Source organism: Paenibacillus sp. MAHUQ-45, assembly GCF_058133325.1.
This window is the reverse complement of the sequence record NZ_JBYUPV010000001.1, coordinates 634,386-692,056: the sequence shown is the minus strand read 5'-3', so window position 1 is coordinate 692,056 and position 57,671 is coordinate 634,386. Positions and strand designations below refer to the sequence as shown.

At 45.0% G+C, this 57,671-nt stretch carries 42 protein-coding genes (2 of these 42 cut by a window edge); 2 read left to right on the top strand and 40 right to left on the bottom strand.

The window, feature by feature from the left end:
• From AC3Y23_RS03040 to AC3Y23_RS02980, 13 genes are all read right to left on the bottom strand, one after another.
• Positions 1 to 374: the 5' end (the start) of an extracellular solute-binding protein gene (locus AC3Y23_RS03040; protein ID WP_379195459.1), read on the bottom strand. It extends 1,039 nt beyond the left edge of the window; only the first 374 of its 1,413 coding nucleotides appear in the window; the start codon lies at positions 372 to 374; its stop codon lies beyond the left edge, outside the window.
• 390 nt (positions 375 to 764) lie between these two features.
• Complete coding sequence (pflA, locus tag AC3Y23_RS03035) at positions 765 to 1,502, bottom strand: pyruvate formate-lyase-activating protein (RefSeq protein ID WP_379195457.1); 738 nt, start codon at positions 1,500 to 1,502, stop codon at positions 765 to 767.
• A 209-nt stretch (positions 1,503 to 1,711) separates the two neighbouring features.
• Complete coding sequence (gene pflB / locus AC3Y23_RS03030; protein WP_379195455.1) at positions 1,712 to 3,973, bottom strand: formate C-acetyltransferase; 2,262 nt, start codon at positions 3,971 to 3,973, stop codon at positions 1,712 to 1,714.
• A 256-nt stretch (positions 3,974 to 4,229) separates the two neighbouring features.
• Positions 4,230 to 6,851 carry a bifunctional acetaldehyde-CoA/alcohol dehydrogenase gene (gene adhE / locus AC3Y23_RS03025; protein ID WP_379195453.1) on the bottom strand — a complete coding sequence of 874 codons (2,622 nt, stop codon included), beginning with the start codon at positions 6,849 to 6,851 and terminating at the stop codon, positions 4,230 to 4,232.
• A 435-nt stretch (positions 6,852 to 7,286) separates the two neighbouring features.
• A complete protein-coding gene (locus AC3Y23_RS03020) occupies positions 7,287 to 8,750 on the bottom strand; it encodes an ABC transporter substrate-binding protein (RefSeq protein WP_379195451.1) in 1,464 nt (487 codons plus the stop codon).
• Positions 8,751 to 8,893: 143 nt separating this feature from the next.
• Positions 8,894 to 9,766: a carbohydrate ABC transporter permease gene (locus tag AC3Y23_RS03015; RefSeq protein WP_379195449.1), complete on the bottom strand. Its 873-nt coding sequence runs from the start codon at positions 9,764 to 9,766 to the stop codon at positions 8,894 to 8,896.
• Position 9,767: 1 nt separating this feature from the next.
• The gene (locus AC3Y23_RS03010) at positions 9,768 to 10,658 is read right to left on the bottom strand and encodes a carbohydrate ABC transporter permease (protein WP_379195764.1); all 891 of its coding nucleotides are present in this window, start codon (positions 10,656 to 10,658) and stop codon (positions 9,768 to 9,770) included.
• A gap of 160 nt (positions 10,659 to 10,818) precedes the next feature.
• Complete coding sequence (locus AC3Y23_RS03005) at positions 10,819 to 12,147, bottom strand: response regulator transcription factor (RefSeq protein WP_379195447.1); 1,329 nt, start codon at positions 12,145 to 12,147, stop codon at positions 10,819 to 10,821.
• A 15-nt stretch (positions 12,148 to 12,162) separates the two neighbouring features.
• Positions 12,163 to 13,956, bottom strand: coding sequence for a cache domain-containing sensor histidine kinase (locus AC3Y23_RS03000; protein WP_379195445.1), 1,794 nt, complete (start codon positions 13,954 to 13,956; stop codon positions 12,163 to 12,165).
• Positions 13,957 to 14,199: 243 nt separating this feature from the next.
• Complete coding sequence (locus AC3Y23_RS02995) at positions 14,200 to 15,000, bottom strand: alpha/beta hydrolase (protein ID WP_379195443.1); 801 nt, start codon at positions 14,998 to 15,000, stop codon at positions 14,200 to 14,202.
• A gap of 76 nt (positions 15,001 to 15,076) precedes the next feature.
• A complete protein-coding gene (pgmB, locus tag AC3Y23_RS02990) occupies positions 15,077 to 15,709 on the bottom strand; it encodes a beta-phosphoglucomutase (protein WP_379195441.1) in 633 nt (210 codons plus the stop codon).
• Between the two features lie 74 nt (positions 15,710 to 15,783).
• Positions 15,784 to 18,069: a glycosyl hydrolase family 65 domain-containing protein gene (locus AC3Y23_RS02985; RefSeq protein WP_379195439.1), complete on the bottom strand. Its 2,286-nt coding sequence runs from the start codon at positions 18,067 to 18,069 to the stop codon at positions 15,784 to 15,786.
• Positions 18,066 to 20,372 carry a glycoside hydrolase family 65 protein gene (locus AC3Y23_RS02980; protein ID WP_379195437.1) on the bottom strand — a complete coding sequence of 769 codons (2,307 nt, stop codon included), beginning with the start codon at positions 20,370 to 20,372 and terminating at the stop codon, positions 18,066 to 18,068. The genes AC3Y23_RS02985 and AC3Y23_RS02980 overlap by 4 nt, the downstream gene beginning before the upstream one ends.
• A 434-nt stretch (positions 20,373 to 20,806) precedes the next feature.
• Here AC3Y23_RS02980 and AC3Y23_RS02975 point away from each other — a divergent pair, with 434 nt between their 5' ends.
• Positions 20,807 to 21,526 carry a Crp/Fnr family transcriptional regulator gene (locus AC3Y23_RS02975; protein ID WP_217622451.1) on the top strand — a complete coding sequence of 240 codons (720 nt, stop codon included), beginning with the start codon at positions 20,807 to 20,809 and terminating at the stop codon, positions 21,524 to 21,526.
• A gap of 402 nt (positions 21,527 to 21,928) precedes the next feature.
• On the opposite strand, the gene AC3Y23_RS02970 is transcribed toward AC3Y23_RS02975, so the two are convergent.
• From AC3Y23_RS02970 to AC3Y23_RS02840, 27 genes are all read right to left on the bottom strand, one after another.
• Positions 21,929 to 23,080, bottom strand: coding sequence for an MFS transporter (locus tag AC3Y23_RS02970; protein WP_379195434.1), 1,152 nt, complete (start codon positions 23,078 to 23,080; stop codon positions 21,929 to 21,931).
• A 28-nt stretch (positions 23,081 to 23,108) separates the two neighbouring features.
• A complete protein-coding gene (locus AC3Y23_RS02965) occupies positions 23,109 to 24,899 on the bottom strand; it encodes a non-ribosomal peptide synthetase (RefSeq protein WP_379195432.1) in 1,791 nt (596 codons plus the stop codon).
• A 33-nt stretch (positions 24,900 to 24,932) separates the two neighbouring features.
• The gene (locus AC3Y23_RS02960) at positions 24,933 to 25,979 is read right to left on the bottom strand and encodes an HAD-IIIC family phosphatase (protein WP_379195430.1); all 1,047 of its coding nucleotides are present in this window, start codon (positions 25,977 to 25,979) and stop codon (positions 24,933 to 24,935) included.
• 44 nt (positions 25,980 to 26,023) lie between these two features.
• The gene (locus AC3Y23_RS02955; RefSeq protein WP_379195428.1) at positions 26,024 to 27,868 is read right to left on the bottom strand and encodes an ABC transporter ATP-binding protein; all 1,845 of its coding nucleotides are present in this window, start codon (positions 27,866 to 27,868) and stop codon (positions 26,024 to 26,026) included.
• 11 nt (positions 27,869 to 27,879) lie between these two features.
• Complete coding sequence (locus AC3Y23_RS02950; RefSeq protein WP_379195426.1) at positions 27,880 to 29,667, bottom strand: ABC transporter ATP-binding protein; 1,788 nt, start codon at positions 29,665 to 29,667, stop codon at positions 27,880 to 27,882.
• A gap of 24 nt (positions 29,668 to 29,691) precedes the next feature.
• On the bottom strand, positions 29,692 to 38,496 hold the full coding sequence (locus tag AC3Y23_RS02945; RefSeq protein WP_379195424.1) for an SDR family NAD(P)-dependent oxidoreductase: 8,805 nt from the start codon (positions 38,494 to 38,496) through the stop codon (positions 29,692 to 29,694).
• 48 nt (positions 38,497 to 38,544) lie between these two features.
• Positions 38,545 to 39,798, bottom strand: coding sequence for an ACP S-malonyltransferase (locus AC3Y23_RS02940; RefSeq protein ID WP_379195422.1), 1,254 nt, complete (start codon positions 39,796 to 39,798; stop codon positions 38,545 to 38,547).
• Between the two features lie 33 nt (positions 39,799 to 39,831).
• Positions 39,832 to 40,086 carry an acyl carrier protein gene (locus AC3Y23_RS02935; protein ID WP_379195420.1) on the bottom strand — a complete coding sequence of 85 codons (255 nt, stop codon included), beginning with the start codon at positions 40,084 to 40,086 and terminating at the stop codon, positions 39,832 to 39,834.
• Positions 40,087 to 40,113: 27 nt separating this feature from the next.
• Complete coding sequence (locus AC3Y23_RS02930; protein WP_379195418.1) at positions 40,114 to 40,962, bottom strand: 3-hydroxyacyl-CoA dehydrogenase family protein; 849 nt, start codon at positions 40,960 to 40,962, stop codon at positions 40,114 to 40,116.
• A gap of 45 nt (positions 40,963 to 41,007) precedes the next feature.
• Positions 41,008 to 41,982 carry an electron transfer flavoprotein subunit alpha/FixB family protein gene (locus AC3Y23_RS02925; RefSeq protein ID WP_379195416.1) on the bottom strand — a complete coding sequence of 325 codons (975 nt, stop codon included), beginning with the start codon at positions 41,980 to 41,982 and terminating at the stop codon, positions 41,008 to 41,010.
• A 16-nt stretch (positions 41,983 to 41,998) separates the two neighbouring features.
• Entirely contained in the window at positions 41,999 to 42,754 is a 756-nt protein-coding gene (locus tag AC3Y23_RS02920; protein WP_379195414.1) for an electron transfer flavoprotein subunit beta/FixA family protein, read from the bottom strand.
• Positions 42,755 to 42,786: 32 nt separating this feature from the next.
• Positions 42,787 to 43,926, bottom strand: coding sequence for an acyl-CoA dehydrogenase family protein (locus AC3Y23_RS02915; protein WP_379195412.1), 1,140 nt, complete (start codon positions 43,924 to 43,926; stop codon positions 42,787 to 42,789).
• 71 nt (positions 43,927 to 43,997) lie between these two features.
• Positions 43,998 to 44,417 (bottom strand): hypothetical protein, encoded by a 420-nt coding sequence (locus AC3Y23_RS02910; protein WP_379195410.1) that lies wholly within the window; start codon positions 44,415 to 44,417, stop codon positions 43,998 to 44,000.
• Positions 44,371 to 44,973: a CPBP family intramembrane glutamic endopeptidase gene (locus AC3Y23_RS02905; protein ID WP_379195408.1), complete on the bottom strand. Its 603-nt coding sequence runs from the start codon at positions 44,971 to 44,973 to the stop codon at positions 44,371 to 44,373. The genes AC3Y23_RS02910 and AC3Y23_RS02905 overlap by 47 nt, the downstream gene beginning before the upstream one ends.
• Positions 44,963 to 45,469, bottom strand: a complete 507-nt coding sequence (locus AC3Y23_RS02900) for a GNAT family N-acetyltransferase (RefSeq protein WP_379195406.1) — start codon at positions 45,467 to 45,469, stop codon at positions 44,963 to 44,965. The genes AC3Y23_RS02905 and AC3Y23_RS02900 overlap by 11 nt, the downstream gene beginning before the upstream one ends.
• Positions 45,470 to 45,759: 290 nt before the next feature.
• A complete protein-coding gene (locus tag AC3Y23_RS02895; protein ID WP_379195404.1) occupies positions 45,760 to 45,996 on the bottom strand; it encodes a phosphopantetheine-binding protein in 237 nt (78 codons plus the stop codon).
• 35 nt (positions 45,997 to 46,031) lie between these two features.
• Complete coding sequence (locus AC3Y23_RS02890; protein WP_379195762.1) at positions 46,032 to 47,444, bottom strand: class I adenylate-forming enzyme family protein; 1,413 nt, start codon at positions 47,442 to 47,444, stop codon at positions 46,032 to 46,034.
• Between the two features lie 49 nt (positions 47,445 to 47,493).
• Positions 47,494 to 48,450, bottom strand: a complete 957-nt coding sequence (locus AC3Y23_RS02885; RefSeq protein ID WP_379195402.1) for a hypothetical protein — start codon at positions 48,448 to 48,450, stop codon at positions 47,494 to 47,496.
• A gap of 576 nt (positions 48,451 to 49,026) precedes the next feature.
• Positions 49,027 to 49,815, bottom strand: a complete 789-nt coding sequence (locus AC3Y23_RS02880; RefSeq protein ID WP_379195400.1) for a formate/nitrite transporter family protein — start codon at positions 49,813 to 49,815, stop codon at positions 49,027 to 49,029.
• Between the two features lie 56 nt (positions 49,816 to 49,871).
• Positions 49,872 to 50,192, bottom strand: coding sequence for a nitrite reductase small subunit NirD (gene nirD / locus AC3Y23_RS02875; protein WP_379195398.1), 321 nt, complete (start codon positions 50,190 to 50,192; stop codon positions 49,872 to 49,874).
• A 52-nt stretch (positions 50,193 to 50,244) separates the two neighbouring features.
• Positions 50,245 to 52,671, bottom strand: coding sequence for a nitrite reductase large subunit NirB (gene nirB, locus AC3Y23_RS02870; protein ID WP_379195396.1), 2,427 nt, complete (start codon positions 52,669 to 52,671; stop codon positions 50,245 to 50,247).
• 226 nt (positions 52,672 to 52,897) lie between these two features.
• On the bottom strand, positions 52,898 to 53,593 hold the full coding sequence (locus AC3Y23_RS02865) for a hypothetical protein (RefSeq protein ID WP_379195394.1): 696 nt from the start codon (positions 53,591 to 53,593) through the stop codon (positions 52,898 to 52,900).
• A 191-nt stretch (positions 53,594 to 53,784) separates the two neighbouring features.
• On the bottom strand, positions 53,785 to 54,510 hold the full coding sequence (ric, locus tag AC3Y23_RS02860; protein WP_379195760.1) for an iron-sulfur cluster repair di-iron protein: 726 nt from the start codon (positions 54,508 to 54,510) through the stop codon (positions 53,785 to 53,787).
• Between the two features lie 122 nt (positions 54,511 to 54,632).
• Entirely contained in the window at positions 54,633 to 55,358 is a 726-nt protein-coding gene (locus tag AC3Y23_RS02855; RefSeq protein ID WP_379195392.1) for a hypothetical protein, read from the bottom strand.
• A gap of 277 nt (positions 55,359 to 55,635) precedes the next feature.
• The gene (locus AC3Y23_RS02850) at positions 55,636 to 55,953 is read right to left on the bottom strand and encodes a winged helix-turn-helix transcriptional regulator (RefSeq protein ID WP_379195390.1); all 318 of its coding nucleotides are present in this window, start codon (positions 55,951 to 55,953) and stop codon (positions 55,636 to 55,638) included.
• A 125-nt stretch (positions 55,954 to 56,078) separates the two neighbouring features.
• Entirely contained in the window at positions 56,079 to 56,402 is a 324-nt protein-coding gene (locus tag AC3Y23_RS02845) for a protein YxiS (RefSeq protein WP_379195388.1), read from the bottom strand.
• 27 nt (positions 56,403 to 56,429) lie between these two features.
• Positions 56,430 to 57,368, bottom strand: coding sequence for a Gfo/Idh/MocA family protein (locus tag AC3Y23_RS02840; protein ID WP_379195386.1), 939 nt, complete (start codon positions 57,366 to 57,368; stop codon positions 56,430 to 56,432).
• Between the two features lie 160 nt (positions 57,369 to 57,528).
• Here AC3Y23_RS02840 and AC3Y23_RS02835 point away from each other — a divergent pair, with 160 nt between their 5' ends.
• On the top strand, positions 57,529 to 57,671 hold the 5' portion of the coding sequence (locus AC3Y23_RS02835; RefSeq protein ID WP_379195384.1) for a TVP38/TMEM64 family protein. It continues 466 nt past the right edge of the window; 143 of the gene's 609 nt are visible here — the first part of the coding sequence; it begins with the start codon at positions 57,529 to 57,531; its stop codon lies beyond the right edge, outside the window.

Here is a 57,671-nt window from a genome sequence, read left to right as displayed (position 1 = left end):
AATACCTGCGGTGGATTGCCTGCTGCCATTTCACCACGAAGTTTTTCTTTACGGTTAACGTCTGATTCAACGCCGTCCAGCTTAAAGGTTAAACCAGGAACTTCCCCTTCTACTTTCTTAACTACATCCTCCAAAATAGCCAAGCGTTTTTGTTTATCTGCCCCTACTTGTGTATGACGAATCGTCATTTCGAACGGTTCCGCGCTTACCGGTTCTTCCGTAGCTGGAGCGTTCGTAGCCTCCACCGTGTTGGTTCCAGTTTTGTTGCCTTCACCATTCGTAGTGCTAGTGTTGTTATTATTCCCTCCACAACCTGCCAGTAGCGCAGAGCTTACGAAAATCAGGGACAATAGCAAAGTCATACTTTTTTTCATTTTTGTGACCCTCCCTATTTAATGATTTCGTTTACAGTTTCTATTATAAAAAAAGGTGATTATTAGCGTAAGGTTAAGATTCATCTACAATAGGGATAAAATTGTCTAATGTAAGCGAAATCATTGTTATTTTTTAACTTTTAACGTTAGAATATATTACATTATTAATTGTAAAAGCTAATTACAAAGTCAAAATATCGTCTGAAAATAAGGGAAAACACTGCTTATTAAGATGTTAAATCAAATATATGTTATGTATTTTAACACAAACTAGGAAGAACGACTCTTTTACGTAGAATTTGTAAGCGGATTATTCTTATATCATAACAGAAGCCGCCCCTTTAGCAGCAGCTATTCTGGGACGGCTTCTTATGTTCTTATGAGTAGATATTATACCAGTTCGACCTGTTTGCGACCTTCTTCAACCAGTCGGTAAGCCCGCTCTATTTCCTCTTCAGTTGGGCTGGGAACACCCTCAAGCTCATAGGCCTTGCCTAACATCTCCCATTTGTATACGCCCATCTGGTGATACGGCAGGATCTCGAACTTCTCTACCCCATTCAGACTGCCAATAAAGCGACCAAGATTTAGCAAGTCTTCTTCCCGGTCATGAATGCCAGGAACATAGACGTGCCGGATCCACATTTTGCGATTGTGATCTGACAGCCAGCGTGCAAGCTTCAGTGTCCGTTCATTGGATTTGCCTGTCAGCTTGATGTGGGCTTCGTCATCGATATGCTTGAGATCCAGCATCACGAGATCTGTCACATCCAGCAGATCATTAATCTTGTCACCTTCATTGTAGCCGTTGGAATCCAGTGTAGTGTGCAGATTCCAGCGTTTCTTCACTTCCGTGAACAGTTGCTTGACGAAATGCGCCTGCAGCGTCGGCTCTCCGCCGGATACGGTCAAGCCACCTCCGGACGTACGGTAATAGTTCAAGTAAGGCTCGATCTCCGCCAGAACCTCTTCCAGGCTCATTTCCTTACCCTCATCCAATGCCCATGTATCTGGATTATGACAATATTGGCATTTCAGCAGACAGCCTTGCATGAACAAAACAAAGCGAATACCAGGCCCGTCAACGGTTCCAAAGGTTTCTAAGGAGTGTATGCGACCTTTAATCATTAGGAGTCATCCTTTCTCCACGACTGACCACAGCCTCTCCTTCCGAAGAAGGTCCCTGTCCTTAAAGACTGTTGTCCCCTTAAATCGCGGTCCCGAAATTTAAAATTTTAACCAATTTAAAACAAGATTTTACCGCCCTTGTGACAAGGGCGGCATCTCCTTGCGAGTATCTTAATGATATAGCCAAAGCATTTCAGTTATCGAACGACTTACATCGAACCATGGAACGTACGGTTGATTACATCCAATTGTTGTTCGCGAGTCAGCTTGATGAAGTTAACGGCATAGCCGGATACGCGAATGGTCAATTGTGGGTAGTTCTCTGGATGTTCCATAGCATCCATCAACTGCTCGCGGGCGAACACGTTGACGTTCAAGTGGTGACCCTTGCTGCCGAAGTATCCATCCAGCATGGATACCAGGTTAGATTTACGGCCTTCTTCTTCCTTACCCAATGCCTTAGGCACGATGGAGAAGGTGTTGGAGATTCCGTCAAGGCTATCTTCGTAAGGCAGTTTGGCAACAGAGCTCAGGGATGCCAGGGCGCCCTTCTTATCACGGCCGTGCATTGGGTTAGCACCTGGTGCGAATGGCTCGCCTTTTTTACGTCCGTCAGGTGTAGTACCTGTCTTCTTACCATACACCACGTTGGAAGTGATGGTCAGTACGGATTGTGTTGGCAGAGCATCACGGTAAGCATTGTGTTTGCGAATCATAGTCATGAAGGATTCAACCAGTTCTACAGCAATGCTGTCTACGGAATCATCATTGTTACCGTAGCAAGGGAATTCACCTTCGATTTCAAAATCAACGGCAATGCCTTGTTCGTTACGTACTGGTCTAACCTTCGCATGTTTGATAGCGCTCAGGGAGTCAGCTGCAACAGACAAACCGGCGATACCACAAGCCATAGTCCGCAGAATATCGCGGTCATGCAAAGCCATTTCAATACGTTCGTAGGAATATTTATCGTGCATGTAGTGAATGACATTCAGCGTGTTCATATACAGCTTAGCCAACCACTCCATCATTGGTTTGAAACGTTTCATTACTTCTTCATAATCGAGAACTTCGGAAGTGATGCGCGGAAGCTCAGGTCCAACTTGCACGCCGGATTTTTCGTCCACACCACCATTGATAGCATACAACAATGCTTTTGCTAAGTTGGCACGTGCGCCAAAGAATTGCATTTGTTTACCGATACGCATTGCAGATACGCAACATGCGATACCGTAGTCATCGCCATAGATTGGACGCATCAAATCGTCATTCTCATATTGAATGGAGCTGGTCTCGATGGATACCTTGGCACAATACTTTTTGAAGCCTTCAGGCAATTGCTCGGACCACAGTACAGTCAAGTTTGGTTCCGGTGCAGGTCCCAAGTTGTACAGGGTGTGCAAGAAACGGAAGCTGTTCTTGGTAACACGAGTTGTGCCGTCTACGGACATACCACCAATGGATTCTGTAACCCAAGTTGGGTCACCACTGAACAGTTCATTATAATCAGGTGTGCGCAGGAATTTAACAATACGCAATTTCATTACGAAATGGTCTGTTAACTCTTGTGCTTGTTCTTCGGTCAAAATGCCTTCTGCGATATCACGCTCAACATAGATATCAAGGAATGAGGATACGCGTCCAAGGGACATTGCCGCACCGTTCTGTTCTTTGATTGCTGCCAGGTAACCGAAGTATACCCATTGGAAGGCTTCTTTGGCAGTGTTAGCTGGCTTGGAGATATCAAAGCCGTGCATAGCCGCCATTTTCTTCAGTTCGCCCAGTGCGCGGATCTGTTCGGAAATTTCTTCACGAAGACGAATTACGGATTCGCTCATGGCATCTACTTCAAGATTTTTGAGGTCTTGTTTCTTTTCATTGACAAGGAAATCAATTCCGTAAAGCGCTACGCGGCGGTAGTCACCAATGATCCGGCCACGGCCGTAAGCATCAGGAAGACCGGTAATGATACCCGCTCTACGCGCTGCTCTCATATCATCTGTATATGCATCAAATACGCCTTGGTTATGCGTTTTGCGAATGTTCGTGAACATGTCGACAATGCCTTGCGGAAGTTCAAATCCGTATGCGTTACAGGCATCGATCATCATTTTAATACCGCCGAACGGTTGAATGGAACGTTTGAAAGGCGCGTCAGTCTGAACGCCGACAATTTGCTCCTTGTCTTTGTCAATGTAACCAGGATTGTGCGAAACGATTGTAGATACAGTGTTCACATCTACATCAAGCACACCGCCATTGGCAATTTCCCGTTTGGTCATTTCAGAGACAATTTTCCACAGTTCCTTGGTATTCTCAGTAGCTCCGGCGAGGAAATCTTCCTTGCCCAGGTAAGGGGTAATGTTCTTCTCAATAAAGTCATTCACGTTAACTTTTCTGGACCATTTACCTTTTGTAAAACCGTGCCAACCCGACTTCACTTCTTGTACATCTTTTTCAATCACCGACATGCTAAATCCCTCCATCTATATTTATAGTATTGTAGAGATCGCGGGCTTGAAGGTTAATCCCGTGTCTCGCGACCCCTTAATATGGTTGTTATAAAATTCACAATAGTGATTTTATAACCGGGATCGTTGTTTGTTTATATGAATATTTTAGTTTATTTTCTGAAAAAGGACTGTGACAAATATCACCTTTTCGGTGATATTTGTCACTAGCATCCAGTTTCTCAAAGAACGAAATCCTTAGCTCAAAACCGTGGTATTAGTTATCAAATTTGCCGTAGAAAGCATTGCGGTATACGTCTGCAAGCTCGCTGACAAGTGGCATTTTCGGATTAGCAGTTGTACATTGGTCTTCAAATGCACGGTCAGCCAGATAATCTACACGCGATTCGAAATCCTTAGGATCAAAGCCCAGCTGTTGGAACGACTCCTCAATACCCAGCTTCTTGTTCATGTCGCGGATCGCATTGATCAAGCTGGTAACCCCTTCTTCGGTGGTACGAGCTGGCAGTCCCAGAATACGGGCGATCTCGGCATAACGCTCGTCAGCAACGAAGTGCGAATATTTAGGGAACGAAGCAAACTTCGTTGGTTTCTTGGCATTGTAGCGGATAACGTGTGGCATAAGAATCGCATTAGTGCGACCATGAGCCGTGTGATATTGACCGCCCCATTTGTGCGCCAAACTGTGGTTGATGCCCAGGAATGCGTTGGCGAAAGCCATACCAGCAAGCGTGGAAGCATTATGCATTTTCTCACGAGCCAGCGGATCAGCTTCCAGTGCCGATTTCTCCAGGTATTGGAATACGAGCTGGATCGCTTTGATGGCAAGACCATCGGAGTAATCACTAGCCATAACCGATACATAGGCTTCAATCGCATGTGTCAACACGTCCATACCTGTGTCAGCAACAGCAGTTTTTGGCAAGCTATATACGAACTCTGGATCAATGATAGCTACATCAGGTGTGAGTTCATAGTCAGCCAAAGGATATTTGGTGTGTTTTTCAGTTGTTTTGTCAGTGATAACCGCGAAAGAAGTAACTTCCGAACCAGTACCCGAAGTCGTTGGGATGGCAACGAATTTAGCTTTGTTACCCAGTTTAGGGAACTTGTAGACCCGTTTGCGGATATCCATGAATTTTTGTTTCAGACCGTTAAAGTCAGCGTCTGGGTGTTCGTAGAACAACCACATACCTTTAGCTGCGTCCATAGGGGAACCGCCGCCGAGAGCAATGATGCAGTCCGGTTGGAATCTGTTCATCATAGCCGTACCTTTTTCCACTGTAGTGGTCGAAGGATCTGGTTCTACTTCCGAGAACACTTCGATAGCTACTGGTGTTTGACGTTGACGCAGATAGTGCTCAACTCTTTCCACGTAACCCAGTTTCACCATCATAGGGTCTGTGATAATCGCAACGCGTGTAATATCAGGCATTTTGGCAAGGTATTGTGTTGCACCTTTTTCGAAATAGATCTTGTCGGGTACTTTAAACCATTGCATATTCACGGTACGACGATTCACCCTTTTCACGTTGATCAGATTGATGGCAGTCACGTTTTGCGATACCGAGTTGCGTCCGTAAGATCCACAGCCCAGTGTCAGCGAAGGGATATTAGTGTTGTAAATATCGCCGATGGCACCGTGTGTCGATGGCGAGTTCACCAGAATACGTCCGGTTTGCAGACGGTTCGAGAACTTCATGATCACTTCTTCATTGTTCGAGTGGATAGCCGAGCTGTGGCCCATGCCTCCGAACTCAACGATCTCGGCAGCACGTTCGATACCTTGATCAGCATTCTTAACTTTATAGCAAGCCAGTACCGGACTCAGCTTCTCTGCAGACAATGGGAATTTTGTTCCTACGCCTTCAAGTTCAGCTACCAGGATTTTGGTGCCTGCTGGCACTTGAATACCGCACATTTCCGCGATCTTCGTTGCAGATTGACCAACAATTGCCGGGTTCACTGCACATTTTTCAACGTTCATTGCACCGGAAGTCAGCTTAGCAGCTTCTTCTTTGTTAACGAAGTAACATCCGTTCGCAATCATTTTCTTCTTCACTTGGTCAAAAATAGCTTCTTCAATAATAACCGCTTGTTCGGATGCACAGATCATACCGTTATCGAATGTTTTCGAAAGGATTATGTCAGTTACCGCTTGGTCGATGTTAGCACTCTTCTCGATAAAGGCAGGTACGTTACCAGGACCTACGCCCAGAGCCGGTTTACCACAGCTATAAGCCGCTTTAACCATGGCCGATCCGCCTGTTGCCAGAATCAGTGCAACGTCAGGGTTATTCATCAATGCGTTTGTTTTGTCCATCGTTGGCATTTCGATCCATTGGATACAGTTCTCAGGTGCGCCAGCTTTTACTGCTGCGTCATGTAGAATTTTGGCGGATGCTGCACTACACTCTTGCGCAGATGGATGAAAACCAAATATAATAGGGTTACGTGTCTTAGCGGCGATCAGAGCTTTAAACATCGTGGTGGATGTTGGATTGGTTACCGGTGTGATACCCATAACGATCCCGACCGGTTCGGCGATCTTTTGGAAACTTTCGTAGGAGTTGTCTTCGATGACCCCTACGGTCTTATCATATTTAATTCCGTGCCAGATATATTCTGTTGCGAAAATGTTCTTCGTGATTTTGTCTTCGTAGACGCCTCGACCTGTTTCTTCAACGGCCAGTTTCGCCAGATACATGTGCTTGTCGAGTCCTGCCAACGCCATTGCATGAACGATTGTGTTGACCTGCTCTTGATCCAGCTTCATGTACGCTTCTTGAGCCTTCTTGGCTTTATCTACCAGAGTCTGAATATATTCCTCAGCTGTTGGTTGCTTCACTTGGGCGGGCACTTCATTTTTAACTGCCATGTCCCTCGTCCTCCTGTCAATTTTTGAGTTGTTTTTCTCTACATGTTCATATTATCACATACTTTTCGTCTTGTATAGTGAAATCTTTCACAAAGTATAAAGTTTTTTTGACGTGTTTCAAAGCGCTTTCATTCAATCATATTTAGGATTTATAACCATATTTTATTTAAAAAATGGTTTAATTCACCTGATTTCACCCTTTCCATCCAACTTCCCCCTTATTTATGTGGAACTAAAAAGACATCCTGCTCTCCATTCAACACTCTACGAATCACAAAAGGTTCACAACTCACTTTCCTCTCTATCTCCTCCGGAACCACTCTTTTCAAATTCATTCATTGCCAGCAAAAAAGGGATGTTCCTCACCATCTACATGGCTTTTGGAACATCCCTTTGTTCGTGCTATTCAGTTACAGTGATTACACTGACATCTGATTATTGTACTTTGATTCCATCGAAGAATTTCTCTTGGACTGTTTTAGCAGCAGCATCAAGCTGAGCTTTGGAATCTGTTCCTTTTTTGGAGAACAGCTCTTGAATGACATTGGACATAGTTGCATAGTAGTCCTGAGTATTGTACTGAGCTTCTGGCTTACCATCCAGCAGGTTCATGATTTCTGGATTGTATTGATAAACGTTAGTGTACTTGTCATAGACAGCTTTAGTCTTCTTACCGAATTCGGAATCAGCGGAGAAGTAGTCAAGGAGCGGCGGAATGAAGAATTTACCGTCAGCCTGACGTTGCTTGATTACCGCATCAAGTGCATCCAGACCCTTGTCAGAGAAGTAATCGAATGTGATGTAACGGAACGCCATTTCTTGCTCGTCTTTCGTTGCATTCGGGTTGATTACAAGATAATCGCCACCCAGTACGCCTGTGTGCTTGCCGCCTTTTTCAGCAGCAGGCATTGGGTACGTCAATACTTCTTCAGGTTTCAGACCACCTTGGTTCAGAGCTTGCTCGATAACGCCGTCAGAACCAGCCATAACCATTGCAGTACGGCTTTGTTGGAATGCGCCTACAGCATCGCCCCAGCCAAGTGCCCAGTCTTGAGGAATAGCATTAGCTTCCCATCTAAGCTTCTTATAGAAGTCCAGTGCTTTCACACCAGCGTCGGAGTTGAATGTAGCCACAACCTTGCCGCCGTCAATATTTTGGATTTCTCCACCTGCTTCGAACAGGAAGTTGGTCCAGTTCCAGCCTGCTTCATTACCTTTACCCATTGGAGCAATACCGGAGATACCTTTTTTAGTATCCGCTACGCCCTTGGCAGTGTTCAGCATATCGTCCCAAGTCCAGTCAAGTGGAGGAACAGCCACGCCTTTGTCATCAAGCAGCTTTCTGTTGATCATTGTAGTGGTAACATAACCTTTTTGTGTTACGCCATACACTTTGCCATCAATGATGAACTGATTCTGCAGGACAGGGTTAATTTCATCTTTGTGTTCATATTTGTTCCAAAGATCTGAGATATCGGCTACCCAGCCCTTTTCAACCAGGAACTTGGCTTCTGTAGCGAAGGTATTGAAGAACGTTGGTGCCTCGTTGGCAGCCATCTTGATGCCGATTTCATTTACGTTGTACTGCCAGTCATCCTTAAGAATTTCAACGTTTGGATATTCAGCTTGGAAACGCTTGATTTTGTCATCTTCCTGAGCTCTGATCTCGGTAAGGTCAGGTGTCGGATAGTGAATCTTGATTGTAATTTTTCTTTGGGTAATGTCATCCTTAGCAGCTGCATCGGTACCGCTCGAATTCTCTTTTGCGGCATTCGTTGGGGCTGTGGTTGGATCCCCGCCCTTGTCGCTGGCTGAATTTCCGTTGTTGTTGCCGCCACAAGCGGAAAGCAACGAACCGGCCATCAGGAGGCTTAGTAGCATAGCGGAATACTTGCGCATTGAAACTCCCCTTTTCAATTTCATAATTATCTTACACATTGATCATAAAAGAGAAATCGTTTACAAACGAGGTGCATTTATATTCCTTTTATGTGCAAGTTTACGATCGATAGTAAAATCAGACATTAAATCAGACATTTAAATCAGCCTTTGACAGCGGATAACGCCACACCGCGCATAATGAACTTCTGGAAGATCAAGAATACGACAATTGGCGGCAAGCTGACCAGGAAGAGAATCGCAAACTTGATATTGGTATTGAGTGCCTTAACGTTAATAACATACTTATACATCGCCGTTGCCAAGGTGTACTTGTCATCACTATGCATAACGAGTGACGGCCAGTACCAGTCATTCCACGCCGTGGAGAAGATAAAGATAGCCAGTGTTGCAAAAATCGGAACCGACAGCGGAACTGCGATGGAGAAGAAACTTCTTGGCTCCGAAGCACCGTCGATCCGGGCGGCTTCGAAAATTTCTGGGTGAATTCCGTCAAAGAAGTTCTTAAGCAACAGGAAATAAAATGTATTCGCACCTGCTGGCAGCCAGAACGCTGCGTATTGGTTCAGCAAGCCAAATTCCTTCAGGTTGACAAAGTTTGGAACCATGTAGCTGCTCGCCGGAATGAACAGGGTCATCAGGAAGAAGAAATAGATCGCTTTCTTATAAGGGACATTCATCCGGGAGATACTGAACGATGCCATTCCCAATACTACCAGAGTCATTATCATATTACCTACAAAGATATAGATCGTGTTTCTCAGGTAAGAAAACAGATCAATATATTTGAAAGCTTGCTTCAAGTTTTCAAAATGCCATTCCTGCGGGAAAAAGTGCGGCGGGAACGTATTCACTTCCGTATTGGACTTGAGTCCGTTGAACATCATCATGAGTATAGGATACAGCATACTGAACACCATGGCACATATAACCAAGACCATTATTCCATATCCGATTTTATTACTGGTCTGCTTAAGATCGTGTTCCGATAATATCCCTCTGTCTCCACTTTTCATCTTAGTTGTCCTCCTTGTTGAGCTTGAACTGTAAGACGCCCAAACCGCCCAGGACAATGAACATAAGCATGCCTAGTGCAGTAGCCGTTCCATAATCAAGTCTTGTAAATGCATATTTCACCATCAGCAGCGCATAGGTCAACGTAGCGTTGTTAGGTCCACCATCAAGCAATGCCATCTGTGATTGGTACCCTTGCGAAGTGCCGATAACCTGCAAAATAAGCATCAGGATGATCAGATTACGTATTGAAGGCAGTGTGATGTGGCGGATACGTGCCCATACACCGGCACCGTCGATTTCTGCCGCTTCATACCAGTCACGCGGAATACTGAGCACCGCTGCCAGATAGATTAGCATCCCTGAACCGAATTGCTGCCAGGTCTCCATAAAGACGAGTGAAATCATAGACCACTTCGTGTCTGTTAAAAACGAAATCGAGTCAACCCCCAAACTACCCAGTAACGCATTGATTGGTCCCACCGGATCATATAGCCATCTCCATAGTCCGTACAATACAACACCCGGTACAACGAAAGGCAAGTAAGCTGCTACCCGCACAAAGCCGCCAAATCTGCGGAGCTCCGAGATCGCGATCGCGAAGGCAATTGGAACCCAGAATCCGAGAACAAAACATAATGCCATATAATAGAGAGTGTTCTTTACAGCCGTTAATACGTCGGGATCAGTGAGCGCTCTTGCATAGTTGTCAAAGCCAACAAACGTATTGCCTGCGACGAAATCGACATGATAAAAGCTGTACACTAAGCCCTTCAAGATAGGAACCCACATGAATAGAATGAAAATTACAAATGCGGGTAATAGGAACATGTAGCCCCAGAAGTTTTTCTTCCAGCGGCCATTCCGTTGTGGCGTCGATGATTTACGCTCCATCTGTGCCCCCGGGTTTTCGTTTACTACTGCAGTTTGGTTCATCAAGCTCCCTCATTCCTTTGGTTCGTTCGGCATTTTTCGCAAAATGCTTCCTACCTTAAATTGTAGAAAATCAGGCTTGTACTGAACATGTGTATATCTATCGAAGTCATGAGTGTTCTTACTTCTTCAATTCACTGGGGCTAATTCCATAGTATTTTTTAAATATTTTGCTAAAATGTTCCGGTGATTCATAGCCCACTCGCTCTGCAATTTCATATCTTCGCAGATCCGTGTTCAGAATCATCTCCCGGCTCTCCTCCATCCGCAGCTTGATTACATATTCCCACAGATTGAAGCCCGTATTCTTCTTGAACAGGTAGCTCAAATAGTTGGGACTCACATGATTTTTCTTCGCCACCTCGTGAATAGTCAGACCTTTTAGCGCATAGTTCTCGTCGATATATTCCTTCGCTTTCTGGACAATAAGGTTGCTTCGTGTATGTAACTCTTCAGCAGAAGGGTCTACCGCATAATTATTCCAGTTAAAATCACCATAGTAGAACACATAGTGATCGCTATGTTCCTTGTTCCAGAGAATGGCCTTTGAAGCCTGGCGGTTCAACACGTTCATAAAAGGCAGTCCCTTCAAAATCTGGCTGATCCCGATAACAGCGTGCAGGTGCAGATATTTATGAATATTAAAATGCAAGCTGCGCCCCAGAACATCCAGTCGATTAATCTGGCCGGATGAAGATTCTTCATAGCTTTTCTCATCCCACTGGATAATGATCGTTATTTCTCCGTCTGGAGAGTAAAAAGCAATCGAGTTCCACTCCTGGTCCATCAATTCCTTAGCAATATTCAGGGCAGCATAACTTAAGAGGCGCTTATCATTGGCGCAATATTTCTTCTCTGACCCCGGATCAGACAACGGAAGCTTGATCTTGATAACCGAGAAGAAAGGTCCCTGAAGGTTAAGGGCATCTATTTTTTGCAGACCACGCGGGTCAGCCAGCACCGAATCCGGGTTCGCCAGCAATTCAGTCAGCAGTTGACTGTACTCCGGTTGCGTCTCTTCCAAGCGAAAGCTCTCGCTTATACCGGACATGAACGTATCCAGCTCCGGTGAAGGTTTATCCAGCTTCAGCAGCACATTGCGTACAGAATCCAGAAACTGCTCGCTGTTCAACGGCTTGATCAAATAATCCTTGGCCCCTAACCGCACAGCCATTTGTGCATACTGAAAGGTCTCATGAGCTGAGATGACAATGGTCTGTACCCAAGGTTTGGCCAGCTTCGCATGCTGCATCAGCTCAATACCGCTCATGGCACCCATCTGGATATCCGTGACCAGCAGGTCAATATCTTCCATGCGAATGCAATCCAGCGCCTCAAAACCGCTATTTGCCGTATAAATATGATCGATCTCCAGACCGGAGGAAGACAGCAGGTTGCTCAGTCCTTTAACAATCAACGGCTCATCATCCACTACCAATATATTAAACATATCCATAATCTCCTTTTATTCGTGATTTTCTGATTTCGGCAGCTTGACTATTACCTTGGTTCCGCCACCTGCACGGGCCGCATAGCTAATGCCATATTCAGGGCCAAAATGCAGATGTATACGCTGGTTGACATTGCGGATGCCGTATCCGCTCGTAGGATTTGGATTTTCTTCATCGAGAATCCACATAATTGCCTCAAAATCAACCTCTTTGTAACCGTTATCTTCAATGGAGATTAGTATGTAATCCTCCTCCATCCAGGCTGAAATAATAATCTCGCCGTCTTCCCCCATGTTCTTGACGCCATGAATGATTGCGTTCTCGATCAGCGGCTGCAAAGTGATCTTGGGAATCAAGTTGCTCTTGATATCCGGCTCAATATTCATCTCAATCCGAAAAACATAATCATGCCGGTGCTGCTGGAGCTTGATATAAGCAGAAGCGTGTTCCAATTCTTCCTCCAGTGTGATCAGTTCTCTGCCGCGACTGAGGCTGATCTTCATCAGTTTGGACAGCTGCTTGATCATCTCGGCAGACTCCGCATTGCCCTCTAGAGATATTTTCCAATATATGCTCTCAAGTGTATTATATAGCAGATGGGGATTGATTTGTTGGTAAAGCAATTGCAGTTGCGATTCTTTCTGCTTCAGTTCCATCTTGTACTTGTAAGTAATCAGGCCATTAAGCCTACGGGCCATGTCATAGGTGGAAGTGATCAGCACACTGACCTCGTCATTGCTGCCCCATCTCGGCGTCTCTGGAACACGGTTGCCAGGCTCGTATTTACGCACGAAAAAGGCTAGCTTTTGCAAAGGCGTCATCAGAGAACGCCAGAAATATGTAATTATGATCAATCCGAATACCGCATAGGCGATAGTGATATATTGTATGACCCGCTTCATTTCATTTTGCTGCTGCAACAGAGCCTTTACAGGAACCTTGTAGATAAGCTTCTGACCCAAAGCATGGTTATTATTGACCACATAAATAAAATCACTCGTAATCACATCCACGATGCCTTCCGGATCTCCTGCCTCTGCCCCTTCAGGCAGCTCAATGTGGTCCCCTAAATTGTTAATCGTAGAAGCAAGCACAAGGTTATTCATATCTGTGAGATATATCTCACCGTCAGGCAGGGATATCGATTTGAGTGATTCAGTGATCTTGGACTCCATCTTGGTAACAACCAATACCCCGATTGTTCCTTCTCCTCGATAAATGTTGTTGACTGCTCTGACGTAGGTTAGTGTCTTGTTATTCTCGGCTTGGACACTGAGCCTGTCCATAAACTGTAGATAGCCACGGCCTTTTTGCTGCACTGTCGATTGGAACCAACTAGGCTCCTCATCCTTGGAGAAAAAATAAACTCCCGCCTTCTTGACTTGCGGAAAGTTCGGGGCAAAGAAATATTTATCCTCTGGGTCGTATACATAGAGTGAGTAATAAACTACATCATCCTTGCTGGTACCCTGGGAGTAGCTGAGCAACAGCTTTTCTATTGCCTCATAACGCTTGAACGAATCCATCACAATTTCATTAGTTTTTGTACTCAGCTGTTGGATCAGCGGGTTCTGAATGATGGTGGTGGTGATTTTGTTAACGGTCTCAATATCTCGGTTAATAATGGTAAAGTTCTGTTTGTTCAGCTCCACATATGCATTCGTAACATGCCGCTTGAGAATGCCCTCGGCCTTCAAATTGCCGTAACTGTTCAGAATCAGAATGGGAGAGATCATAATCAGGAATAGCAGGATCAACTGCTGCTTAACGTTCAGTTTCACAAGTGGCTTAACAAGCTTTCTCCACATAAGGCACACCTCCAGCTTCAATACTATAACAAACGCTATGTGCGTCATATATGTCTATTCTAAAGTCTTTTATGGGTATTTGTATCTATTTTTCTGCTGTAAGCTAAATAAATGTTATGTTATGCCCGAGTCAAAGGAAGTAAAATGCTAAATTTACAATTATACCTTAACAGGCAACACAAAGAAGACTGGAACAGCTCGTTAGAACGGTCCCAGTCTTCTTTGATACTTATTATTAGTGCTCTATAATCTGGTATATCCGTTTAAATGAAGCCATGAAGCGCAAGTCTCCGTCCAGCCACTCGTGTGGTGCTCCTCCGTAGCCAGGCCTAGGCCGTGTCTTCCGTGTGCATAGACATGCAGATCAAACGGAATATGATGACGCCTCAGAGCTGTGGCGAAAAGCAGGCTGTTCTCAACCGATACTCCTTCGTCATCTGATGTGTGCCACAGAAAGGTCGGCGGTGTGTCCGCTCCCACTTGCAGCTCGCTGCTTAATAGATTCACCAGTTCACTTTGCGGAGAAGAACCCAGCAAATTTTCCTTGGACCCCTTATGCACCACCTGGTCATCCATAGAAATTACCGGATAGCACAGAACCATGAGATCCGGACGGCTGGACACCCGTTCCACCGGGTCACTGTCCGCCGCATTGCCCTTGTCAAACAACACCCCAGCCGTGGAGGCCAGATGACCACCTGCGGAGAATCCAAGCATCCCGATTCGGGCGGGATCAATCCTGAATTTCTCAGCATTCATGCGCACTGTACGCATAGCCCGCTTGGCATCCAGATGTGCGCTGGGATATTGGTAGGGCGCTACGCGGTAGCGCAGCACAAAGGCTGAAATGCCCAGGCTGTTGAGCCAGATGGCAATCGGTTCTCCTTCATGATCTGCACGCATTCCGTAAGCACCACCGGGGCAGATCACAATCGCGGCATTGTCGTCCCCTTCAACAAGATAAGGTGTAATTGCTGGACAGTCTTCGTCACTTGTACCCGCAGCTCCGGGAGCACCCTCAGGCCATAAAAGAATGGTCTCCATTTCTCATCCCTCAATCTTCCTTGATAGACTTAGCATTCATGAGAGAATTCCCTCATAATGACATCAGTCTATCAAGTTAGAGGAGTTCATGCAATCCGGCAACAACAAGATCAGCTTCCTTGAGAATTTCTGGCTTGCCGATGCCGACTACCTTCATTCCTGCTGCTTTACCTGCTTCTACACCAGCTTCTGCGTCTTCGAACACAACGCATTCCTCCGGCTGCAATTTAAGCTCTACTGCTCCGGTGAGGAAAACTTCAGGGTCAGGTTTAGCATTGGACACTTTATTACCATCAACTACAGCATCGAATAGTTCGGTAATGTTCAGCTTATTAAGAATGAACATGGCGTTCTTACTCGCTGAACCAAGCGCGATACCAACACCGCGTTCTCTGAGACCAAGGAGATATTCTTTGACTCCAGGCAACAACTCGGATTGATCCAGCTTGTTGATGAACTCTACGTACAGCTTGTTTTTCTTATCGGCCATGGCGATTTTTTCTTCCTCCGGGAAGTCAAGACCGCCTACCTCCAGCAGGATATCGAGCGATCTCATCCGGCTTACGCCTTTGAGTCGTTCGTTATCCTCCTCTGTGAATTCGAAGCCAAGCTCACGGGCAAGTTCTGCCCAGGCCAGGAAATGGTATTTCGCCGTATCTACGATAACACCGTCCAGATCGAAGATGGCACCTTTCATATTTTGCAGCATGAAGTTCTGTCCTCTCTATGTGTTGATCATATATTTATTATTGTATCTGAAAATACATTGCAATGCCGATCAAGCTATACAGCAGCTCCTGCGCTCTGTAGTTTCAGCTGAACACCCGGCTGGCATAACTGCGGCTCCGCGCCGTCTACAACAAAGGTTAATGCTCCGTTGTTGCCAGCTGCAGCTGTAATGGTTACTTCCTCACGGCTGATACGCAGCGTGTAAGTTCCTCCGCGCAGTACCACCGGAAGCTCCACTGCCTTCCATTTCTGTGGCAAAGAAGGTTTGATATGCACTGTGTCTCCATTGAAATGCACGCCGGCAAAACCAAGTACCGCTGCCATCCACGCACCGCCGTTCGCTGCCGGATGCGTTCCGCCAATGTAAAGATCGCCTACGTATTGTTTCGATTCACCGGTCAAATCTACAGTAGCAGTCCGCATGAAGTACGGATATCCCCAATCGGGAGAGCCGATATCAGCAGCGACCAGGGCATAGATGCACGGGCTGAGACTGGAGCCATGCTCGGTGCGAGGCTCGTAGAATTCCCAGTTCGCCTTCTTAACTTCTTTGGAGAAGGAATGCTTGAACAAGTTCAACATGAGCACAACATCTGCTTGCTTCAGAATCTTTGTTGTTGTAGCCAGGCCGTTGCCGCCGCCCCAATATTCGTTTTTGTTCAAAACACGCGATTTCAGGTCAGCCAACGTAACTTCTTCCAGGGTATGATAACGGTCAAATTGTTCAATGATAAGTGTCTCTTCATCCGGCTGTGGAACATAGAAGCTCTCCAGCATCGAACTGATCTCGGTCAGGAATGGACCGTCTGCGAACTGAGTCGCCAGCTTTTCAAACTCAGCAGAATGCTTCTCTTTCAGCAATTCCGCTGTCCGCAGCGCAATCTCCAGACTTTCCTTGACCAGCGCATTCGTGAAGGCATTGTTGTTGACACGTTCATGATATTCATCCGGTCCGGTTACATCCAGAATTTCATAGCGCTTCTTGACTGGATTGTAGAATGCGTAGGAATAGAAGAATCTGGCGCACTCCCAGATCACCTCTGCTCCACCATCCACGAGCAAGCTGTCATCACCGGTAAACTGCACATACTGCCAAATACCGTGGACAACATCCGCACTGATATGCACCTGTTTATCCCGGAAATAAGTACGCATAGGCCGTCCAGTGAACACATCGTTCACATTGAACAGAGTACAGGCATCGTCACCCGTATCCTGACTCTCCCAAGCATAGAATGCACCAAGGAAGCCATATTCCGCTGCCTTGCGGCGAGCTCCATCCAGCGTGTGGATGCGGTACATCATCAGATTGCGGGCGGTACTCGGATCACTGTGCAGGAAGAACGGCAGCATGAACATCTCTGTATCCCAGAACACGGCTCCCTTATAGACTTGCCCGGACAAACCACGTGCCGGAATGGAGACCTTCTCCGATTCTGTTGGAGCAATGATCAACAGCTGATAAATGCTGTATCTGAGCGCCATTTGGGCTTCATCGTCACCTTCGATGATCACATCACTGCCCAGCCAACGATCTTCCCAGCGCTGACGATGTGCTGCAAGCAGCTCATCATATCCTAGCTTAGCCGCAGCCTGAACAGCATCTACAGCATTCTCCACCGGTGCTTTACCGCCATCAAGGCCGGTGTATACCGACACATACTTGTGCCATTCGTAGGTTTCGCCTGCCTTGGCATCCAGCAAGAGCTTGCGGATGGCTAGGCCATCCACAATTTGCTGCTCTCCAAAGCCAAAATCAGCGATTTCTGCCACGGCAACCGGAACGTTCAATTCTCCGGAAACCGCACTAGAGATCAGTACATCGCCCTCGGCGTATTCTTTTTTCTCGAAAAGGTGAGGACCATTGATATCCCACACCTCTCCGTCGATTCCCGTCTCAATATCAATTCGGCAATCGATTGTGCTCGTGACAGTAAGTTTGCTGAGAAGCAGATGCAGGTTATCCATGCTTGCAAAACGCTCGGCGGTAACGGTCACCGTGCCTCCCTCAGGCGTACGGTACACCGTCTCGCGACGGTGGATTGCACTGCGGAAATCCAGCTCCTGTATGTGGGATACCGGTTCGGTATCCAGCACACTAAGCGGCTGACCGTTGCAGGAGATGACTGTGAACAATCCATTCGGAGCGTTCACAGGCTCACGCCATTTCTCACCAGCTCGATCATAGAGACCGGCCAGAGTCACTGCAGACAGCTGCTCCTTGCCGAATTCTTCAAGTGTGCCGCGATAACCCATATAGCCGTTGCCGGTCATATATTTGTTCCCATTGGTCGTTATCAGGTTCTTGTCGAAGCTCTCTTCTCTAACTGTCCAGTTCAACCTGCAATCATCCCTTCGCCCAGCGGAAGCACCGTACCGGAGGCATCCACTTTAATTCGTTGCCCGTACACAATAATCTCAGTGCTACCGCCGCTAATGGCTTTCAGACTAACGTTATCCTTGCTCACAACAATCTTCAGCAGCACTCCCTCATACATTACCTGGAAGCTGTAAGATGTCCAACGCTCAGGCAGGGATGGCTGGAATGACAGACGCTCACCGTCGGAACGCATGCCGCCAAATCCGTACACAATGTTCATCCATGCCGCAGCAATAGAGGTTGTATGAAGTCCTTCACGGGTATTGCGGTTATAGTTATCCAGGTCAAGACGTGTTGCGAATTCAAAGAAGTTGTACGCTTCCTCATGCTTGCCGATTTCGCTGGCAAGAATGGAGTGAATCGATGGCGACAACGAAGACTCATGGATACATCTTGACTCATAGTATTCATAGTTAGCGAGCTTCTCTTCCTTAGTGAACTGCTCACTATACAGGAACATGAACATCAGCACGTCTGGCTGTTTGATCATGTCATAACGGTACAGACGATCGTACGACCAGTTCGAATACAGCGGGAATTCTGTCACTGGAATGGAGTGGATATCAATGTGAGGCATATCAAAGAATCCGTCATGCTCCTCAAACACTCCCGTTTCCTTATCTACAGGAATCTTCATTTTCTCTGCCTTGTTGCTCCAGTCGCCCAGTTCTTCCTCACGCAGTTCCACTTTAGCTGACAATTCAGCGAATTCAGCCGGAGCTTTTTCCTTCATTTCCTGAATCGCTTCCAGGGCAAATTCGAAGGATTTCTTGGCCATTAGGTTGATATAGCAGTTATTGTTCACCATCAGTTGGAATTCGTCTGGTCCCATAACTCCAAAATAACCGTATTCACCGGTACGTTGTCCCCACTGACCGCGTGTCGCATAGAAGCGGCTGATCTGGATCAGCATTTCTACCCCTTTGCTGAATAGGAACTCTTTGTCTCCAGTATTCTTGACGTAGTGCCAAATACCAAAGGATACCGCCGTACCTACATGCAACTGCAGGTTGGAGTGCTGCCACAGGTCACAGCTTTCCGTTCCGTCAATGGTAGCGATCGGGTAGCAAGCACCTTCGCAATCCACATCTTTGGCGCGTTGCATAGCTTCAGGAAGCGTTCTGTAACGGAACTCCAGCAAGCTCTTGGCTGCCTTCGGATTGTTGAACATATAGAAAGGAAGACAGTAGGATTCTGTATCCCAGAAGGCAAGTCCGCGGTATACCTCACCCGTCAAACCTTTGGCTCCGATATTAAATCCCGGATGGTCGCCATGGTAGGTCTGATACAATTGGAAAATGCAGAACCGGATACCCTGTTGGTTCTCAGGATCGCCTTCGATACTAATATCACTGGTCTCCCAGATTCCGTTCCAGTAAGCTTCTTGCTCGGCAAGTACAGCTTTCTCTTCCAGACTGGATGACGCCAAAGCCAGACCCAGACCTTCACTCCACAGTTCTTCGGCACTTCTTGCGGATGTGCTGTCTGCGCAGTTGATAGCAAACTTCGTAAAGTGTGCAGTTTCACCTTGGGTCAATTCCAGTGAGAAGCTCTGTCCAATGAATTTCTCACGTTCAACACGTGCCGTTTCCAGCGGTTGGGAAGCTTTCAATGTGAAGCTGGAGAACAGCTTGTTTCCGGTATTTATAGTGCTCGCCAAAATTGCCGAGATTCCATCTTGCTCTCCGCTGCGAACAGGGTTCCACATGCTCACGCCGCGCTCTTCATGAATGATATTGAAATCAAGACCTGCAATGATATCCACACTTCCGGAGAAGTTAAGTGGCTCAAATGCAACTTGCTGCAAACCAAGGTGAGACATAGTCATGCTGACCAGTCGAGTGAAGACAAGCTTCAGGCTTTTCCCATTCTCCAAATGCCATACAAATTCCCGGCGGTAGGTACCCGTGCGGAAATCCAGTTTACGTACATAATCCGAAATCTTGCTCTTGGCCAGATCAAGCTGTTCGCCGTCTACAGCGATACGTGTATGTAGCCAGTCCACGGAATTGACCATATACCGCAAAGAACGAATAATTCCTTTATAATGGTTGCCAATATCCAGCTGTTCATTTAAACCGTTGAAATAACTCCCGATCAGACTGTCACCGCTGTATCCTTCTTCAGCGTATCCACGTACGCCCATGTATTCGTTACCTAGTGAAAAGATAGATTCGGAAACCCGGTTCCGCTCCGTGTCGAAGCCCTCTTCGATAATTGCCCACGGATCTACTTTTAGATATTTGTCCGCCACTTTAGCCATGTATGATTTCTCCTTCTCCTGAGTTTTGTCCGCCCGCCCTCAAAATCACAGAGCTCCAGACGCTCAACTCTAGGATATCGTCCGGCTTTATTATCGCCAATGTCCGGCTGTAACAGAGTTATGTGCATTTATACGAAATTATGAGAAACCAGCGTACAAACCAACCTCTTTTGCAAAAAAGACAACAAAAAAACAACCGAATCCCACTATATGTTTATAATGGAAATGGTTGTTTTTCTATGCACCTTAGTTACTCTTTATACTCCTAATGGCGCAGAAATTATATTAAATCTCACACATTTGAAGTGAAAATAATCACAATGTTAAAAATTCGACACTTTTAAGGGCTTTTTTTTACCCATATCTGGCCAATTTCAAGGTATAATTAATTTAAAATTTACTGAAAAACTGAGGGAATAAAGGGGATGTCGATTATGATCAAGGAATACCACAATGCTATCGAAGCCCATGGCAATACAAAATGTTTCTCCGAGCAGAACTTCAACAGACTTCTCGTCACAATGAAAGAACGCACAGTCCCTGAAGGATCACATCTATTCTGGGAAGGCGACTATTCGGATAAACTATTTTACATCAAACGTGGACGTGTGAAATTAACCAAATCTACTGATGAAGGCAAAGAACTCATTCTCTATATGTATCAAGCCGGCGACATGGTCGGTCAAGCGGATCCTTTCTTCAGCACGAAGCATAGCTTTACAGCCGAAGTCATTGAAGACAGCGAAGTAGGCGTTATAGAGCACAAGGATCTGGAGATTCTCATCTGCCAGCACTGCGACTTTGCCATTGACTTCATGAAATGGATGGGTATTCATCATCGTCTGACACAGACTAAATTCCGTGATCTGATGATGTATGGTAAACCTGGCGCACTCTGCTCTACGCTGATTCGTCTGGGCAACACCTACGGTGAGAAGAGCGGCGAGAACATTCTGATTAATAAGAAAATTACACACACAGACCTTTCCAATATGATCGGAGCTACCCGCGAGAGCGTTAACCGGATGCTGAGCGATCTTCGAAAGAAAGATGCTGTGGAATATGAGAATGGCATGATCGTCATCAAGGATCTGGGCATGCTGCAGGAAATTTGCCATTGCGAAATGTGCCCGGGAGAAATTTGCCGAATCTAACGCCCTAATCTAATACCCTCTATTCACCTCATTGAATCATACCTGACCCGATTACTTTTACGGAACTTAATAGAGTGGTCAAGACGCCTTGCGAGGCGTCTTTTTTTATGCTTGAAGGAAGACTGACCCCTGCTTCACCTCAATTACAATTAGCGTTAGCCCTGTTGTTGTAATTGTAAATATAAATACAATATGGTGATTCAATAACCAAGATAAATGCAAAAAAAAGTGACAGGTTGGTTTGACCATATCACTTTATTTTTAACACTGAATTGGTATAGTTTCCCTAAATAGTTATACTAATCCAAACTAATAAAGAATATTTGGTCTTTACCACAATTACTGTGACGTGCCGGCCTTCAGCGTTGTACTCATTTTTGTTTAAGTTAGGGCAATCTGATTTTATATAGTGTCTTGATCAATAGTGTTGGAATCGGGGGGAAGCATAAGAAGCAGCAAGGGTATCAATGTAGTCATTCCTCCCACAAAAACGATATAAGGGGCAGCATGCCCAAAGGAATCGAATAAGTACCCTCCTAAGGCAGGACCAACAATCATGCCAATATTGGAGCCTGCGGAGTATTTGCCATAGGCATTTCCCGTGTTATTCTCATAAATGCCTTTCATAAACATTGCGTCCAGCGAGAACTCCAGCATGGAAAATGACAAAATAAAAAATGTCCAAACTAAAGCAAACAGACTTAGTCTAGGAGAAAAAAGAAGGGCTGCTACCGTAATAACGGACATCGCGGTTGATACAATAACGGCTTTACGGTAACCTAGACGATCCCCGAGTTTGCCTAGATAAGTACCTGAAAATGAGGAAATCAGCAAAGGCAGCAAGAAAGTAAGAGCGATCTCCTCAATATCTGCGTCAAATACATCTTGCAGATAAGGAATTAACAGAACGATAACCATACTTGAGATCAGCCTAAAGATCACGTTTACCGTCCAGATCTTACGTTTCTCAGGTGTCAGAACAATAATTTGCGGATTCATTTCTTGATTTGAATCTTCAGTCCTCAATAACAGTGAAAAAAGAAGTGATAACAAGGCAACTGCTCCGCAGACCGTGAACAACACCTTCCATCCATTAAGTAATTCGTAGTTAGTTAATATGTAGAAGCACAATCCGATGCCGATGAGTCCTCCTAAATTTCGATTACTATCAAATCGCCCCAGTTGTTGCGCTAAATTTGTATTACCATCAGCGATCATTCCGAAGACAGCAAGGGTCAGCAAAATGTTTGCGATACCGTTAAGCACTCTTGCAGACATCAAAAGTAGCAATTGATCCGCCAGCGCAAATGTGAAATAGGCCCCCACAAAAAACAGCAAGGAAGCTATAAAAATGGAGCGTCTGCTATATTTGTCGGATATTTTACCAAGCAGTAGCCTCATGAATAATTGGGCAAATGAGAACACAGATACCAAAAGGGTGAACTGAAATGTAGTATATCCAAGTTCCTCAGTATACACCGGCAACAAAACATCAAAAAAGATAAAAGGTAAAGATATCATTAAAATTGGGATCGATATTTTCTTATATGACATTTACTCACCTCTAATCATAACCTTGCTGTCATTCTCTGATGAAAGCGGCTACTTCCACCCGTTCTTTTATATAAGCAATAAGATCTGTAACACGCGTGAATAGCGCATACGAAATCATTGTTTCTTCAAACGTAATGTTAAATGTACTTTCACAAGCCACAACAATTTGGATAAAATCAATTGAAGAAATACTTAAGTCCTCAAAAGCGGTATCTTTGGTTAAATCTTTTGTCAATTCTGCCGGAACAGTAGATTTAATAATTTGAATGACCTGTTCATCGAGCACATCACTTTTGATACTATCACAGATGTTCGCTGAACTTGCTGCAAACTGTTCCACCATGCGTTTCCGGTCACGCTTTCCCGAAGATGTGTAGATAAAATCATCGACCTGGATAAACCGGGAGGGAACTGCATAGGGAGCCAATTCTTTAAGGAGAAATCTCCTAATATCCGTATAATTCACCAATTCGTCGCTTATATAAAAGGCTACAATTTCTTTCGTGTTTCCATCCATTTCAATAGTCGCCGCGGAAGCTTTCCGAATCTTCTTATATTGTTGAACATGATATTCGACCTCTTCCAGAGAAATCCGGTAGCCCCTCAATTTGATCTGATTATCCAGCCGACCCAAATAAATATACAACCCTTCATCCGTCCTTTTGACGTAATCACCTGTGCGGAATACACGCATGTTCAAGACTTCGTGAACAATAAATTTTTGACTAGTCAAGGTTTCATCATTCAGGTATCCTTTCGAGAGACAAGGACCACCTATGCAGAGCTCCCCTATGCCGGGACCCTCAAGCAACCCGAGATACTCATCGACAAGGAACGGTGAGACCCCCAAAGTCGGACTACCAATCGGAACATGGATATCAGCAAAATCAAAAGGAACCTTAAAATAGAAGGTATCATCTGAGCATTCGCTTTGACCATAAGCATTGATGATAGGAATGCGATAAAGGCGGTAGAAGCTACGGACAACATCCCCATTCAGCTTTTCTCCAGTTAGGATTACATACTGTAAATGCTTAAGATCTAACTGTTTGTGCCTTCCCTCTACTAATAAACAGTAGGAATGCAGCAGCTGGGGGACTAATGATACGACCTGTATACCATCACGATTAACCTTTTCAAAGAAAAGCAGAGGATTTTTGATGATGGAATCTGGATAGATGACAAGGTGTGCGCCTATAATCAAAGAACCATAGATTTGCCATATAGATGCAACGAACCCTATGCTCAAGCTTTGGCATAATACACTCTGAGTAGTAAGCCCGAGCAGTTGCTTCTTGCCTTCGATTTGATTATATACCGTTTCATGCGGCAGTAACACGCCCTTAGGCTTGCCTTCTGATCCAGAAGTGTATATACAAAAAGCCAATTCGTTATCCAAAAAATTGGACAGAGTGGTAGTAGGTGCAACTGAGTCTGGATCAACATAGTACGTTGGAATAACAAACGTTAAGGCATCCAACGATGCAGCGATTTCATCACTACCGCATATAATAACAGTTGCCTGGCTGTCATGGAATATCTTCTGAACCCGTGTTTCCGGAAGACTGCTATCCAGCGGCAAAACCAATGCGCCTACTTTATGAACAGCCAGCATCGCTTTCACCGTATCGATCGAATTAGGCATATAAATGATTACTCGATCATTGGGAACGATACCCATTTCTAAAAGCCGGTTCGAAATTGAATCTACCCCACAAGCCAATTGAAGATATGTGATCGATCTCTCATTATAAGTAATTGCGAATTTATGGGGAACATACTCGACTTGCTCATAAAATAATGCATACAAGTTTTTCATGGGCATACCTCCATACTCCGTGTCTTTTCTCTCTTATTTAGCCTCAATGATCTCCTGCTCGTTAATTCTAATATATTCAGGAAGCTGTACTTTCCCTGTTCCTTCATATTTCAAAAGCTGTTTACTCTCAAGTTCCTTAACCAGATTAAATTGCATTATAGAATAGGTAATTTCCATAATGCGATTGCGGTTGGTTTTAATAAACTCAGCATAAACTGTTTTGTCCAACGCTAGCGCCAGATTTATAATATAGCCAAGCAGCATGGTGCCAATTCCCCGGCTAATGACCCGACAGGATGTAATCAACAGTTTAATAATCCATTTCTCTTCGTCACATTGCAACAGAGCCAAACCAATAGTTCCGTAGCCACCATAAACATCGTTTAAATCCACCACAAGGACCTTATAACTATCATCATTCAACAACGCCTTTAGTTCTTCATGCGAATAAGTATAACCTGTCGAGTTCAATTGATGAGTTCTAACCGTTAATTCCTCAGCCCGCTGCAGATCACTTTCCTGCGCCTCCGAAATGGTTACCGCCATTTGGAGTGTTTTCAAAAATTCTGTAGAGTCGCCTTGGAACTCGCTCTCCGCCTGTTTTCGTACAATGTCGTTCTGGTACATCTGTCTTCGCAGGCTTGAGTCCGCTGTAATAAACTGTGGATTTAGATCCTTCCGGTCCAGCAAACCCGAAATTTCGGAAGCGGCTATACAAGTTACTTGCGGCAAATAATGCTTTACTTCACCGCGTTCAAATTCTTGGTCATCGATAAAAGCTACCGTATCCTCACCGATATTGATCTGCTCAATGATGTATTTAATATTGGCGTGCTTCGGTTCCCAATTAATCTGCGGATAAATGAAATATTCAGCAAGACCAAAATGCTTTAGCATCTCCATAGCCGGTTCATAATCGTTTTTACTGCTGACAGATTGTAGAATCCCTCTGGAATCCAGAGTGCGGATGATCTCCGGGATTTGCTTATTGAGGGTGACATTAGTATCCTGGCTGATGATTCCGTCCCAGAGCGTATCGTCTAGGTCCCAAACCACTAATTTAAGCGTTTTTTTTGTCATTGTTCGCACCTCTTCTATCAATTTGAATTCAAGAATTCCACTTGCTACACTGGTTGCAGTTCACGGTAGAATTCCGCTTGTATTGTAAACATCCTGTTATAAATTCCATTCATGCCCATCAGTTCATCATGCGAGCCTTGTTCCGCAACCTTCCCATTTTGGAGCACGATGATCGAATTGCAAAATTTACAGCTGGACATTCTGTGGGAGATATAAATTGCCGTCTGTCTTGCTGTTAGCGAGCTTAGATTGGTGTAAATTTCATATTCAGCCACTGGGGATAGCATAGCTGTCGGCTCATCCATAATGATGACTTGCGACTTCTTGATTAAAGCTCTTGCGATAGCAATCTTTTGTGCCTGACCGGCAGACAGCTCTACTCCCGATTCATCGAACATTTTTCCCAATATCGTACCGTAAGACCGTGGTAAGCCTTCTACTGTAGTTTCCATTCCGAGGTCCGAAATGACTTGGTAGAGTTCTTCATCTGAATATTCCTTATCGAAAACGATATTCTCCACGAAAGAGTAATTTAAAATGTTGAAATCCTGAAAAACTGCCGTAACCAGCCGGTAATACTCTGATCGGGGAATTTCTTCAATATTTATACCGTTTAGTAAAATCCGGCCTCGTTCGGGTGTGTATAACCGCAAGATTAGTTTTATTAGCGTCGATTTACCCGCTCCGTTGTCGCCCACAATAGCTGTTGTTGTATTAGCAGTAATCCGAAGGGAGATTCCCCTTAGTGTATAGTCGGTATTCCCCGGATATTTGAACCAAACATCGTCTACGACAATACAGCAACTTTCTGATCGAACGGAAATCGGTAATGTGCTGTTCGCTTCTCCGCCGGGCTTATAGCGTTTGTTTTCCTCTAGATAGCCAAAGTATGCGCTTGTGAATAAACCTGATTTGTACAGGAGCAATACACAATAAGAGATGCTCAACAGCACTGTAATGACTAGTCCAATGGTATTAAAATAAACTAGAATATCTGCCTTACTGATAACTCCTCGTACTGCCAGATTCAATATATACAAATAAAGAAGGGTCTTCACAATGACCATTAATGTATTGGAGATGGCAGAGGTGATGGTGAACGTACGAACCATCCCATGCACTTCCTTCATCGTTATCTCCGTTATGCGTTTCATCTTGCGCGTAATCCATCCAGCCAGGCTATAATTGCGCAGTTCCTTGGCATGCTCCTTATCAATGCATATATTCTGTAAATAACCGACCTTTCTTCCGAAGTGAACCAAGCTGATGTCCCAGACCTTAAATTCCTTGTCTGCAGCAATGGCATCGACTCCAATGCTAAGGATACACGCTATAATCAATCCAACCACTGCGAACCAATGAAGGCTCAGCAAAATATAAGTTAGCCCGATTAATTGCAACAAAAAGGACAGCAACGACTTGAATATGAGAATAGAATTACGCATATCCATATAGGCAGCCTGCGTAGGGTGGAAGATTTCCAGCGTTTTGGCATGCTGGTCCATTGTTTTGGATTCATGGAGTTGATCGTAAGGGATAGCCATCGTAAGCAGCTCTATTTCTCCTAAAAAATTCGCTTTAATGGTTTCTATCTTAAGATCATCATATCTTTTGTAGGCATCCTCCAATAAGCTTAATAAACCGTTGATTGAGACCATCAGCAGGACATAGACAATGGCGGTTTGCATATTTTCACCGTTGCTTAGCTCTTCAATAATTAGTTTGATAAACAATAATCCGCTAAACGGCTTCAAGGAGAGCAATAGAGTTGCGGCAATGCCGATCATTACATAGAATTTATCAAAGCGCCAGATTTTCACGTACAATCGGATTAAATTATAAATTGAATGACTAAGTTTCACCTGTCCCTTACCCATGTCCTTATCCATGAAAGATGACCTCACGCTGTTTCATAGTATTTGGATTGCAATGTAAACATTTTGGCATAAATACCATTCAGCCCGATTAATTCTTCATGTGAGCCGTACTCCGCCAGCATTCCGTCATGAATGACGCATATTTTATCGCTGATTTGAGCGCTGCTTAACCTATGAGAGATGTAAATCACTGTCTTTCCTTGGGTCAATTCGTCAAAACGGGCATACAAATCCCTTTCTGCCATAGGGGAGAGGCTGGCTGTCGGCTCGTCAAGAATCACAACCGGAGCTTCCTTGTACAGTGCTCTTCCTAGTGCAATGCTCTGCTTCTGCCCTTCCGACAATTCAACGCCTTCCTGGTCATATACACGGGAAAGGAGGGTTTCACCACCAGCGGGCAGACTCTTTACCTTATCCATTAGACCACAGTTGATTAAAATTTCGTCAAGCTTTGCCTTGTCAGCTTCATTGACATCATTAAGTGCAATATTCTCGTAAATACTGGCGGCCAAAATCTTATAATCCTGAAACACGGTGGAGATTACAGACAAATATTCGTCATAATCATATTGTTTGATATTCATGCCGTTGTAGCGAATTTCTCCTTCCGTTACGTCATACAACCGCATTATCAGCTTTACCAGCGTTGTTTTTCCTGCTCCATTGTCTCCGACAATAGTAATCCGCTCTCCAGGTGCAATAATGAGATTCAAATCTTTAATGGCATACCGGTCAGAGCCGGGATAGCGGAATGACACATGATCCAATTCAAGAATCCCTGTGCCACCCTCCCAATCCACAAACTTGCTGCCACCTTTACGAAGTCGCTCTTCCCGACACAAAAAGGAGAAAAAGTCGTTGATGTAATTATTATTCTGGTAGAGCTTCACAAAGCCGTTGGAAAGAGTAGAGAAGCTCTCTGTGAGCTGCTGCGAGGAATTGAATATCAAAGAGAAATTCCCCAAAGATAAGCCGTTGTAAATAACCGAGAAGACAAGCCACAGAAAAATGATAGCTTCCTGGACAACGTTCAATATATCGACCCAGAAGCTGCTGCTAAAATCACGATTGGCCATGCGTCTTCTGATTGCTATGAACCTTTTTCTGTTGCCTTCTATTTTGTGCATAAGAAACTGGTCAAGTCCGAATACTCTAACGGCTTTTCCAAATGAAGAATCATGAGTCAGAGAAGTCAGATACCTCCATTCTCTGTCAACCGGTGCAATCTCTTTTCGCGTTTCGTGATTTCGCTGCTGAGCTTTAAGATGAATTAAATAATTGAGCAGGGTAACCGCTCCGATCGTCATCAGCACAAGGACATTCATCTTGCTCATGATGACCATCGTAATGAGTAGTTGGCCAAATGAGATACAGATACTGTTAATTGAACCCAAATAGTGTTCCAGATGATCCTTGTTCAGCAATACATTGACGGCACGGTTGATTTCATTGGCAATTTCGGGATTCTCTATATTCTGGTAATCCATCTCCACCGCTTTTTTGCAGAACATCATGGACATCGGAATCATTTGGTTTTTAGCATAGAGTTTCGTGAAATTGTCAGCAACAATTCTGAGATTGCTATTCACCAAGCTAATGATCAGGAATAATAGTATAATTCTTACGCTGTAGCTAAATGGATCTCCATGATCTAACGTATCCAGCAAATATTTGAACAGAAAGATGCTGATAAAAGGCTGGATGATGGTTGTAGCAATCTGCAGGACGGAAAACAACAGATAGAGCGGGTTCTGTCTGAGTATTATGGTGAATACCTCTCTAATATTGCTGACAATCCATTTGGCTTTCATATTGCTACAACCTCCTCTGTGCTTCTACTGCTTTCCAACCTGATATGTCTCCGTAACAAGCTGCAGAACATCCAAGTATCTATGGATGATGCATTCGATATCGTTCTTTGAATATAGCTCCGCCTTATAGATGGCAATCAGTTCAAACTGCCCGTTTCTTTTCTTAATATTAATATCCAGATCAAATAACGGTGTCAGAGAATTATAGGCGATGTCCTCACCTATAACTTTTTTCATGGAATGATCCTCAAAGTTAAAATAAAGCCGGAAATCAGCCTGCCGCTGTTTGAAGTCACCAATTAAATGATGGTACTGATAATACTGGTTCTGGAGATCGCCTATTTGATTCTTCTTCGCAGTGGACAGATATTCCTCAATTGGCTGGTGCTCATAAATCTGAAACCGCATCGGTATTAGATTCGTGAAAACACCTACAATACTATTGAACTCTGATTCATATCGGTTTAACACTGTGGTCAGAATGGCAAGATCATGTACCCCGCAGGTCTGTGACACACTAAAAGCAAAGCAAGCAATAAGCACATTGAACATAGTCGTCTGATGTTCTCTGGCAGCTATCGATACCCCACTCAGCACTGTATCCGGCAGCAGTTTGACAATCGTGTCCGCGCCTTCCAAACCGGTAGAATGGGAAATAGCACTGAGCGGATTGGAAAACTCGAAGCCGTGTAGCCTGTCTTGCCAGTAGGATTTCATCCTATGGTATTCGTCCGAAACAAAAAACGCCTTCTCAAATTCAACATACTTTCTGTACGAGGGACGAACATCCGCTTCCGGATAATGGGCTGCCAGATCAGCGAAATCCTTCTGTAGTATGCTCGAAGAATACCCATCCAGCAAAATATGATGTATATCAAAGAATAAAATCCTTTGATGCGAATAATTAAATACCGTTAAATGAAACAATGGAGCTTCGCTTAATTTAAATTCCTTCAAGTAATTGCTGTAGTTGATTGCTGTACCAGACGGAACATCGACAGAATCAACATGTATCGGGACATCAGCAGCAATATATTGTACAAGCTTGTTGTCGATAACCTTGAATGTCGTGCGCAGCATATCGTGCCGTTTCACCAAAGCTTCGAGCAGCTTCACCAGCTCAATGTCATCGATTCCGCTGACATTGATAAAGAACGGATTGTTATAGGTGAATTCTCCCTTACGCAAACGATGTTCCAAATAGATCCTCGCCTGTGGTGAGCTTAATTCGAAATAAGGCTTTTCTTCCGAAGAACGGATATCAGGGAGATAACCAGACTCCACTTGCTCTGGTTCCTTCTTGATTTTTGAGTCGATGAACGCCGCCAGGCTGCGGATAGAACAATACTCGAACAAAAAGGCTACGCGAATGATATTCGGGTACATTTCATCGAGCATATCGTACATTGTGGCGAGCATCACGGAGTCGCCACCCATTTCAAAGAAATTGTCGTACACGTTCAAATGCTCGTAGCCCAGAATTCCGCTGTACACCCGTGCCACCTCATGCTCGATTTCCGAGTATTGATTGGCGGGATCTCCCTCTAACTTAAAATCTTTCACGCTGTCCAATCGGCTCTTTACCTTTTCAGATTTCGGAATGAACACGATGCGCCCTTTCCGGATTTGTGCAAAATCGCGAAGACCGTTATTCAGATTCAAACGGCCGTTTGCCAGACTTGCCTCCGAGTAATTCGTCTCAATCTTTTGCTTAAATCCAGACGCAAGATGATTGCGTGTATGCTGCATCAAAGCAAAGAAATTATCGTTGATATTGTATTGCCCGATCATGACACGCTTGTGATCGACTCCTCTGATAAAGATATCCAGCGCCTGAACAGCTTCCTGCGTGCTCATTGCCTTGGTAATGGAGTCAACATTGACTCCATAGCGATAGGACATACCGGTCTCCTTCCAAGAGCACCAGTTAATTGTGTAAGTGTTTCTGTGGCAGGCGTTCCGGTAATCAGTATAAGCATCCAAGAAGGCGTTGGCCCCTAAGTAATCGCTTTGCCCCGCTTCACCGCCATCCGTGACTCCCGATGAGTACAGCACCATGAAATCAAGATGGTCTTCTGCCGTTAATTGGTCCAGGTTCCACGTTCCCGCAATCTTCGGAGCCATTACCGACAAATACGAATCCATTTCCTTGCGGAGAATATAACCCGCACCACTGATGCCCGCCGAATGGAATATCCCGTCGATCTTGCCATACGTCGTTCTGATCTGCTGCAATATATCATTAAGTGCATTGTAATCGCAGACATCACAAGCATAGATATCCAGTTGGCAGCCGTTCCCCTTAATTTCCTTCAGAATTTTTATCCGCGACGCGTATTCTTCTTCATGCTCATATTCCGGCCACAATGCTTCGTTTAGAAATCCGCTGCGGCTCAGCAGAACAATATTACATTGATCATGCTCGCTGATATATTTTGCCGTCTCCAAGCCCAACCCGTCTGTTCCGCCTGTAACCAGGTAGACGCCGCCTGGCTTAAAGCGATTCTGCTGAACTGTCGTTATCTCCACATCACTAAACTCTTCAACATACCGCTCGTTGTTTCTGAAGCCCACTAAATAGATGTTATGGTCGGCAAACACTTCTTCTGCAATAAGCTCATGGTTGGTGTTCAAGTCCATATCAATAGCCCGGCAAGAAATCGTTGGGTTCTCCTGTTCAATTACTTTGCCAAGGCCCAAAGTAACCGCATTGTGAGGCAATGTAAATGACTCTTGACTGCTGATACCGTACGCTGAATTGGATAGAATAGATATTGCGATATCCTGTTCCACATGCGCTTTGGCTAGACCCTTGAAGACAGAGATTAGATCGAAAAATCCTAATTCCAACGCATGATTTATAGCGTCTAAATCCATCGCATGTGCCGATGAGATCGAACGCCGGTGAATAATATGCTCGATTCGCTTGCCGGAAAGCTCCTCAAACAACTTTTGATAGTTTGCTTCACCCGCTGGCATCCGGACGACCTGACTGCTGGACATATATTCCCATTCATCATCTGTAATTACGCTGATTACATTCCGGCACTTGGCCTCCACAGCTTCACTAAAACTGCTGTCGTAATTGGTCTTGTCATAAATAATCAACGTATATGTGTCCTCTTGGAGCTCCAAATACTTGTCCTGCTTCAGCGGCACCCACTTTTTGGCATGGAAATAACTATTCAGCTGATGCGACTGCTCCTCAGCGTCGGGTATAGGATACCAGCATTTGTTTTTCTCGAACACATACACCGGAAGATGCATTTTATCGTAAGGGCCGCTGTAAATATTCACCCAATTGATCTCAGCACCTCGTACGTATAATTCAGTTAGCTTATCCCAATCGTATCCTGTGCCCGCTTCAATAATGTCAGCGCCAAGGCGGGTGAGGGCCTGTTGCTCGTTGATCGTTATCTCATGCGGATAACGATAAGTTTTACTTTCGGAGACGATGGCATATTGTCCAACATAACCACCCTCGCACGCAGCCATTTCTGATCCTAGAGCTTGTTCCAGCCTGGATATCATCTCCGTTCGACTGTCAGCTACAAATGCCAAACGATGATGATAATGGCTTCTTCCCAAAGTCAGATTGCAGCAAAAGTTGAAGAGCTCCGCGTCAGCCATAGCCAATAAATATTGTCTGTAATCCGCCAATAAATTCCGCAACGATTCCTTAGATTTGGCGGAAGCTGCGAAAATATAGGGAGCTTTTCTATCCGAATGCTTGATTTTTTTGCGTTTTGGAGCATTCTCCAGCACAACATGGGCATTTGTTCCACTCATGCCAAATCCGCTAATTCCGACAATGTATCTTCCGTTGATTTTCTGTAAAGGAATTTTATGATCTACTACATATAACGGAGAATCTACGAAATCAATATTCGAATTTGGGGTTTTAAAATACAGGCTCGGCGGAATCTGCTTATGCTGAAGAATGCCGATCAGCTTAAAAATGCCGCACATGCCCGCCGCTTCGTTGGCATGTCCCAGGTTGGTCTTAATCGAACCGATACCGCAAATCTGCTTGCGGCTCGTAGCCGTCTCAAACGCATGTTTGATGCCGGTAACCTCAATGGGGTCTCCCAATTGTGTCCCTGTTCCATGCGCCTCGATATAGGCAATATCTTCAGCACCTACGCCGGCTCGGCGCCATGCTTCTTGAATCGCCTGTGATTGTGCCTGAAAGTTGGGCGCCGCAATACCAAAGGAGCTTCCGTCCTGGTTCGTCGCACTGCCCCGTATAACGGCATAAATATCATCCTTATCCGCCAGCGCTTGCTTCAGCGACTTCAACATTATCACGCCGACTCCTTCCGCAATTGCTGAACCGGAAGAATCTTGCGAGAACGCCCGTGTAATGCTCTCTTTCGATTCAAAGCCTACATCGCAGCCATTATCCAGAGGCATATGCGCTATGAACGCTCCTCCAGCTAGCGCCATCTGGCATTTCCCCTCCCTGATCTCTTCACAAGCCATGTGCAGAGCTACCAATGAAGAGGAGCAAGCTGTATCGACAACCATGCTCGGTCCCTTAAGGTCATATACATACGCCACCCGGCTTGCAGCCATGCTGACCTGATTTACCGGAAGAGAATCGTTGAACAATGTTTGATCCGTTTCGTACAACAGACGGCTGTATGTATTGCAGTTGCTGGCTGAATAGCCCAGAAAAATGGCTGTGTCCGTTCCTTTGACTCCTATCCGACCGTAGCCGGAATCGTCAATCGCCTTAGCACTGCACTGTAGAAAGAGACGGTTGACTGGATCAATAATGGTCGATTCTCTTGGAGACATCCCAAAAAATGAATAATCGAATTGATTGATCTGATCCATATATCCCATTTTTCGAAAATTCAATTGCTCATCTACCATTCCTTGATTCTTTAAGTGTCTGATGATATCAGCTGATCTTGTTTCGGGAATATCGCGAACAACATTAATACCGCTGCTTAAAATGTTCCATAAGGTTGGCAAATCGCTGGCGTTCGGGAGTTCCAGTCCCACACCGATAATCGCCACTCCTTCCTGGTTATAATCATCTTCCTCATTGTCCCGATCTTCTTCCTCTGAGGTAAAGTTTAGCTCTACTTCTTCCTCAGCAGCTAAATTGGAGTCCTCCAAATGATCCGTAATGGAAGCAATATACTCGGATAACGCCTTAACCGTTGGGAATGAGAACAAATCTGTTACTTTCAACTTACCGGGATAGACTTCATTCAGTTCGCGCAAGATTAAGGCAAGCATGATGGAATCTGCGCCAAGCTCGAAGAAATTTTTAAAAATATCTATATCCTCATAGCCCAGGACCTTGCAACAAATACCGCTGATGACTTTTTCGGTCTTCGAATACCCGCCTGTGCCTGTCATTTCCTGCACGAATGATGTGAGCCCGGCCTTGCCCGGAATATCGGAGGAAGCATTCAGCTTTTCCAACGATGCTGATATATTTGGAGACAACACCAGGGGGTATTTATGCATCAGTAAAACGATTTTGCTCTGAAAATTAAGTTGGGCAATCATTAGGCTTCCGCTACCGTTGTTCATTGCGGTAAATAACGCTGAAATAGCATCCTTCGTACGGATGGATCGGGTCAGCGTGTCTACGGTAAAATTGTGCTTCACGGACATTCCCGTTTCGAGCCAGGTGGCCCAGTTTACCGTAAGACTTAGACCGCTGCAGCTTGCACTCCGGTAGCTGCTGTAAGCATCGAGGTACAAATTACCGGCAATATAATCAGGGAGATCGGAGCTGCTGAAGAAAGTTGAATTGCTAGAGTACATTACAAAGAAATCTGGATTGAACCGACGGGTCCAGATATCCAGCAGAAAGGTTCCGATGATTTTGGGACGAACAATACTCATCACACGCGCTTCATCCAGATGCTCTAATGCAGTGCCGCCGCCTACGCCTGCCGAATGAACAATTCCGTTCAGCTTGCCGTACTTTCGGCCGATTACCTCGATCATGTCTTGCACAGAGTCTTCATCAGAGATATCGCACTGGATGTATTGGACAGATCCGGCATACTGGCGAAGTCTTTGCATCCGCCGAATCCGTTCGCCCCTCTCACTTGCCGCTTCTGACTGCAAAATATCGGCCCATTCACTCTCGTCCTCCAGCATAGAGCGTCCGGCAAGAACCAGCGAAGTCCCCGCTACCTTTCGGGCGATGCCCAAGGCGGTCTCGAAGCCGATTCCTCCCAGTCCCCCAGTAATCAGATACACACCTTCATCACGCAGCAGATTACCCTTGTCTTCAGTAATGGTTTTTTCCCGGAGTCCTTCAATGTATCTTCGCCCTTCCCGATAGAGCACGATATCTTTCCGGGCCTGAGATGTTTCGCTGCAAATCTCTTGGGTGACGTTCCGAAGGTCCGTCGCCGCATCCAGATCTACTGTACACATGTGCAGGTTGCGGTACTCTCTGTTGAATGATTTACCCAAACCGAATATACATGTGCTCTCCGGACGGAGATATTCCTCCGTGCCAGTCACCGCAAACCCGCTGTCACTCAAGGAAACAATGGAAATCTGGTGCTGGACAGACCGGATATGTTTATACAATTCGATCACGCTGAACATTTGAAATTGAACGTATGCGGACAGATCGTCTCCATTAGCTACCCGTTTTGAACGCTCATCGGTCGCCAGCAAAATATGGGAGATTTCTGAGAAGTCTACCTCTCTGTAAACTGCAGCAAGATACCGAGAAGCCCCTTGACCGCTTGCTTTCTCCATCGATATAGGCAAACACTTAACTTGCAGAAATTGATTTCTTAGGTGGCCCAACAGTTCATGATGCTTGTGATCCTCGCGGTAAATGAAAAGGCAAGTAGACTTATAATACCTGAACGTCGGCAGTTCAGCTTCAACAAAGCTTCTTTCGTAAAAGAAATGCTCCTCATTGAAGGAATTCGGCTCTACAATCTCGGCAGCCTGCCTCATTTCACGTTTCACCCGCGGTTGTTCAGTTCGCTCCTTGGACGGAAGCCAAGCTGCTGTTGGTTGAAACGGATAATGCGGCAACGGTATCTTGGGAATAGCCATTCCCTGATACAATACAGACCAATCTACAACGGAACGGTTACAGTATTCGCCAGCCAAAAATTCCAGCAGAAGCAGCAACTCATCCTCACCGCCGCTATCCTGATTCCGTACAATATCATTGCAGCGTTGGAGCGCTGAAATAATTTTTTCACTGTCGCCGGACCCAATTTCTGCATTGGGATTGTACAACACCCCACCTATCCCCAACCATTGATCCGGAGTTCTTAGGTAGACGGCCTGCAACTTGTTCAATAAATCCTCCTGATCCGTATACACTATCGCAATTCGCTTAGGCATATGCTCACGATACAAATTAGCACATGCAGTAACTCTGTTGATTGACGCATCTGTATTTGCAATAAAAGCCGCATAGTCTTGAATCAGATGCTTAAGGCTGTACTCTGATTTAGCCGAAAGGCAGAGCACACCACCCAGCCAATCATACGCAGGCTCATCACCAGTTTCCGTGTACTCCTGCACAACCACATGGCAATTAGTACCGCTCAATCCAAAGGCGCTGATTCCGCAGGTCCGCGGTGTTCCGCTGCGGGGCTGCTCCCAATGCTTAGCCTTGGTATTGATATAGAATGGGGAATCGCAGAAATCGATATTTTTGTTCGGAGTCAAAAAATTCCTCATACCGGGAATTCGCTTGAATTTCAGTGCAGCCACCGCTTTGATGAATGAAGCGACGCCCGCACATTCAAATAAATGACCGATGTTACTCTTGGCAGAACTCAACGCGCAAAACTGCTTTTTATCCGTAAAGGCTTCGAAAGCATGGGATAATCCCTGAAATTCTACCGGATCTCCCAACAATGTACCGGTACCATGGGTTTCAATATAATCGATTTGTTCCGGATGTATGCCCGCCTTTTCCCAGGTACTTAGAATGACCTTAGCTTGGGAGGCTGGGTTCGGTGCAGTAATACTGCTTGACTTTCCGTCGTTGTTAATTGCTGTGCCTTTGATTACGGCGTAAATATTGTCGCCATCGGCTTCCGCCTGACGCAGCGGCTTCAGCAGAACACAGGCGGCACCTTCCCCAATGCCAGCCCCGTCCGCATAATCATCGAATGCCCGGGTTCTTCCATCATTTGACTCAATGCCAATCATCATACTCTCGATAATAAGCGGAAGCAGATTAATTTTAATGCCCCCGGCAATGGCCATCGAGCAGCTTTGTCTCTGAATAGCTTCGCATGCTTCATGTATAGCCACCAGAGAAGCTGAGCAGGCGGTATCAATGAGCATCGTGGGACCGTGCAGGTCCAATAAATGCGAAGCACGGGACGGGAGAATCGGAGCCATATTGCCAACGATAGAATATCTCAGGAGTTCGGGGTGGGCAAACATAATATTAGTAAAATAATTGTCCTTCATTGCTCCGGAAGTATAACCTATATAAATCCCTGTCTGGCTTCCAGCCAGCTTCTCCCGCGTATATCCGGCATCATCGAATGTATGGAAAATGGTCTGGAGCAGAATTCTTTGTACCGGATCCATTGTTTGAGCTTCCCTAGGAGAGATCCGGAAAAATTCGTTATCGAATTGGTCGATATGCTCAAGAAAACTGCCAAGGAAATATCTTGCCGATTCATCTTCGTTCAAATACAACCGGGCATAATCACTGATTTGTTGCTTCCGGTGTTCAGGCATTTCCCGAATACAATCAATATTGTCGTCAAAAAATTTCCAGTACTCATTAAGAGTAGTTGCATTTGAAATATCCAAGCCTATCCCAATTACCGCAATATCACCGCTATTACCGTTCATAGCTGTTCATCACCTACCACTTTTTGTCCATATATGTAATCCTGAGGTTCAAAGGGCCTCTGCCATATCTTTAAACACATAGATAAGGTTAGTTTCATCGAGAAGCATTTGGATTCGATGTTTGATTTCCGTTCTAGGGAGCTGCTTTATACGTAACGAATCAATCAACTTGTTCAAGATTTCACGGTACTGCTCGTTCATTGAACCGAATTTAAAGTTGGACATGGCCTCATGCTGTTTCTTAATATCGTTATAATTCTGGATAACTTTCCGGAATTCTTTGGAATCAAGGTTGTAGTTTGGCGTGGAAGCCAGGATGGCCAGACATCTGCCGACAAAATCAGGTTTGTCCTTGGCAAAATTGCTGTCATTATTAAACAGCTCAGCCAGCGACTTGCGGTCCTTGGCAAGACCGTAGCAAAAAGAATGAATCGTAGGCTGATCCTCGTTTATAAATTTGGTCAACAGTACTTTGGGTCCCATCTCAATGGCAGTGGTAATGCCGTACTCATACAGCAAATTGGCGGATTGTCTCCACTGCACCGGATGAGTAAGCTGCGCCGCCAATATGTCAAACAGAGTGTGCTCATCTGAAAATGCACGCCCCGTTACGTTGGACAGAATTGGAAAGCGGAACGGATAAGCCGTAAAGTGATTCAGATACGCAAGGTATTCATCCACATATTCACCCATGATAGGTGAATGCATCGGTGGACTGTAGAACAACGGAGTGACGATCCCCCGCATGGATTCCAACTTCTGCTCCAGCTTGTCCATATCTTCATTCAATCCACTTACCGCAACCTGTCTGCCAGAATTATCACAAGAGATGAAGACCGTTTTTTCAACACCCAGAAGGGAGATGGCTTCAGTTACTTTACTTATATCCACATTTTCAATGATCGTCATTCTGGAGTTTGCCTTTTGCAGCACCCTCTCGACCAATTCGCCTCTTTTTTGCAATATTCTCAGGGCATCCCCCAGTTGGAGAGCCCCGGAGCTGACCAGTGCGGCATACTCACCGATGCTGTGTCCAACCGAAAATTGCGGGCTGATACCGTAGTCTTGCATGTATGCCCGAAAAATAGCAATTTCAGTAGTAACAATGGCGAACTGCATATTGGTGAACCGGCTCATCTCGCTTATACTCCCTTCAAAACACAGCTTAGCTATGTCTTGGTGCAGAATATCACCGGCCTCCTCATACGTCTGACGCGAAATTGTATAGTTTTCGTAAAAGCTTTTCCCCATTTGCGTAAACTGGGTACCTTGCCCTGAGAATAAAAATGCGAGCTTTTCCATAGTAGTTATCCTTTCCTATCACTATTGTTGCTGCTAGTTAGTAACAGAGTTGTTCCGTCCCTCAACGTATGCAATAATATTATCGATACTACTAAGCGTATTGTTACGTAGATCGTCGTTACTTACCGTTAATTCAAATTCCTTCTCGATGAATAAAATAAGCTGCATCAGCAGTAAAGAATTCACAATTCCCATTTCCTGAAAATTTTTACTATAATCAATACTTTCCTTTTTAGTGCATCGTTTTAAAAAATTAACGACCTTCAATTCGATCTCTGCTTTGCTCATTAGCAATGCCTCCCTTTTATATATTAATCAATTGTATTTATAGAAACCCTCACCCGATTTGACACCCAGCTTGTTGGCATTCACCATCTTTCTGAGCAGCGGGCAGCAACGGAATTTGGAGTCTTGGAAGCTTTCGTATAGCACATTCAGCGAATCCAGCACGGTATCGAGGCCGATTAAATCGGCGGTTGCCAAGGGGCCCATTTTATGACCATAGCATTTTTCAAAAATGGCATCGATATCTTTAGGCTCGGCACACTGCTCTTGCACCAAAAAAATGGCTTCATTCATCATTAGATGAGAAATGCGGTTGGAGACAAAGCCCGGCGAATCCTGGATGACAATGCTTTCTTTGTGGATACGCTCAAGCAACTCGAGCGTACTCTTGATAGTCTTCTCTGAGGTCAAAAATCCCCTGATGACTTCTGCGGCCGCAATCTGTGGGACAGGATTCATAAAGTGGATGCCGATCACCTGTTCAGGCCTTGTCGTATAAGAACCTAATTGGGTAATGGAAATACAGGATGTATTGGCTGCAAAGATGACCTCCGGCCTGCAGATATCGTCAAGCTGCTTATAAATTTCTTTTTTGACGGCAACATTCTCAACGGCATTCTCGACTATGAAATCTGCTTCCGCCAGATCATGGATGTCTATAGTGAACTTTATCCGGGCCACTAAATCCTCCGGTTCAACGGATAGGCCTCCAGCGTTCTGAAACAACCGAAAACGGCTGATGTTATAAATATTCCTATAGGCCTTGTCTAAAGCTTCCCGTGAAATATCCAGGAGTACTACTTGATATCCATATTCCGCAAAGGTTTGGGCGACACCGCATCCCATGGTACCTGCTCCAATGATTCCGATTGTTCTCATATTGCCCTCCGTAACAATTACTTAGCAAATTATTAGAAGATTCGCTTATATCTTTTGTTCCATGGCTGATAGAAGATCAGCAATCACATCTCTTGTATCCTCAATAATTGCATAATCCGCAAAACGGAAAATAGGTGCATTTTTATCGTTGTTAATAGCAATAATTTTCTTAGAGGATTTCATCCCCACGATATGCTGACTCGCACCTGAGATTCCAAAGCCGATATATAAATCAGGGATAACATGGATACCCGATTGCCCAATTTGTCTGGATCTCGGAAGCAATCCGTTCTCGACCAAGACACGGGTTCCACCAATTTCTGCACCAACTGCCTTGGCTAGCTTTTGAATGGAGGAAAAATCCTGTTCTTTTACCCCCCTACCTACTGCAAAGATAACTTTTGTGTTCTCTAAATCTACCTCTTCCTTGCGATAGCTTTCATAACCAAGACTCTTCAGGGCAGAGTATATGGACTTGTTCGCTGGAATATCAATAAAATCAAGAGTCCCCCCCGCATCAGTGATTTCAGAAACGCAGTCATGGAACACCCTCTTCTTAACAGTACACAACTGATAGGGGGTGTGAATGCAATGAATTTCTGCAATCACAGAGGAGTTCAAAGCGGTACGTGTAAAAATAAATTTCTCTTCGAAAAAGTCAATATCCAGGCAATCGGCAGTCAAGCCGGCTCCCAATTCAGTAGCAATTGTAGCCGCTGCTGCTTTACATAAAGGGGTATCCGGGAACATGACAAGCTGAGCACGGTTCTTCTGGATTACATGCCGGATGCCGTCAGAAAATGCGAGATAATCCCCATCCCGGTAGTCCTGCTGAACGCAGAAAACATGATGCGCTCCATGCTTGAACAGCTCATTGTAAAAAAAGGAATCATGCATTCCAAAGCAGATCGCACCTACAACGCTACCACTTTGAGCTGCCAATTGTCTGGCCTTGCTTAACATTTCAAGGTAAGAAACTATACTTTTCGCATTAGGATCACTTACAACAATTATCATCATAGTTTCCTTCCTTCTGTTATTGATGGATCTTAATTTGATTCATCAGAAATGCGGAAATTCCGTCTCTTGTCTCACAAAGCGTTACAGTTTCCCGGGCCTGTTCATGATGCTGCCTGGACCGGCAGACCTTTGTTTTGGAGCCAGTTAATCCGCATTCTTCCGGACGAAGAGATAGATCATTGGCATTCCAGATGATAATTTCCTTTTTTCGTGCTTGTTGAAGCGCAAATAGGTTGACCTCACTGTATTCATATAAGTTATCGAACGATATCATCAGCGGAGTATCGGCCTGAACTCGGTGTAGCATCTCTTCATTCACATAATCTATGATGAAGCGCTCCTCCTCTTGGTATTGGATTCCCTGAACATTAGGGAGACAGATAAGATTCAGCCGTTCTGCAAGACCGTATTGTACCTGCCCCGTTTCTCCGTCCACAGCCATTTGGCCGCATACAAGCAGATTATAGTCTAGCTTTCCGATTGCGCTGGCCAGAATGTATGATGTCGCAAAGGTATCTGATCCCGCAAACTTAGGATCGCATAAGTGAATTGCTCTATCTGCGCCCATCGCCAGACATCGAACGAGGACATCTCTTGCGCCCTCAGGCCCCATGCAGATACAAGTAACTGTACATGGTATAGTTTTACGCAATTCCAACATCTTTTTAATGGAATATGCGTCGTATGGGTTGATGCTGAAGAGCGAATTTCCGGCATATTGCTTACCCAGCAGCTTAGAAGGTACTGCCTTAACACAGATTAAAATTTCCATACTTCATACCTTTCTTATACTTACTTTGTAATCTATTTAAATAACATAGAACTTTGAGTTAAGGTGAAGATGGTATTTCGTTGCATTTCGGATGTGCCAGAATAAATAGTGGAAGCCATCGCATCCCTGAGTTCCTGCTCCAGACCATACTCTTTTGTATAGCCGTAGGCGCCGAATATTTGCATGGCGTCCTGACATGTTTTAATGTAAGCCTCGCTGACAAAAAGTTTGAATATAGACGTCTCCATATAGGTATTCTTACCGTTGTCCCTTAAAGCCGCGATTTTATAGAGCATCAGCTTGGACAACTCTATTTTCATTCTCATATCCGCAATCTTATGGGTTACTGCCTGATACGCTGACAGCTTACGGCCGAACTGCTCCCGCTCATCGACATACTGCAGGCACCTTTCCATAACTCTTTGCATGGCCCCGACATGGGGAGCAAACTCATAACAGCGTTCAAGCTCAAGAGCATCCCGCAGAATATGATCACCAAAGCCTACCTCTCCGAGAATATTCTCAGTGGGAATAGTACAGTCCGTAAAAGAAACTTCGGCCATCGGGCAGCCTTCTAGTCCCATTTTTTCAATGTCTTGACCAATCTCTATGCCATCAAAACTTTTCTCTACAATAAAAGCAGTCAGCCTGTTATCCAAGCCCGCTTTCGTAAAGACGACAAATATATCCGCTACCGTCCCGTTAGAGATAAACATTTTGTTCCCAGAAAGAACATATCCATCTTCTTGCTTCGACGCAGCAGTCCGCATGGAGTACGCATCGGATCCGGCATCCGGCTCGGTGATGGCGATTGCGCCAATCATTTCTCCGCGGGCCATCCGCGGAAGGTACTTATTCTTCAGCCTTTGAGAACCGTACAAATAAATCAACTGTTGACATACCCACACATGATTGTTAATGGCAAACACTAGTCCATTATTCTCACAGGCGTAACCCAATGCTTCGTACACAACTGCAGCTGTCAAATAATTCTGATTCATTCCGCTGTATTCTTCAGGCAGGTTAAGACTAAGCAGACCAAATTCCGACACCCTGTTCCACAGTTTGTGCGAGAAGCCACCCCGTTCATTCGGATCATTCAATCGAGCTGATGTGAAGCGGATAACTTCATCCCTTAATTCTTTCTGCTCTTGCGTTAGTGTATAGTTCATAACAGGCGACATCCGAAGCAAAAATTATCCACCTCGAAGTCTCACTCCCTCCTTGTGTCATAAAACCTCAGTTAACCTTTCACAACAGAAAACACGATGCAATTCATTTTCTGCCCGTCGATGCGGTAATGTTTCCTAAATACAACTTCTTCCGAAAAACCCGCTGCTCTTGCCAAATAACAGCCATACCAATCACTCTCCAGCAAGTAAATCGCAATTTTGCGACAAGAGGGCCACTGTTCAAAAATGTATGCACATATGGCCTGAGTCAATTTGGCATTGAACAGCAACCGGTTAAACATTAGAGAGACATTAGCATAAACTCCATGTACACTGACTAAAAAATAGCAGCTGATCCGATGTTTTATCCACACGGCATAACTTTCAGAGACGAACAAATCTGTAGAAACGCTAGTTTTCCAGAACAATTTGGACTCATCAATTTCATCCGCTTTGACTTTGACGATCGATATATTTTTCCATCTCTTCACGTTTTTTGTTCTCCTGTAATTTTAAAATAAAACAATTTCTCCCAATGTGTAGCCCAATATTTAGATAGGGTACATAAATGAAGCTAACGGCTAGACAAAGTGAGAAAACATACATCTCGATATAATCCAACGTGCTGTTATATCTATGAAAAACGACAAAGAGAAGCGTAGTTACCACAATAGCAGTCAGCAGGTTTAATGAGCCTTTGAAAAAAAAATCAATATTTTGGGCGATAACTAAAAGCATAACATTCCGCCAAAGTATCTCCTCCCAAATACCTGTAACTACTTGCAGATTATCAATGGGTATTTTAATATCAGGCTTTATCCATACTCTTTTCACAGCCAGCGTGGTCAGAGAGGTCAGAAAGGATGAGAGGATAAAACCCACAGGAATAAAGATGAATTGCTTCAGTTCAAAATGCAGCGTTTTATGATTGTAGTAGGCAAGCATCATCAGAAATTCAATCAATATTACTAAGGAAAACTTCACGTACCTCTTGGCAACGTAATATACGGCAAGCAATATGGTCAGGACAATAATGTTAATTTCCATAAATCTCTCGGTATGTAGCTTTCATCGGTTCAAACTCTTCCTGCAAAATCGAGTAATAGCAGATGTCAACAGGCTCACCTTCTACAATCAGTCCGTGACGGAATACTCCTTCCAGAAAAACGTTGTAGTTCTTCATCGCATTGATCACCGCTTTATTGTTACTGTAAATAGGCACCAGCACCTTCTCTACCTGAAAACGGGTGAACAGATCCGCCAGCATTCTGCCTATGCATACTACCGTGTATCTACTCATACGCCGTTTCATATAGATGCTTGGTATAGCAATGGAAACTCCTGTACGACAAGAAATCTGAGGCCAAAATACGCCCAACCGTTCCTCTTCATAATAGAAAAGATATGCTTCCTGAAGATGGGCATCTGTGTACTCGCCGATAAACGCCCTAAAATCGGGCATTTCCATACATTCTGAAACAAAACTCTTCTCTTCGGGTAATGACGCCTGCTTGATTATAATTTCGTGTTCAACCCGTTTCATAATCCACTTCCTAATCAGAAATGCCTCAACATGGGCTCATAGAATACTCATCAATGCACATCGCCATTCTCTATAAATTGATTCTAGTTAAGAGTTCTTAACCACTATCAAACAGCTATATTAGTAAATACAGCAAGACTATATAGCAAAATGGCGCTAATTAAGCATTCGGATTGTGTTTCAGCATTTGTGGCACTTCCAGTTCAGTGCTTTTCACTTTAAGAATTTTCTTCACCATTTTCAGCATCATATTCCCTCCCTCCTTAAGGCGATGTACATTGCTCAACATTCTATGAACTTGCCTTAATATTTCCTGCAAGCATGTCTTCAACCAAGCAGATAAAATCGGAAAGCGTAAATTCGGGGGTAACATTCAAGTCATCCTCAGGAAATTGAAAATCAAACTCGTCCTCCACCTTAGTAACAATCGCAATATAACTCAGGGAATCGATTCTCAAGTCATCCAATAACGTCATGGAGCCTAAAATTTCACTAACAGGCGAATGTTTACGGATGATGTCGTACATCTTCTCGGTTATCATAGTTTTATTTAACATATGCACTACTCTCTCTTTATCCGGATTTGCTTACCCATTGCATTCAAGCTGATCTTGTCTTCAAAGATAATCCGTTTAGGAATTTTCAAGCTGCTTAGTCGCTCCTTACAATGACGGTAAAGCTCATTTTCCGTTATTACAGCCTCCGGTTTTAGAACCACTTTGGCTACCGGCGCTTCTCCAAGCACCTCATGCTCCTCCCCGTAAACATATGCATTCTGCACAAGTGGATGGGAGAGCAAACACTCTTCAACCTCCTCAGGATATACATTCTGTCCGCCTACAATCAGCATATTTTTGAGTCGTCCCAGAATAAATAAGTATCCTTGCTCGTCAAGCATGCCAATATCTCCGGTTTTGAACCAGCCATTATCAAAGGCTGCTGCATTAAGGCTATCATTCTTGTAATATCCCTTGGTGACACTATCTCCTCTAAAAAGAATTTCACCGCGGACTCCGGCTGGACATTCCTCGCCGTTCTCGTTAACAATTCGAATTTGCACATGAGACATGGCTTTACCAGCTGAGCCGATTGGTACTTCTGCATCAGAAATATAACCTGTGGCCATAGAAGAAGTTTCTGTCAATCCGTAACACTGCATGACTCTGCAATGCGGATAGGATTGGGACAGCATTTCGATAAATTCTTTTGTTACAGGTTCGCCGCCTGTGACCAAGCCCTTAAGGGAAGACAACTCTTCGGGGGCATTATTATTAAAGATCAGTTTAGCTAGAGAAGTGGTGGCACCTGTAAAGGTAACGTTATATTGCTTAATAAGCCTAGCAATTCTCTGCGGGTTAATAGGGCCGCTATAGATCACCAATTTACCTTTGGAATACAGTACCACCATCAGTTGGGCAACCAATGATGTGCTAAAGCCGAGCGGTCCGATAATCAATTCGCAACAGTCCTCAACCAGTTCAAACGCCGTTGAAATTCCTTTTACCGCGGACAAAATGTTGTCATGAGTCAATTGCACGTATTTCGGACTGGAAGAGGTCCCAGTGGTGGACAGCAGCAATGCTATTGAATTGGGACTGATCTGCAGGAAGCCGGGCTGGACGGTTAGCTTGTGCTGATCGAACAAATGCTTGTTTATAATAATCGGTTTCAAACGACCGAAATCTCGGCCGCTGTCTTTCGCTTCAATAATAATGGTGTCTGCTTCACAAAATTCCGCGATGGTGCATATAGCGCTGTCTGTAAGATCAACTCCAAGAGGTACGGCCGTTCTGCTTGCATACCAAATCCCGAATAATGCGACCACATAAGATAAGTCATTCGGTAGAAGCGTGATTACATTTACACTACTTTCTTGTAAATATTTCGCAAAATTGTTAGAAGAGGTATACAATTCTTGGTAGGATAGCTGCTCTTGGTCCAGATTGATTAAAGCTGTTTTATCACTTTCTCTCATATTATCCAAAATGTCGCACAAGTTGTTATAATTCATAATTCTCCCTTTCTTAAATCAAGTTTTTCAATGCATCTGTCTCCAGTTCCTTAATAGCTTGCAGCCGATGAAGAACGGAAAGATAGTCAGCTTTGCGGTTAGAGAACGAGCATTTGGTTAACAACAACTTCAAGCTCATATACATAGTGCTAAGTTCGGTGAACTGTCTATTGGCAACTGTTTTTTTCTCGTCAGGCAGATTGCTGTGAAGGATCGTTTCAAGAAACAGTATACGGGAAGCATACAGCCCGCTAACAACAAGACAAGAGGCCATTTCCATCATGATGCTCTTAACCTCCGCAACACTTTCCCCGTTCATCACGGAAGATACATCATTGGCTAATCTGTTATAGTGGTCAATACCGATACTATTGGGATATAAATAATTTTTAATGGATTGTTCAATACAGTTTTTCCGTTCATTTTCAGTTAACTGCTTAACATTTACTTGCTCCAGAATGAAAACCGTGGACTTGTTTATATAATCTTCACTAACGCCAATCGTTCCTTCATATGTAGAGGGAGGTAATGTTGGAATGTAAGAATCACTGATGTATAATTGGCTTCCATCCAAGCCTAATAGATTAATATAATGGTTGGTATGTACGGTTATTTTCGTTTTGAAAAGCGGAGAGTAGGTTAGACACCTGCTGTCTATGTGTAAAATTACTCTCTGCTTAGCCGCTAACGCGCTAACTATCTGTTCACGTTGGTGTGCTGTATATCTGATCAAGCGAATGCCCAGTCTTGAGCAATTTTGATCGATAAACCACTTAATAGGACTTGTGATCCCCCCCAATGAGAGGTCGTATTCAGTGTTCAGCATGTTATCGCAGCAAATCAAATCCGATTCAAGGATATTCACTCTTAAAGCGGACATCTGATTTCGAATACTACCTGTCAGACAATAATTAGATAGTTTTGTTGTATACTTATTTTGTGAAATATCAGTAATATTAACCAACTCCATCAATTACACCGATTATTTTTCATTCTATTTTTATTGTGCGGAGCCTTTCCAGCCAGTATAAAGTTCGAGCTTACAGATAAAGATTGTGAAATTTCGTACAATATTCCCGAAAAAGCTCCCTTTTTCCTCATTTCAATTCATACTAAAACTTAGAAGAAGTCTCTAGCTGCTCTGTAAGCGTACTCTCATAGGATTGCTAATTCCCCTTAAGCACTTAATCTTTGAGCATAATACTGTGTATACCATTCCATTCATACAGCATTGCAGCACCTGCCTTAAGTATGCAGTCACATTAACTACCAGGAAATCCCTTTTTATTGTATAATAATAGATAATATAGTTCTATTAGGTATATAAATCAACATATGTAACATAATTGTAAAATAATACTTCATAATATATTACAGTCTAATGAATTTAGAACATTTTATGAATTATTTTGAATTATCCTGAAACCTTGCTTGTTCTAGCTTAGCCCTAAGTCAAAAAAGTGAACAAAAAAACATGCCCCCTAATCACTTTGGAGACATGTCATATTGTTCATTATAGTTTGTTCAATCTAATAGACCTAACCGTTCACTTCTTGCCTTCCCCGCGCACAGGTGAAATCAGACAGTAGGCCATACCGACAAAGACGCCTCCGCCAACAATATTGCCGAGCGTTACGGGAATCATGTTGTGCAGCCATCCTGCCAGCGAGATAGTTTCAGGGTGGCCTGGAAGGAGCAGGGCCAGACTCAGCAGCGTCATGTTGGCTACGCTATGCTCATAGCCGCTGGCGATGAACGCGAACAGACACCACCAGATCAGCACCAGCTTGGCAGTCTCACTCTTGGCTCGCGAGGACATCCATAGGGCCAGACAGACCAGCCAGTTACAAAGAATGCCGCGGAAGAACAGCTCTGCGTATGGTAGACTCATTTTTTTGGCAGCAGCCGTAAAAATCAGATGTTCAGCCGGAGCCGCCTTGAACAGTCCCGTTCCTTGAATCAGAAGGGCAAGAACCACAGCACCTGCCAGATTGCCAAGAAAGACGATCACCCAGTTCTTCAGGGTATCCCCAATGCTAGTTCTGCCTGCAAGCGTGCTTGCTGTAAAAAACATATTATTCCCGGTAAACAGCTCCGAGCCCGCAAAGACAACAAGGGTCAGCGCGATCCCGAAGGAAGCTCCCATAATCAGCGATTGAAATGGTGACTTGAGTGCTGCCAGTGGCGCTCCAAGTGAAAAGATTAGGATAATGCCGATCCCGACATAGGCCCCGGCCAGCAGTGCTGCCAGAAAATATTTGGGCAGACTTTCATTCATTTTATCGCGTTTATAAACAGCTGCTTCAACGATATTCTCCACATTTTGTGCAAACATACCTATTCCCCCCGCTGTTTCTGATTCACAATACTTATCACGCTTAATCGATCAGGCTACACGCGGACCTTCACCTTATTGTCTTCGGTCTGAACGGAATAGGTTGCGACTCTGCCCTGATCTGGTGCCTGAACCTCGCCGGAGCGCAGATCAATCTTCCAATCGTATAGTGGATCATACAGGTAATAGCCGGATACGATTCCTTCCGCGAGCGGTCCGCCCTTCGGATGAGGGCTGCGGTTCTCCACAGCATAAAAAGTCCCGTCAGAGGTACGGAAAACAGCCAGCTCAGTCTGCCCCGCCCTCACTACCCGACCGATTTGCGGCAGAAAATCCTGCACTTCGCCGATCGCATATTCCTGCTTCGTCATTTCCATCGTTCTCGCTCCTTTTTCGCATTCATTCATATTCCGGCCGGCCTGTATTCGGCTAGATCTTTGCCGTCTCGAACAGAGCCGAGCGGGTGCTGTCGTCGTTCAGCATTTTTTTCCAAGGATCGGTAACCTGGGCCAGGGCAAAATCAATTCGTGCCGCCAATTCCTTACGGTTGCTCTCATTCTCCAGAATGACGTTCTGAATGTTCTCAAGTCCCATTCGCTCTACCCACTCGGACGTTCTCTCCAGATAGTTGCCAGTTTCGCGGTAATACTGCATCACAGCGGAGCACACTTTAATCAATTCCTCATCGGTTTTGACCTTGCAGAATGAATCCGCAATCCGCGGCTTAATCCCGCCGTTGCCCCCGATAAAGACCTCCCAGCCACCATCATTGCCGACGATGCCGATATCCTTGGTGCAGGATTCCGCACAGTTGCGCGGACAGCCGTTGACGGCCATTTTAAATTTTGCCGGGAAGTCGAGTCGTTCGTACTTGCGCTCCATCAAAGCGCCCATGCCCATGGAATCCTGGGTGCCGAAACGGCAGAACTGCGATCCCACACAGGTCTTAACGGTACGTAGCGATTTGGCATAACCATAGCCGGAAGGCATATCGAGCTCTTCCCACACCTTGGGCAGATCTTCCTTCTTCACACCGATCAGATCGAGACGCTGTCCGCCAGTGACTTTGACCACTTTAACGTCGTACTTGAGGGAAACATCGGCGATTTTCTTCAAATCCTCTGGTGTCGTCACCCCACCGTACATCCGCGGAATTACAGTATAGGTGCCGTCCTTCTGGATGTTGGCCCCCATTCTCTCATTGACGAAACGCGATTCCTTCTCGTCCTCATACGTATCGGGATATGTCATACCCAGGTAATAGTTAATAGCCGGCCGGCACTTGGAGCAGCCTTCCTCCTGAGTCCAGCCCAGTACATGCATGACCTCTTTGCTGGTCTTCAGACCTTTCGCATGAATCTCTGCTACGATCTCATCCCGGCTTAAGGAGGTACAGCTGCAAATGCCCTGTTTGGCACTTTGCTGGAAGCTATCACCCAGTACAAATTGCAGAATCTGCTCAACTACAGGCTTGCAGCCGCCGCAGGAGCGTGTTGCACCCGTGCAAGCCTTAATCTCGTCCACAGTCGTGAAACCATTCTCGGTCACAGCGTCTACTATCGCCTTCTTGGTTACACCATTACAGCCGCAGACAATCTCTTCATCGGCCATGGACTCTACTGACAAGCCCTTTTTGGCATCACCATTTCCGCAGCAGCCAGTGCCCATAACCTCCGCATAGATATCATCCGTCATTTCCGCGCCTTGCTTCACAAGCTTCTGCAAGTTAGCCGATTCTGTCACATCTCCGAACAGGACTGCGCCGACGATAATATTGTTTTTCAGCAAAATCTTCTTGTATGTTCGTTTCCATTCATCTTTGGCAGAGATCACCGTATGTTCGGGGGTATCTATGAATTCGCCAGCAGAAAATACATCCACACCGGAGATTTTCAGCTTGGTCGACACCACGGAACCTTCATATGGCTTCGTGTCCACACCGCACAAATGCTTTGCAAGTACCATCCCCTGCTCAAACAACGGTGCGACGAGACCATAACATACGCCCCGGTGCTCCGTACACTCGCCCACAGAATACACTCCCTCTGCAGAGGTTTGCAGATAGTCATTCACAACAATTCCGCGGTTTACTTCAAGATCACTATCCTTCGCCAATTGCACGTTCGGCTTAATCCCGACAGCCATGACGACAAAATCAGCTGCTAACTCGCTGCCATCGCTGAAGCGTAGGCCACTTACCCGCTGCTCACCAGTCAGCTCTACCGTCTGCATGCCCATCGCAAATTTCACACCCTGACGCTCAAGCTCAGCTTGCAGCATTGAAGAGGCACTCCGGTCAAGCTGGCGCTCCATTAAATCTTCCATCAGATGCACGACTGTAACATCCATGCCCAGATTGACCAGACCTTTAGCCGCCTCCAAACCGAGAAGCCCCCCGCCAATCACAGCTGCTTTGTTGTACTGCTGAGCTGCTGCTAGCATAGCCTCACAATCTGCAATATCGCGGAAGCCTACTACCCCTTCCTTGTCGCTGCCCGGCACCGGTAGAATGAACGAATTCGATCCCGTTGCGATGATGGCTTTGTCGTAGGGAATCACCAATCCGCTATCTGTGTGGATCTCCCGTGACGCTGTATCGATACGCGTAGCCGTTGTTCCTGTATGCAGTGTAATCCCATTGTCCTCATACCAGTTCCAATTATTCAGGATAATGTCCTCGGTGGTCTTACTGCCTTCCAGAACATAAGAAAGCATGATACGGTTGTAATTAGGGTGAGGTTCACTACCAATTACGGTAATCTCGTACGCGCCACCAAGCTTTAAAATCTGCTCCACAGTGCCAATTCCGGCCATCCCGTTGCCGACTAATACTAACTTTTCTCTGTTTGCTGTCATAGTTAGATGCCTCCTCTATGCTTCTGCGTGCTCTCTAGATATTTCCTAATAATGAAAGTATACATTTCAAATTTAAACCGCGATGGTGATTGCAGTCACAGTAAATGTGAATGTTTTCACATTATATTCAATAATGATTCCTCCATAAAAATAAACCCTTGTTAGCACAACAGAAATAGCCAGACCCCCTATTTCTAATAGGTGATCTGGCTGTTATGTATTGTTATTATCGTAGTCCTAAGGAAATCTCCAACTCATCCATCGGCCGAAGCTTCATGTCCATTCCGTTGTCCATCAGCTTTTTGCCATTTACGCGCAAATGCCATATTTCACTGGTCAGTGACGTATGTCCTTTCACTGCCTGAATCCTCTGGTTGTCTTCTGACAGTTGAATCATTCCGCAGTTTTTCAGCAGGCTTCTGACGGAGAGATCACTTGTAAAGCTCATCACATACATATGTGTCAGGCTCTCTTGTTCACTTCCACCGTTCACGTATAGGAAGACTGATTCCGGTTCTTTGCCTCCGGCATCCGACTTTGCCATAATAACAAGACGTGCATTATCATGAACTGGGCTACTCTTCCAATTCGTATTACTGATAACCTTACCGTCCATTTGCACTTCCCATTCCATTTCTGGCCCCAGGGACACATTGGTTACAGCGAGGATCTTCATTCCGTCTTCTGCAAATACAGCAGCACCGCTGTCCTGCAGCAGTTCAAGAATCGTGATTCCCTTTCTATAAGTGCCGCTTAACAATCTTTCCGTGCTGTCAGCCAGCTCTTTGTCACCAACCATTAAGGAGAATGTCGGTCCCTCAGGACCTGTAATAACTTCTGCTTTGGTTCCTAGGACAGAGGAACATCCACCTAAAGTCATAATAATGAACAAACCTAGCAACAAACGCCCCAACCCTCTCATGGGCATTTCCGGCACCGCCCTATCTTCCCGACGACAACATCCGCTAGTAGTGTCTCAGGCTGTAATCACTTCGTATTCCGTCTCCCTTTAGGATAACCGAAGCCAGCCACGTTCTCAATGTAAAATCAGGAGATTATACCTACTGATAGTATAAAAAAGAGTCCCCGAAGGGGCTCTTTGCAGTTCTACTTCTATTGATATCTGGGAAATAAGATATTGTTCTCCAGATGAATATGTTCAAATGTCATCCCTTCTAACTCTTCCAGACGTGCATAGGTCAACCGGTACGTGGTGCACGCATGTTCCGGAGGTGTGAAATCATCAGTAATTCTGCGAATCTGCAGTAAAATATCGCCTGCAGCATCATGCTCGCCTTCCAGTTCATCCAGCGCTGCACGCAATTCTGTCAAACTAGCTTTTCCCGAATCAGCATCATATGCCAAAATCCTCGGGAACTGTGCATCCTCTTCCTTGGCTGTATGATCAAGCAATTCGTCCATCAGCTTGTGGAACAGCGCGTGCATTTGGGCCAAATGCGGAGAGTCTCCGCCATGAACACGAAATACTTTGTTGACATTCTGTGCAATCAGGGGCAACTCCTGGCGCAGGTACTGATGATGCTTGTTCACAATATGCTCGATTAGTTCAGAGGAAGAAGCGTGGTTCCACACCGTTTCTTCTTCCAGAACCGGATGTTCCTTCAGCATTTTGTTCAGATCGGCCAGTACAGCCTCCTTGTCCAATCCCCGTTCAGTGACAGCTTCCCCAAGTGGTTTGGCTCCGCCACAGCAGAAATCGATACGGTTAGCTTTAAAATAATCCGCAGATTTAGGAAATTGTAGTACTACATCTCTTACCCATGTTTCAGTGCTCAAATTGATTTCCGGCGTTGGCCGGGAGGCTGTATCTTTATCCATAGGTTGTCTCATCGTCATTTGCGGGTTCCTCCTTCGGTTGGCAGTTCGGGTTGTTCTCCCCTTCTACCTTACCCCCGATAGAAACCTTGACTTGTGATTTAACACACAGCAATTAGATCATTTTATTGAACAAAGGCCTGCATATACGTACGCTTGCCTTTGGCATCCTTCACATAAGGGCCAAGTCCGGCAAACCGGGCATGATCCATATAAACACCAGTCATCCAACGTCCTTCCGTCAGCCCACCATCCCATTGAAGGACCACATCGGGTGCCGAAATCCACTCCTGGTATACACGAATATGTTGATCTTTATACTCTTTACAGGGCTTCGAAAGCTCATGTAAAGGAACTTGGCTCAGATAGGTTGGCACGAAGTAAGAGGAAATCGTATCCAGGTCCTCTTCAGTCAAAAAGGGCTCAGCGCCCAAAAAAGGTTCGAACAATACCGTATCCTCATACAAGGACCAGATTACAGCCTGAAGTACCATGCTTTGTCTGATGCCATTGTGGAACTTGTACTGCCGTTGTACACCCGATGGCCGGACTTCAGCCGGTGGTGACGTAGATTCCAGACAATGACGTTCACACCCAATACATTTCCAGCCTGTCGGGCCTTGGATCCACTTTTGAAAAACAGTTCCGCCATCATTATCCCCCTTATAAAGGGACGATATAATGTTGTAGGGCACACCGATCCACGCATCCCACAAGGACTGGGGAAGATGGCTGTGAAGCATAAACAGTGTCTTGTCATAAATAAGCTGCACCTTGATCGAAGCAGCTTCCAGCTCGGCAACATCCTTTTTTCCATACGTTATTTCCCGGGAAAACAGGGTAGTCTTCATCTCCTCGCCTCCTGATTGTTATGCTGAATCTAAAGCTTACATCTCAAGCAGCTACCGGAAGTACCCGGGCTGTTTGCAGAACTTTACGCCGGACTACAGGCAAAACTCAATGGGTAAGCGATCCATCAGGGACTGGGCAATGTTTTTTCTATTATATTACATAAAGCATTAAATCGTGCAATACTTCTTTATCCAATTTTTAGATAGATGATGAAAAACCCCCTTCTTCAATAATGGAAGAAAGGGGCAGTCAACAGGACGTATTGCCAGGGCTAAGCTACTCGACCCAGCTCTCGGCCCATACAGAAATTTGTTCCATGACAGGTTCAAGCGCACGGCCTTTGTCTGTCAATTCATACTCGATGCGTACCGGAGTTTCCGGGTAAACATGACGTACCAGAATGCCTTCACATTCCAGATCCTTCATCCGCTCAGACAGCATCTTATCGCTCATCGAAGGGATCAGACCCGAAATATCTTTAAAGCGCTTTGGTCCGCTCATTAATGTCTGGATAATAAGTCCATTCCAACGCTTGCCCAGAAAAGAAAAGGCTGTCTCGAATCTCGGACACAGGGCTAGTTGATGTTGTTCCATTGTTCTCACCTCTCACTAATAAAACTTACTATTAGTTAGTATATAAAATTTTACCACACTTCAACCCTAATGAACATCGTTTGCCAAAAAAAAGTTAACACTGACCTAATAATTTCCGGTTTTTGCTACTCTCCGTTACCCTGTGCAGACGCCTGTTCCGCGATCGCTTCAGTGACTACAAAGGCCAGATCATCATTGCCGTACAGCGACAAAACGCCCAGCACCGTATCATTCGAGATGAATCCGGCTTCTTCCTCCGGTACCGTTAAGGAGAGCGCATGATGAAGAGCTGCATTATTCTCCTGATGCGGGTAGGCCTGCAAATACAAGGCATGCGGGTCTAGCTTATTATTCACGCACCACTGGGCAAAGACAAGAATCATCATTTCTTCATCACGCTTGTAACTCTCAATAATCTGTTCTTCCATTTGTTTACGCTGGTCATCCATCGTATGTCTTTCCCCTTTCTATTCTCCTCAATCCGTAAGCTCTTCCGCTAGTCTATGGCTTGCCAATACGGCTGCGGCTGCAATGCCGCATTGCTCTGGAGTATCGATATGACTTAGAAAATCTTCCACCGCGCCGCTAAAGCCTCTTCTCTGAAGTATGGTGTCCCAGCTGCCAAAGCCCAGACTGCGCGGCAAGCCATCCTTTTCATAGAGTACCGCCGTTTCCAGATTCACTACTTCCGCTGATCTGCCATTCCCATGTAGCTCCAGCTTCCCCAGATCAGTCCCGGCATCCCGGACCATACTGAACATCCCTGACGCTTCGCTCTTCCAACTGAGCAGACCCGTGGATTGTAGCAGTTGACCCTCGTCGTTGCTCTGTAGCATAGAGCGTAATAGCTCATAGTCATTACCGCACAGCCATAGCAGCAGATCCAGCATATGTATCAGGTCATCATACACCGTCTCCCGGCTGCTGCCGGACTGAAGCTGTGTACGATGCTTAACAGCCGTACAGTGGCTGATGCCGCCACCTTGCTCCAGCCAAGCCTTCGCCCCTACATACAAAGGAGCATATCGGCGGTTAAAGCCTACAGCCAGCAGAACTCCCTGCGCCTGGGCAAAACGGGCCATTTCCTGCGACTCCTTCAGGTTATAGGAGAGCGGCTTATCTACATAGACCGATACTTTGCGTTCAAGACATTCCATAACGATATCATAATGGGTGGGTGTTGGGCTATGCACAAATACGGCATCCACATTCCAGGACAACAATTCATTCAGATCTGTAGTACCTTGGGGAAAACGATATGTCTCCACCGTATCCTGAACAGTTCTCGATGAACGGCTGAGCACGCCCGCCACCTCGGCTTGCGGATGGTTAGCCAGCAGCGGCAGATATACTTTGCGCGCAATGCCGCCAATTCCGACCAACGCAACTCTTTTTCGATCAGGAGCTATTATCATTGCTTGAGCTATCCCCCTCTTGAAGTCAGGATGTTCATCCCGTATGTACTCTTCCAGCTATTATACCTTGAACTGATACGCCGACAAATGACCTTTGCTTCAATATTTTCGTTTTTTTCAGTATGATGAGATGAAGAGATGGAGGAAAGGGCATATTAAGATGAGAAAATGGTTGCCGATTCTGTTGTATGTTGCGGGCATAGGTGCCGCGTTTATTTACAGGAATGATATCCTGGACTGGATGAGAGATGTTCAAAATCCGATTTTGTCGGTGGGATTGGCCACTGTGCTCGCCTTATTCCC

Excerpts from the sequence above, each read along its gene's own strand:
- AC3Y23_RS02955 (WP_379195428.1), bottom strand. The coding sequence starts at position 27,868 with ATGGATAAGGACATGGGTAAGGGACAGGTGAAACTTAGTCATTCAATT.
- AC3Y23_RS02945 (WP_379195424.1), bottom strand. The coding sequence starts at position 38,496 with ATGAACGGTAATAGCGGTGATATTGCGGTAATTGGGATAGGCTTGGAT.
- AC3Y23_RS02890 (WP_379195762.1), bottom strand. The coding sequence starts at position 47,444 with ATGAGAGAAAGTGATAAAACAGCTTTAATCAATCTGGACCAAGAGCAG.
- AC3Y23_RS02980 (WP_379195437.1), bottom strand. The coding sequence starts at position 20,372 with ATGGCTAAAGTGGCGGACAAATATCTAAAAGTAGATCCGTGGGCAATT.
- nirB (WP_379195396.1), bottom strand. The coding sequence starts at position 52,671 with ATGACAGCAAACAGAGAAAAGTTAGTATTAGTCGGCAACGGGATGGCC.
- AC3Y23_RS02965 (WP_379195432.1), bottom strand. The coding sequence starts at position 24,899 with ATGAAAAACTTGTATGCATTATTTTATGAGCAAGTCGAGTATGTTCCC.
- AC3Y23_RS02855 (WP_379195392.1), bottom strand. The coding sequence starts at position 55,358 with ATGAAGACTACCCTGTTTTCCCGGGAAATAACGTATGGAAAAAAGGAT.
- AC3Y23_RS02905 (WP_379195408.1), bottom strand. The coding sequence starts at position 44,973 with ATGGAAATTAACATTATTGTCCTGACCATATTGCTTGCCGTATATTAC.
- AC3Y23_RS02975 (WP_217622451.1), top strand. The coding sequence starts at position 20,807 with ATGATCAAGGAATACCACAATGCTATCGAAGCCCATGGCAATACAAAA.
- AC3Y23_RS03020 (WP_379195451.1), bottom strand. The coding sequence starts at position 8,750 with ATGCGCAAGTATTCCGCTATGCTACTAAGCCTCCTGATGGCCGGTTCG.
- pflA (WP_379195457.1), bottom strand. The coding sequence starts at position 1,502 with ATGATTAAAGGTCGCATACACTCCTTAGAAACCTTTGGAACCGTTGAC.
- nirD (WP_379195398.1), bottom strand. The coding sequence starts at position 50,192 with ATGGAAATGACGAAGCAGGAATATGCGATCGGCGAAGTGCAGGATTTT.
- AC3Y23_RS02940 (WP_379195422.1), bottom strand. The coding sequence starts at position 39,798 with ATGGAAAAGCTCGCATTTTTATTCTCAGGGCAAGGTACCCAGTTTACG.
- AC3Y23_RS02930 (WP_379195418.1), bottom strand. The coding sequence starts at position 40,962 with ATGAGAACAATCGGAATCATTGGAGCAGGTACCATGGGATGCGGTGTC.
- AC3Y23_RS02950 (WP_379195426.1), bottom strand. The coding sequence starts at position 29,667 with ATGAAAGCCAAATGGATTGTCAGCAATATTAGAGAGGTATTCACCATA.
- AC3Y23_RS02995 (WP_379195443.1), bottom strand. The coding sequence starts at position 15,000 with ATGGAGACCATTCTTTTATGGCCTGAGGGTGCTCCCGGAGCTGCGGGT.
- AC3Y23_RS02845 (WP_379195388.1), bottom strand. The coding sequence starts at position 56,402 with ATGGATGACCAGCGTAAACAAATGGAAGAACAGATTATTGAGAGTTAC.
- AC3Y23_RS02840 (WP_379195386.1), bottom strand. The coding sequence starts at position 57,368 with ATGATAATAGCTCCTGATCGAAAAAGAGTTGCGTTGGTCGGAATTGGC.
- AC3Y23_RS02935 (WP_379195420.1), bottom strand. The coding sequence starts at position 40,086 with ATGAGCAAAGCAGAGATCGAATTGAAGGTCGTTAATTTTTTAAAACGA.
- pflB (WP_379195455.1), bottom strand. The coding sequence starts at position 3,973 with ATGTCGGTGATTGAAAAAGATGTACAAGAAGTGAAGTCGGGTTGGCAC.
- AC3Y23_RS03005 (WP_379195447.1), bottom strand. The coding sequence starts at position 12,147 with ATGTTTAATATATTGGTAGTGGATGATGAGCCGTTGATTGTTAAAGGA.
- ric (WP_379195760.1), bottom strand. The coding sequence starts at position 54,510 with ATGGATAAAGATACAGCCTCCCGGCCAACGCCGGAAATCAATTTGAGC.
- AC3Y23_RS02970 (WP_379195434.1), bottom strand. The coding sequence starts at position 23,080 with ATGTCATATAAGAAAATATCGATCCCAATTTTAATGATATCTTTACCT.
- AC3Y23_RS02920 (WP_379195414.1), bottom strand. The coding sequence starts at position 42,754 with ATGGAAATTTTAATCTGTGTTAAGGCAGTACCTTCTAAGCTGCTGGGT.
- AC3Y23_RS02885 (WP_379195402.1), bottom strand. The coding sequence starts at position 48,450 with ATGGAGTTGGTTAATATTACTGATATTTCACAAAATAAGTATACAACA.
- AC3Y23_RS02960 (WP_379195430.1), bottom strand. The coding sequence starts at position 25,979 with ATGACAAAAAAAACGCTTAAATTAGTGGTTTGGGACCTAGACGATACG.
- pgmB (WP_379195441.1), bottom strand. The coding sequence starts at position 15,709 with ATGCTGCAAAATATGAAAGGTGCCATCTTCGATCTGGACGGTGTTATC.
- AC3Y23_RS03010 (WP_379195764.1), bottom strand. The coding sequence starts at position 10,658 with ATGGAGCGTAAATCATCGACGCCACAACGGAATGGCCGCTGGAAGAAA.
- AC3Y23_RS02900 (WP_379195406.1), bottom strand. The coding sequence starts at position 45,469 with ATGAAACGGGTTGAACACGAAATTATAATCAAGCAGGCGTCATTACCC.
- AC3Y23_RS02925 (WP_379195416.1), bottom strand. The coding sequence starts at position 41,982 with ATGATGATAATTGTTGTAAGTGATCCTAATGCGAAAAGTATAGTTTCT.
- AC3Y23_RS02895 (WP_379195404.1), bottom strand. The coding sequence starts at position 45,996 with ATGTACGACATCATCCGTAAACATTCGCCTGTTAGTGAAATTTTAGGC.
- AC3Y23_RS02865 (WP_379195394.1), bottom strand. The coding sequence starts at position 53,593 with ATGAGAGGGTTGGGGCGTTTGTTGCTAGGTTTGTTCATTATTATGACT.
- AC3Y23_RS02880 (WP_379195400.1), bottom strand. The coding sequence starts at position 49,815 with ATGTTTGCACAAAATGTGGAGAATATCGTTGAAGCAGCTGTTTATAAA.
- adhE (WP_379195453.1), bottom strand. The coding sequence starts at position 6,851 with ATGGCAGTTAAAAATGAAGTGCCCGCCCAAGTGAAGCAACCAACAGCT.
- AC3Y23_RS02850 (WP_379195390.1), bottom strand. The coding sequence starts at position 55,953 with ATGGAACAACATCAACTAGCCCTGTGTCCGAGATTCGAGACAGCCTTT.
- AC3Y23_RS03015 (WP_379195449.1), bottom strand. The coding sequence starts at position 9,766 with ATGAAAAGTGGAGACAGAGGGATATTATCGGAACACGATCTTAAGCAG.
- AC3Y23_RS02915 (WP_379195412.1), bottom strand. The coding sequence starts at position 43,926 with ATGAACTATACACTAACGCAAGAGCAGAAAGAATTAAGGGATGAAGTT.
- AC3Y23_RS03000 (WP_379195445.1), bottom strand. The coding sequence starts at position 13,956 with ATGTGGAGAAAGCTTGTTAAGCCACTTGTGAAACTGAACGTTAAGCAG.